The sequence below is a fragment of the Achromobacter sp. K91 genome (assembly GCF_003576205.1).
Taxonomy (GTDB): Bacteria; Pseudomonadota; Gammaproteobacteria; order Burkholderiales; family Burkholderiaceae_B; genus Achromobacter; species Achromobacter aegrifaciens.
Genome location: NZ_QWFB01000026.1, coordinates 57394 through 111465, shown reverse-complemented (window position 1 = coordinate 111465; position 54072 = coordinate 57394). Strand labels below are relative to the sequence as shown.

The following is a 54072-nucleotide window of genomic DNA, read 5'->3' as shown; positions in this document are numbered from 1 at the left end:
AGCCGCGAAGTGAAGGAAATCGACAAGCAGTACTCGTCGGGTCTGGTCACGTCCCAGGAACGCTACAACAACGTGGTGGACATCTGGGGCAAGGCCGGCGACAAGGTCGGCAAGGCGATGATGGAACAACTGGCCACCGAGCCCGTGATCAACCGTCACGGCGAGGAAGTGCGCCAGGAATCGTTCAACTCCATCTACATGATGGCTGACTCGGGCGCCCGCGGTTCGGCCGCCCAGATCCGCCAGCTGGCCGGTATGCGCGGCCTGATGGCCAAGCCGGACGGCTCGATTATCGAAACGCCGATTACCGCGAACTTCCGTGAAGGCCTGAACGTACTCCAGTACTTCATTTCGACTCACGGCGCGCGTAAGGGTCTGGCCGATACGGCACTGAAGACCGCCAACTCGGGCTACCTGACCCGTCGTCTGGTCGACGTGACGCAAGACTTGGTGATCACCGAGGACGATTGCGGCACCTCGCAGGGCTACAACATGAAGGCCCTGGTCGAAGGCGGTGAAGTCATCGAACCGTTGCGCGATCGCATCCTGGGTCGTGTGGCTGCTGTCGATATCGTCAACCCGGACACGCAGGAAACGGCCATCGTCGCCGGCACCCTGCTGGACGAAGACATGGTCGACACCATCGACCGCATCGGCGTGGACGAAGTCAAGGTCCGCACGCCGCTGACCTGCGAAACGCGCCATGGCCTGTGCGCGCACTGCTACGGCCGTGACCTCGGCCGCGGCTCGCCGGTCAACCAGGGCGAAGCGGTTGGCGTCATCGCCGCCCAGTCCATCGGTGAACCGGGCACGCAGCTGACGATGCGTACGTTCCACATCGGTGGCGCGGCATCGCGTTCGGCCCTGGCCAGCGCGGTGGAAACCAAGTCCAGCGGTACCGTCGGTTTTGCCAGCACGATGCGCTACGTCACGAACGCCAAGGGCGAACGCGTGGCGATCTCGCGCTCCGGCGAACTGGCGATCTTCGACGACAACGGCCGCGAACGCGAACGCCACAAGATCCCGTACGGCGCGACCGTGCTGGTGGGCGATGGCGAAGCCGTGAAGGCTGGCGCGCGCCTGGCGACCTGGGATCCGCTGACCCGTCCGATCGTGTCGGAATACGGCGGCGCCGTCCGCTTCGAGAACATCGAAGAAGGCGTGACCGTTGCCAAGCAGGTGGACGAAGTCACCGGCCTGTCGACGCTCGTCGTCATCACGCCGAAGACCCGTGGCGGCAAGATCGTCATGCGTCCGCAGATCAAGCTGGTCAACGAGAACGGCGAAGACGTCAAGATCGCCGGCACCGATCACTCGGTGAACATCTCGTTCCCGGTGGGCGCGCTGATTACCGTGCGTGATGGCCAGCAGGTTGCCGTGGGTGAAGTTCTGGCGCGTATTCCGCAAGAATCGCAAAAGACCCGCGACATTACCGGCGGTCTGCCGCGCGTGGCCGAGCTGTTCGAAGCCCGTTCGCCGAAGGATGCCGGCATGCTCGCCGACGTCACCGGCACGGTCTCGTTCGGCAAGGACACCAAGGGCAAGCAGCGTCTGGTCATCACCGACCTGGAAGGCGTGAGCCACGAGTTCCTGATTCCGAAGGAAAAGCAGGTTCTGGTGCACGACGGCCAAGTGGTGAACAAGGGCGAAATGATCGTGGACGGCCCGGCCGATCCCCACGACATCCTGCGCCTGCAGGGCATCGAGAAGCTGGCGACCTACATCGTCGACGAAGTGCAGGACGTGTACCGTCTGCAGGGCGTGAAGATCAACGACAAGCACATTGAAGTGATCGTCCGCCAGATGCTGCGTCGCGTGAACATCGTCGACGCCGGCGATACCGAGTTCATCCCGGGCGAGCAGGTCGAGCGCTCCGAGCTGTTGAACGAGAACGACCGCGTCACGGCTGAAGACCGCCGTCCGGCCAGCTACGACAACGTGCTGCTGGGTATCACCAAGGCCTCGCTGTCGACCGACTCGTTCATCTCGGCCGCTTCGTTCCAGGAAACCACCCGGGTCCTGACCGAAGCCGCCATCATGGGCAAGCGCGACGACCTGCGCGGCTTGAAGGAAAACGTCATCGTCGGCCGCCTGATCCCGGCGGGTACCGGCCTGGCTTACCACCATGCCCGCAAGGACAAGGAAGCGCTGGAGGCTGCGGAACGCGAAGCAGCCCGCCAGCTGGCCAACCCGTTCGAAGACTCGCCGGTCACGGTGGGCTCGGATGCGGAAACGCCGGCTTCCGACCTGGGCGCCGAGGATTCCGCCGAATAAGCGGAAGCACCCGGCAGGGATGCCGCGCGCAGTCCGGCGCGGCATGCCCGGAATCAAAAAGGCCGCTGATGCGAATCAGCGGCCTTTTTTTGTCTGGCGCAGGGGAGCTTACTTTGCGACCTGCGCCTGCGCGTGCCGGAACACGGGCCCCCAGACGGGATGGCCGGCTTCGTTGGGCGCCAGTTCGAAAGCGGGGTCCAGCGCCAGAATGCGGGCGAAGCTGTCTTCGCACAGCCGCGGATACTTGCTCACGCAGTAGCTGAACGCCTGCAGCTTGTAGGCCTCGATGCGTACGGCCTTGGTGGAGGTGGCCAGGGCGTCGGAGGTGGCGACGCCGCGGATGACTTCTCCGTAGCGGCCGGCGCTGTATTTGTCGCGTACCTGCTGCAGCTGGTCCAGGGCTTCCGCGGTGGGAGGCGCTTCCGGCTTTTGGGATGAGACGCCGGCGCAGCCCGCCAGCAGGGCCGATAAGCCGAGCAGACTACTCAGAACGCGAATTTTCATGGCTTCCAAAGGTGTAGAGGGGTTTAGCGGTACGCTATCGTGCCACAGCCTGATGCGCTCGGACATTTTCGGCAATGTCCTTGCGGTGCGGATTGGATAATATTCGCCTTATTCCATAGTTAATTCAGCTGTCGCGCGACAGCGCAGTCCCGATCATGTCTTCTTCCGCCGGCCTCCTGACGCCGCGTGGCCCCTTTTCCGGTGCCGCGCCGCTTGCACTGCGTCCGCTGAGCGCCATCGCCGCCAGCACGGCGGGGGGGGTGCCGGAAACCCGCATCAAGCGGCTTTTGTCCGATCTGCTGCCGTCCTTGATGGCGCTGCATGCCCAAGGTGAAATCTGCGGCGATATTTCGCTGGATACGGTGGGTATGGACGAAAACGCCCGTGCCCATCTGGTGCCTGAACTGGTCGTGGCGCGTTCGCGCCGTGCTACCCGCACGCCGACCCCGGGTTTTGCGCCGTTCGAACTCTACACGGATTCGATGGAATGGCCGCGCGGCCCCTGGAGCGACATCTACGCCCTGTGCGCGGTGATGCATACGCTGGTCATCGGCAGCAAGCCCGCCCCGGCGCCTGAACGCCGGGCGGAAGATACCTACGAGCCGCTTGCGTCCCTGGGTTTGCCGAAGTACAGCCAGGACTTCCTGGCAGTGATCGACGCCGGCCTGGCCATGGCGCCCGCCGACCGCCCGCAGACGCTGGCCGACCTGGCAGGCATGCTGGGCATTGCCGCGCCGGTCGAAACGGCGCCGGACCCGGTGATTCCGGCGCCGGCTTCGCGCGCGGCGCCCGCCGCTGCCGCCGCAACGCATCAACCTGCGCGCGGACGCCATCCCCTGCTGGTTCTGCTGCTCATCGTGGCGTTGATCGGCGCGGGCGTTTACGCCTGGTTCGAGTCGGGAATGGGCGCGCCGAATGCGCTGATTACCCGGTCCGAAGTGGTCCAGCCGAACCCGCCAGCGGTGCATCCCCTGCCGCCGCCATCGCCACCGGCGCCGGGCGCCGCGTCTGCGGTGCCGCCGTCGCTGCCCGAGGTTCGAACCCCGCAGGAAACCGCGCCTCAACCCCCAATCGCGGGAAGCGCGCCCGCTCAGAGCGACACTCCGGCTCAGCCGGCGGTGCCCGCCGAGGCGTCTGGGACTACGTCAACTCCGCCCGCGGCCGCGCCGGCCGAGACTCCCGCCGTGGCCGAAGAGGCTCCCAAGCCCAAGCCGGTTCCCGTGCTGGTGCGGTTGGACATCCGCCCTTGGGGCGAGGTCTGGATCAATGGCGTGGCGCGGGGCATCAGTCCGCCCGTCAAGGAACTGCGGCTGATACCCGGCAAGTACCAGGTGGTGCTGCGCAACGCCGATCTGCCCCCGTACCGCATGACGCTGGAGGTCAAGGCGGGCAAGCCCGCCGTGATCTCGCACGTCTTCCAATAAGGATCGCCGCGGCTATGCCGCGGGCATCTCCTCCGGCGCCATCGGCAGGCGCAGCGTGAAGACCGAACCCACGCCCAGCTCGCTGCTGACCTCGACCGATCCGCCGTGGCGTTCGGCCACCGTGCGCACGAATGCCAGGCCCAGGCCCGCGCCACCGACATCGCCGCGGGTTTCCACACCCACGCGCGAGAACGGCTCGAACAAGCGGGCCAGATCCTGCGCTGCGATACCCTGGCCCTGATCGCGGATATTGACGCGCCAGAAGCCGGGTTCCTCGTCGACGCCGCATTCGATCCGCGTGTCCGCCGGGCTGTACTTGATGGCGTTGTCGATCAGATTGCACAGCGTGCGCATGAGCAGGGTCTGATCGCCGCGGACGTAGGCGGCGGGCAGCGGCAGCGCGAGGGCGAGTTCGATGCCGCGCTTCTGCGCCGAGGCCCAGAACTCGTCCACGGCGTCCTGGAGCAGGCTGCCTAGATCCAGCTCTACTGCGCTGATCGTCATCGACTCGGCACGGGTCAGATGCACGAAGTCGTCGACCAGGCGCAGCGTACGGTTGGCCAGCGCGGCGATGCGGCCCAGGGTTTCACCCTGGTCTTCGGCCGAGCCGCTTTCCTGCTTCATTTCGACCAGCGCGAGGATCGAGCTTTGAGGCGCGCGCATGTCGTGCGAGATGAAGCGCAGGGTTTCCTCGCGCTGGCGTTCGGCCTGGCGGATGCGCGAGATGTCCGTCAGCGTGGTGACGGTGCCGGCGAAGTTGCCTTCGGCGGTATGGATGGGCGCGCATTTCAGGATCAGGTCGCGCCCCGCGTGGTCGCGTATTTCCAGGTCGGCGCTCCAGGGCGATGACGCGGCGACCGGGCCTTGGCCGCTAAGCGCTTCGGCGACGCGTTGGCGCGTGGCAGGATCGGAGATGGTCTTCTCGAGCAGGTGCGCGGCCGGGCGGCCGACGCGGGGAGGGCGCATGCCCAGCCGCTGGAAATACATGACCGCCGCCTGGTTGCGGAATTGCATGCGGCCGTCCTGATCGAAAACCAGCGTGGCGTCCGGCATGCCGTCCAGGCCGTCCGCCAGGAAGCGGCGCAGGTTGCGCACGCGGGCCAGCGCCCGGCGCAGCTCCCCGACGCGGCTCTCCAGCGACACGCTGGGTCCCGCGCCCTGGGCGCCGGCTTCGTTCAGCACCGGCGGGTACTCCCGCTGCAGGCGACGCAGCTCGTTGTCCATGTAGCGCAGCGCGGCCTCCTGGCTGCGCCAGCTCCAGAGCGGATAGCACAGCGTCACGCCCAGCAGGGCCGCGGCCGGCGCGAACCACACATAGGCATAGGCCAGCAGCAGCAGCGCCGTCAGCAGGATGAGGGCGAACAGCGCCAGGCTGACCAGTAGGGCCCGCTTGGGCGACAGTCGCCACAAGGCCAGGCAGGCCAGCAGCACGGGCAGCGCCGCAAATAGCGCGTTGCACCAGGCGGGCGGCAGCCTATAGGCGATGTCGTCGCGCGCGGCGTGCAGCAGGTTGGCGATGATCTCCACCCCCGACATGCCGCTGACGTCATGCGATACCGGTGTCGGGTAAGCGTCGCCCAGGCCGGTGGCCCAGGCGCCGACCAGCACGTACTTGCCGCGCAGATCCTCCGGCGACAGATCGCCGCGCAACACGGACAGGTAGGACACGGTGCGCGTATGCGCGGTGGGGCCGGCGTAGGGGATCAGGATGCTGCCGTCAGGCGCGGCGCGTTTCAACAGCTTTTGCGCGGATTCCGGTTCGCCGCCGACGTCCAGCATGGCCAAGGCCAGATGGTTCCAGCGGCGGTCTCCAAGCCGCGCGGTCAGGGTGGCTTCGCGCACCACGCCATCCGGGTCGATGCGCGCGTTGATGAAGCCTTTCGCGGCGGCGGCCTGCGCCACGCCGGGGATGGGTTCGTTGACGGCGGAAGGGCGGTCGAGCCGGTCCAATACGACTGGTAGGACGGCGCGTCCGTGGCGCCGGATGCTGTCGGCCAGAATGCGGTCGTCGTTCGGATTGGCCATGTCCGGTTCGGCGAAGATCAGATCCAGCGCCACGGCTCGAGCGCCCTGCAGCCGGTCCAGCAGCGCCGCGTGGACCGCGCGCCGCCAGGGCCAATGGCCCAGCGCCTTGACGCTGTCATCGTCTATCGCGACGATCAGGATATCGGGATCGGCGGCACGCCCCGTTACCGACAAGGCGCGGTCATAAAGAATCTGGTCGAAACGGCCCAGGCCGTTGAAGGCGCCCAGGATGGCGGCGAGCGCCGCCAAAGCCACAGTCAGCCACAGCCCTGAGCGCGAGGTCCGGTCCTGCGGATCGGCGTCGGCCATGGGGCGGGCTCTAGTAATCGGTCAGCGTGATCAGGCCGCCCGTGCCGCTGGCGACGCCCGAGCCGTCGGAGGTCAGGAGCATGTTCGCGCCCTCGAAGGTTGCGATCGCGTCGCGCCCGTTCAGGCCCAGGTCATCCACCGCGCGCACGGACACGTAGTAGGTGCCGGGACCGGGCGCCGTAAAGCGGATGTCGTTGGTGGGGAAGCTCGTCGACGATACCGGCAACGCGCCTTCGGCATCGCGCGAGACGCGCACCAGATAGCTCTGTGCGCCGGACACGGGCGAGACGTCAGCGGTCCAGGCGCCGCCGCCCGCACGCGTGGGCGTGCCCAGTTGCGGCGCATCCAGCAGCGCGCGCATGCCCGAGACGACGCCGTCCGCGCCGACCGCCGCACCGTAGCCCGTGGCCACCGCCACGGGTTTGGCCGGGGCCGATCCGGGGGCGTGGGGCTGCAGCCGCACGCTGCCTTCCAGCACTTCGCTGTGCACGCCTTGCGCGCCGCTTTGTACGCGGAAGCGCGTGCCACGCACGCCGGTGACTGCGACCGGCGTGCGGACTTCGAAGCGGCCCACGCCCTGTCCGGACGGTGCCACGGTCGATTCCACGCCGCCCTTTTGCACCTGGACGACGGAATCCGTCAGCGCCGTGCCTTCGAACTGGCGCAGGCGCGACAATTCGACCGAACCGCCAGCCGGCAGCGTCAGCTTGGAACCATCGGCCAGCTCCAGCGTCACGAAGCCGTTGGCGGCGGTGCCGACCGTGCTGCCTTCGGCCACGGTATCGCCGGCCCGCAGGGGCTTGCCATCGACGTTCGCCTGGCCGCTGACGTGCACGACGCGGGCGTCGGCGGGCCGTACGGGAATCATGGACAGCGGAATGCGCAACTCCAGCCCGATGGGCAGCGTTTCGGGCGTGACGACCTTGTTCAGGGTCTGCAACTGGTTCCAGTTGGCCGGCTTGTGCGTATAGCGGGTCGCCAGGTCGATCAGCGTATCGCCTTGCCGTATGCGGTAGATGAAATCATCTCCGAGCGCGCCGGCAGGCTGGCTGCGCGCCGGCGCCATCAGCGTCAGGCAGGACATCAGGGCAAGCAAAGAAAGCGCGCGGCAGCGGCTCATGACTCTCGATTCTCCAGGGATGCGCGCAGGCGCTTACTGCGGATTGACTGCGATGTCTTCCGGCGAGCTGATCAGCTCAAGCCGGTAGCCCAACGCATATGAAGACGTAAGACGCACGCCATGTTCCGGACGCAGCTGGAGCTTTTGCCGGATGTTCGACAAGTGGGTGTCCAGGGTGCGCGAGGTGGCCGGAATTTCCCGGTTCCATACACATTCAGCCAGCACGTCGCGGGACATGAGGCGGCCGACATTGCGGAAAAACAGCAGCGCCAGTTCGAATTCCTTGGGGGCGAGCGGCACAACCGCGGAATCCAGGGTGATGCTGCGGGCGGCGGGTTCGATGCGATAACGCGCTACGTCGAAGGCATCGTTCGCAGGCTCGGCAATCTGGCTGCGGCGCAGCAAGGCCGCCACCCGGGCCAGCAGCTCCAGGGGGCGCAACGGTTTGACGATGTAGTCGTCCGCGCCCGCGCGCAGGCCTTCCACCAGATCGTCTTCGCTGGACCGGTTGGTCAGGAAGATGACCGGGATGCGCGGGCCGATATTGGCACGCAGCCACCGCACCACATCGTCACCGTCGATGTCGGGCAGATGCCAGTCCAGCAGCACCAGGTCGAAATGCTCAGTGCGTAGCGCGGCCAGCAGATCCCGGCTTTGCTGATAACTGGTGCAGTCGTATCCGGCAGTGGTCAGAACTTGCTGGATGCGTCGTGCTTGATCCAGGTCGTCTTCCAGCGACGCGATTTTCATCAGACGTGTTCTCGCGAAGGTTTGCTACGCAAGCGCGCGCTATGGCGCCCTACTGCAAGATGAGAAAGGAATATATAGGTGTAAACGAATGATAACTCGGGAGGGGCCCCGGCTGGCTACGTTATGGCAAGAACTGTCAAACATTGCAAAGTTGACGAATCTTGACTGGAGTTGTTGCGTAACAACGCGCCACACTGTCTCAATCGTTCTCCCCTCCGCAGTACGGCGGGGCGGAGCCGGTCGAGGTTGTTGGTCGGATGGAACAGATATGAATCAATTGCGCATACTTATGATGTCACCGGACGAGGCCGCTCGCGGCATTGCCGTGTCCGCATTGCTGCAAGCTGGTATTTCTGCACGCGGTTGCTCGACGTCTCTCGAATTGTTTGGATTGCTCAACGGCGGCGGCTATGACGTCGTGGTCCTGGATGTCGGGACCTTGGGTGAAATCGGCTACGCCCTGGTGGCGCGCCTGCACGGCTCGTCGTCGATGGGCATCGTGGTCACGGGGCGCGGCATGTCGGTGGATAGCCGCCTGCGCTGCCTGCAAAGCGGCGCAGACGCCTGTCTGCCAGATCCGCAGGATCCGCGCGAGCTGGCCTGCATCCTGCTGTCCCTGGCGCGCCGCCTACCCGCGGGGCAGGACGCGGCGTCCGTGGCCGAGGCCGCCCAGAACGGGCAGTGGGAACTGCGAGACCAGGGCTGGACCCTGGCGGCGCCCTCGGGGGCGACCATCTCCCTCTCCGCCAACGAACGCCTGATCGTGCGCTCGCTGCTGGAAGTCGCGGGCAAGGCCGTGGGCCGGACCGAATTGGGCGACGAGCTGCAGGTTGAAGGCGGCGGGGTGCGCGCCAGCGGTTCGCGCAGCATCGACGTGATCGTCAGCCGCTTGCGCCGCAAGGCCGAGCTGGCCGGGGTGATGTTGCCGATCCGCACGGTCTACGGCAGCGGCTACCTGTTCGCCGATCAGTAACGCGGGCGGGTACACTGGTTGGCGTGCCCGGCGCCAGCTGCTGCCGGAAAGTCCGCCTATCGTTTTCCCGCGGTTCGTCACGATCAGTGGCCCCGATTTCCGCTTCCGTTTTTCGGCATATGTGGCCCTAATTTCCGCGAGCGCCGCCGAACGGGCGGTCTTCTGCCGGCAACACGCCACGTCGCTGGCCTTACAATTTTCTTTGACAGCAAGCCTTTATCTCAGTTATGCTAAAGGGCTTACTGCTTTATTTCGCGCGCAAAAACTGGCCGCGGTAGGGTTCAGAAGTACGGTGTCTGGGAACGGGGTGCGTCACGAGCCTTTCGTCTTCCAAGCCACACGGCTTCGCGGCATCGGGTCCTTCCGGCGTCGTCGCTCCACGGCATCCAGCTTTGTGCGTTTTGTCATAGTTTGTTGGCAAGCCCGCTCTTTTACGTATACGAACGTTTGAGGCGGTTTTGCGCGAACTGCCTTCTCCGAAAGTTCACTGCTTGAGGAGACGAGTACGTAAGTACTTACCCAGTGGTACGTAAAAGGGATTTCAAAGGTCATGCCTACCATTAGCCAACTCGTGCGCAAGCCGCGCGAAGTCAGCATCATCAAAAGCAAGAGCCCCGCGCTCGAAAACTGCCCGCAACGCCGCGGCGTGTGCACTCGCGTGTACACCACCACCCCCAAGAAGCCGAACTCCGCTCTGCGTAAGGTTGCCAAAGTGCGTCTGACCAACGGTTACGAAGTCATTTCGTACATCGGCGGTGAAGGCCACAACCTGCAAGAGCACTCGGTGGTTCTGGTGCGTGGCGGTCGTGTGAAGGACTTGCCCGGTGTGCGTTATCACATCGTGCGCGGTTCCCTCGACCTGCAAGGCGTCAAGGATCGTAAGCAAGCCCGCTCGAAGTACGGCGCCAAGCGCCCGAAGAAGGCTTAATAACGAGTCAGCAGTACCCCCGCGTGGCGGAAGTCCGTCACTAGGGAAGTGCGACCGCGCCATCCAGATGATGGGAATGTGCGCGGCACGTAAGGGGTCGTCTCCATGGACGGCCATGGCCGTGTAATGAAACACGGTTCAACTGAACAGACACAAGGAAGCAACAATGCCCCGTCGTCGCGAAGTACCCAAGCGCGAGATTCTGCCCGATCCCAAGTTCGGCAGCGTCGAACTCGCCAAGTTCATGAACGTCGTCATGCTGGACGGCAAGAAGGCCGTCGCCGAGCGCATCGTTTACGGCGCCCTCGAGCAAGTGCAAACCAAGACCGGCAAGGAGCCGATCGAAGTTTTCAGCCTGGCGATCAACAACATCAAGCCGATCGTCGAAGTGAAGAGCCGCCGCGTTGGCGGTGCCAACTACCAAGTGCCGGTTGAAGTGCGCCCCGTGCGCCGCCTGGCCCTGGCTATGCGTTGGCTCCGTGAAGCCGCCAAGAAGCGTGGCGAGAAGTCGATGGATCTGCGTCTTGCTGGCGAACTGATCGACGCCTCCGAAGGTCGTGGCGCCGCGATGAAGAAGCGCGAAGACACGCACAAGATGGCAGAGGCCAACAAGGCCTTCAGCCATTTCCGCTGGTAATTTAAGGACTAACCCACCATGGCCCGCAAAACCCCGATCGAGCGCTATCGCAACATTGGTATCTCTGCGCACATCGATGCAGGGAAAACCACCACGACCGAACGTATCCTGTTCTACACCGGCGTCAATCACAAGATTGGCGAAGTGCATGATGGCGCAGCCACCATGGACTGGATGGAACAAGAGCAAGAGCGTGGCATCACCATTACGTCGGCTGCTACGACGGCGTTTTGGCGTGGCATGGCCAAGAACTATCCCGAACACCGCATCAACATCATCGACACCCCGGGACACGTGGACTTCACCATTGAGGTGGAACGTTCCATGCGCGTCCTGGACGGTGCTTGCATGGTCTACTGCGCGGTGGGCGGTGTTCAGCCCCAGTCCGAAACCGTGTGGCGCCAAGCCAACAAGTACGGCGTGCCGCGTCTGGCCTTCGTCAACAAGATGGACCGCACCGGCGCCAACTTCTTCAAGGTCTATGACCAGCTGAAGAACCGCCTGCGCGCGAACCCCGTCCCCGTCGTGATCCCCATCGGCGCCGAAGACACGTTCAAGGGCGTGATCGACCTGGTCAAGATGAAGGCGATCATCTGGGACGAAGCCAGCCAAGGCATCAAGTTCGACTACGAAGACATTCCGGCCGAACTGCAAGGCGCGGCTGAAGAATGGCGCGAAAAGCTGGTCGAAGCTGCCGCCGAGTCGTCCGAGGAACTGATGAACAAGTACCTCGAGACCGGTTCGCTGGAAGAAGCCGAGATCAACCTGGCCATCCGTCAGCGCACCATCGCCGGCGAAATCCAGCCGATGCTGTGCGGCACCGCCTTCAAGAACAAGGGCGTGCAGCGCATGCTCGACGCCGTCATCGACTACCTGCCGTCGCCCGTGGATATTCCGCCGGTCGAAGGCACCGATGACAACGGCAACGAAGTCCTGCGTCAAGCTGACGACGGCGAGAAGTTCTCGTCGCTGGCGTTCAAGCTGATGACCGACCCGTTCGTCGGCCAATTGACCTTTGTCCGCGTGTACTCGGGCGTCCTGAAGTCGGGCGACACCGTGTTCAACCCGATCAAGGGCAAGAAGGAGCGTATCGGCCGCATTCTGCAGATGCACGCGAACAACCGCGAGGAAATCAAGGAAGTTCTGGCTGGCGACATCGCCGCCGTCGTGGGCCTGAAGGACGTGACCACCGGCGAAACGCTGTGCGATGTCGATTCGCACGTGACGCTGGAGCGCATGGAGTTCCCCGAGCCCGTGATTTCGCAGGCCGTGGAACCCAAGTCCAAGGCTGACCAGGAAAAGATGGGCCTGGCGCTGTCGCGCCTGGCGCAGGAAGATCCGTCGTTCCGCGTGCGCAGCGACGAAGAATCCGGCCAGACCATCATTTCCGGCATGGGCGAACTGCACCTGGAAATTCTGGTTGACCGCATGAAGCGCGAATTCGGCGTGGAAGCGAACGTCGGCAAGCCGCAGGTGGCTTACCGCGAAACCATCCGCAAGACCTGCGACGAAGTTGAAGGCAAGTTCGTCAAGCAGTCGGGCGGTCGCGGTCAGTACGGTCACGTGGTTCTGAAGGTCGAGCCGTTGGCTCCTGGCGGTGGCTACGAATTCGTGGACGCCATCAAGGGCGGTGTGGTTCCTCGCGAATACATCCCCGCGGTGGACAAGGGCATCCAGGAAACGCTGCCTTCGGGCGTGTTGGCTGGCTACCCGATCGTCGACGTCAAGGTCACGCTGTTCTTCGGTTCGTACCACGACGTGGACTCGAACGAAAACGCGTTCAAGATGGCCGGCTCCATGGCATTCAAGGAAGGTCTGCGCAAGGCCAGCCCCGTGCTGCTGGAACCGATGATGGCCGTTGAAGTCGAAACGCCTGAAGACTACGCTGGCACCGTGATGGGCGATCTGTCCTCGCGTCGCGGCATGGTTCAGGGCATGGACGACATGGTTGGCGGCGGCAAGACCATCAAGGCCGAAGTTCCGCTGGCCGAGATGTTCGGTTACGCCACGAACCTGCGTTCGCTGACGCAAGGTCGTGCCACGTACACGATGGAATTCAAGCATTACTCCGAGGCTCCCAAGAACGTCGCTGACGAAGTCATCGCCGCTCGGGCCAAGTAAATAACCCTCGCCGCGTCCGCCCAAAAGGCGGCGCGGCAAATATCGAAATTTCCTTGAAAGTCAAAGGATAGAGATCATGGCAAAAGGCAAGTTTGAACGCACCAAGCCGCACGTGAACGTCGGCACCATCGGCCACGTTGACCACGGCAAGACCACCCTGACGGCGGCCATCACGACCGTTCTGTCGAACAAGTTCGGCGGCGAAGCCAAGGGCTACGACCAGATCGACGCGACTCCTGAAGAAAAGGCTCGCGGCATCACGATCAACACGGCTCACGTCGAGTACGAAACGGAAGCGCGTCACTACGCGCACGTTGACTGCCCGGGCCACGCTGACTATGTGAAGAACATGATCACGGGCGCCGCGCAAATGGACGGCGCGATCCTGGTCGTGTCGGCCGCTGACGGCCCGATGCCGCAAACCCGCGAACACATCCTGCTGTCGCGCCAGGTTGGCGTGCCGTACATCATCGTCTTCCTGAACAAGGCTGACATGGTTGACGACGCCGAGCTGCTCGAGCTGGTGGAAATGGAAGTCCGCGAACTGCTGTCGAAGTACGACTTCCCGGGCGACGACACCCCGATCGTGAAGGGTTCGGCCAAGCTGGCGCTGGAAGGCGACAAGGGCGAACTGGGCGAACAGGCCATCATGGCTCTGGCCGCTGCGCTGGATTCGTACATCCCGACGCCCGAGCGCGCCGTGGACGGCACGTTCCTGATGCCGGTTGAAGACGTGTTCTCGATCTCGGGTCGCGGCACCGTGGTGACCGGCCGTATCGAACGCGGCGTGATCAAGGTCGGCGAAGAACTCGAAATCGTCGGTATCGTTCCGACGGTCAAGACGACCTGCACGGGCGTGGAAATGTTCCGCAAGCTGCTGGACCAAGGTCAAGCCGGCGACAACGTGGGCATCCTGCTGCGCGGCACCAAGCGTGAAGACGTCCAGCGCGGCCAAGTTCTGGCCAAGCCGGGCTCGATCACCCCGCACACCGACTTCACCTCCGAGGTGTACATCCTGTCCAAGGAAGAAGGCGGCCGTCACACCCCGTTCTTCCAAGGCTATCGTCCCCAGTTCTACTTCCGCACGACGGACGTGACGGGCACGATCGAACTGCCGGCCGACAAGGAAATGGTTCTGCCGGGCGACAACGTGGCCATGACGGTCAAGCTGCTGGCCCCCATCGCCATGGAAGAAGGCCTGCGTTTCGCCATCCGTGAAGGCGGTCGTACCGTCGGCGCCGGCGTCGTCGCCAAGATCCTGAAGTAATTCGGATCACTTAAGCAGCACACAACCAGCGAGGGCGGCCTCGTCGCCTTCGCCTCTCGTTCTTTAGGAAACGCCATGAAAAACCAAAAGATCCGTATCCGCTTGAAAGCCTTCGATTACAAGCTGATCGATCAATCGGCCGCTGAAATCGTCGATACCGCCAAGCGTACCGGCGCAGTTGTCCGCGGTCCGGTGCCGCTGCCCACGCGTATCCGTCGCTACGACGTCCTGCGCTCGCCGCACGTCAACAAGACGTCGCGCGACCAGTTCGAAATCCGTACGCACCAGCGCCTGATGGACATCGTTGATCCCACCGACAAGACCGTTGACGCTCTGATGCGTCTGGACCTGCCGGCCGGCGTCGACGTCGAAATCGCGCTGCAGTAATAAAGCGCTTCGGGCCTGCTACCTTCGCCGGCAGGCACGAAATAAAAATGGCCGCATCCCTCGGGAGTGCGGCCATTTTGTTTTGGAACCGCTGAGCGCGACGCCCGGTTCCGGGCGGGCAGGGCGCCCAAACGTTTCCTTCCGGATTTTGTTAGCAGGCGCTCACTACCGGATTCAGCCCCAGCCAACGCCGCCAAGGCGGTCTGCTTATGCTGGCTGTGGTGAATTTGCCCTTTGCAGTGGAGCCGAAGCGCGCTAAGTGCTTGTGTCCACTGGAAAAAACGTGCTAATATGCGAAGCTTGCCATTTTGTGGCAAGAGCAACTATGGGAAAAAGAAAGGCGGCCCCCGCCGGAATTCGTACCAGGTTGAACATAGTCGTAGGGCAAAGGCCGTTACCTTTTGCCTGATTAGCCCCGACCAATCGCAGTCGGGAATGGAGAAAACGATGTCGAATTCGACACCCACGCCCGCCGCTCACCGGCTGGGGCTGGTGGGTCGCAAGGTCGGCATGACCCGCATTTTTACCGAGGAAGGTGAATCCATCCCGGTGACCGTGCTGGACGTGTCGAACAACCGCGTGACCCAAGTTAAGTCGCTGGAAACCGACGGCTACGCCGCGATCCAAGTGGCTTATGGCACTCGTCGTGCCTCGCGTGTGGCTCAGCCGCAAACGGGCCACTACGCCAAAGCCGGCGCTGAAGCCGGTAGCATCCTCAAAGAATTCCGCCTTGATCCCGCTCGCGCCGCTGAATTTGCGGCCGGTTCCGTGATCGCCGTGGAATCGGTGTTCGAAGCCGGCCAACAGGTCGACGTCACGGGCACCACCATTGGTAAAGGCTTCGCCGGTACCATCAAGCGTCACAACTTCGGTTCGCAGCGCGCGTCGCACGGTAACTCCCGTTCGCACCGCGTCCCGGGCTCGATTGGTCAAGCTCAAGATCCGGGCCGTATTTTCCCGGGTAAGCGCATGGCCGGTCACCTGGGTGATGTCACCCGCACCGTTCAAAACCTCGACGTCGTTCGCGTTGACGTTGAGCGCGGCCTGCTGCTGGTCAAGGGCGCTGTCCCCGGCCACGCTGGCGCCGACATCGTCGTGCGCCCGGCCATCAAGGCCCCGGCCAAGAAGGGAGCGTAAGTAAATGGATCTCAAGCTCCTGAACGACCAAGGTCAGGCCGCTGCTACGTTCAGCGCACCGGACACCATCTTCGGCCGTGACTTCAACGAAGCGCTGATTCATCAGATCGTGGTGGCTTTCCAAGCCAACGCCCGTTCGGGTAACCGCGCTCAGAAGGATCGCACTGAAGTCAAGCACTCGACCAAGAAGCCCTGGCGCCAGAAGGGTACCGGCCGCGCTCGCGCCGGTATGACTTCGTCGCCGCTGTGGCGTGGCGGTGGTCGGATTTTCCCGAACTCGCCCGAAGAGAACTTCAGCCAGAAGGTCAACAAGAAGATGTACCGCGCCGGGATCCGTTCGATCCTGTCGCAGCTCGCTCGCGAAGACCGCATCGCCGTCGTCGAATCGTTTGATCTGGCATCGCCCAAGACCAAGGACGCAGCTGCCAAGCTGAAGAGCCTGGGCCTGGACTCGGTCCTGATCATCACCGACAGCGTTGATGAAAATGTTTACCTCGCCACCCGCAACCTGCCGCACGTTGCTGTTGTCGAGCCCCGTTATGCCGATCCGTTGTCGCTGGTCCACTACAAGAAAGTGCTGATCACCAAGCCGGCCATCGCTCAACTCGAGGAGATGCTGGGATGAACGCTGAACGCTTGATGCAAGTCATTCTGGCCCCGATCGTGACCGAAAAGGCCACCTTCGTTGCCGAGAAGAATCAGCAAGTCGCTTTCCGTGTCGTGGCTGACGCTACCAAGCCGGAAATCAAGGCTGCCGTCGAACTGCTCTTCAAGGTGCAGGTCGAGTCCGTGCAGGTCCTCAACCGTAAGGGCAAAGTCAAGCGCTTTGGCCGATTCGTTGGCCGTCGTCGCAATGAGCGCAAGGCTTACGTGTCGCTCAAGGACGGCCAGGAAATCGACTTTGCGGAGGTGAAGTAAATGGCCCTCGTAAAAGTTAAGCCGACTTCGGCTGGCCGCCGTGGCATGGTGAAGGTTGTCAGCCCGAACCTGCACAAGGGTGAGCCCTACGCGCCGCTGCTGGAAAAGAAGACCCGTGGTTCTGGCCGTAACAACAACGGTCACATCACGATCCGTCATCGTGGCGGTGGCCACAAGCAGCACTACCGCGTCGTCGACTTCCGTCGCGACAAGGATGGCATCCCGGCAAAGGTCGAGCGTCTGGAATATGACCCCAACCGTACGGCGCACATCGCTCTGCTGTGCTACGCCGACGGCGAACGTCGCTACATCATCGCTCCGCGCGGTCTGGAAGTTGGCGCCACGCTGCTGTCGGGCGTCGAAGCCCCGATCCGCGCTGGCAACACGCTGCCGATCCGCAACATCCCGGTGGGTACGACGATTCACTGCGTCGAAATGCTGCCTGGCAAGGGTGCCCAGATGGTCCGTTCGGCCGGCGCTTCCGCCGTCCTGCTGGCTCGCGAAGGCATCTACGCTCAAGTGCGTCTGCGCTCGGGTGAAGTCCGCCGTGTGCACATCGAATGCCGCGCCACCATCGGTGAAGTCGGTAACGAAGAACACAGCCTGCGCCAAATCGGCAAGGCCGGTGCAATGCGTTGGCGCGGTGTCCGCCCGACGGTTCGTGGCGTTGCCATGAACCCGGTGGATCACCCGCACGGTGGCGGCGAAGGCCGTACCGGCGAAGCACGCGAACCGGTCAGCCCGTGGGGCACTCCGGCGAAGGGTTACAAGACCCGTCGCAACAAGCGGACGAACAATATGATCGTCCAACGGCGCAAGCGCAAGTAAGAGGCGAACACTATGTCACGTTCGATCAAGAAAGGCCCGTTTGTCGATGCTCACCTGATCAAAAAGGTGGACACGGCCGTCGCGGGCAAAGACAAGAAGCCGATCAAGACCTGGTCGCGTCGCTCCACGATCCTGCCCGAGTTCATCGGTCTGACGATCGCTGTGCACAACGGCAAGCAGCACGTTCCCGTTTACATCAACGAGAACATGGTCGGTCACAAGCTGGGCGAGTTCGCGCTGACCCGTACGTTCAAGGGTCACGCCGCGGACAAGAAGGCGAAGAGGTAAGCGATGGAAACTACTGCCATTATCCGTGGGGTTCACATCTCCGCTCAAAAGACCCGACTGGTTGCGGACCTGATCCGCGGCAAGTCCGTCTCGCAAGCGCTGAACATCCTCACCTTCTCGCCGAAGAAGGCGGCCGCCATCCTGAAGAAGGCTGTCGAATCCGCCATCGCCAACGCCGAGCACAATGACGGCGCCGACATCGACGAACTGAAAGTCACCACGATCTTCGTGGACAAGGCTCAGTCGATGAAGCGCTTCTCCGCTCGCGCCAAGGGCCGCGGCAACCGTATCGAGAAGCAGACCTGCCACATCACGGTCAAGGTCGGAGCTTAAGGAGTCACGATGGGTCAGAAAATTCACCCCACTGGGTTCCGTCTCGCGGTCACCCGTAATTGGTCCTCGCGTTGGTTCGCCGACGACAAGGCCTTCGGCTCGATGCTGGCCGAAGACATTCGCGTTCGCGAGTACCTGAAGAAGAAGCTCAAGAGCGCCTCCGTCGGTCGCGTGATCATCGAGCGTCCCGCCAAGAATGCCCGCATCACCGTCTACTCGGCTCGTCCGGGCGTGGTGATCGGCAAGCGCGGCGAAGACATCGAAAGCCTGAAGGCTGATCTGCAGCGTCTGATGGGCGTGCCTGTGCACGTCAACATCGAAGAAATCCGCAAGCCGGAAACCGATGCTCAACTGATCGCCGACTCGATCTCGCAACAGCTCGAGAAGCGCATCATGTTCCGTCGCGCCATGAAGCGCGCGATGCAGAACGCCATGCGTCTGGGTGCCCAAGGCATCAAGATCATGAGCTCGGGCCGTCTGAACGGTATCGAAATTGCTCGCACCGAGTGGTATCGCGAAGGCCGTGTGCCGCTGCACACCCTGAAGGCCAACATCGACTACGGCACCTCCGAAGCCCACACGACCTATGGCGTGATCGGCATCAAGGTCTGGGTCTACAAGGGCGACATGCTGGCCAACGGCGAATTGCCGCCGGAAACCGCTGCCCCGCGCGAAGAAGAACGTCGTCCGCGCCGCGCTCCGCGTGGTGATCGTCCGGACGGTGCTCGCACCGGTCGTCCGGGTGGTCGTGGTCGTGGTGGTCCCCGCAAGGCGGACGCTGCTCCGGCGCCTGAAGGAGAATAACCATGCTGCAACCCTCTCGCAGAAAGTATCGCAAAGAGCAGAAGGGCCGCAACACCGGTCTGGCGACCCGTGGTACCAACGTGTCGTTCGGCGAATTCGGTCTGAAGGCCACCGGCCGTGGCCGTCTGACCGCTCGCCAGATCGAAGCTGCTCGTCGTGCCATCAATCGTCACATCAAGCGTGGCGGCCGTATCTGGATTCGCATTTTCCCGGATAAGCCCATCTCGCAGAAGCCTGCCGAAGTCCGTATGGGTAACGGTAAGGGCAACCCGGAGTACTGGGTTGCTGAAATTCAGCCCGGCAAGGTGCTCTACGAAATGGAAGGGGTTAGCGAAGAGCTCGCGCGTGAAGCTTTCCGCCTGGCCGCTGCCAAGCTGCCGATTTCGACCACGTTCGTCGCGCGTCATATCGGTGCTTAAGGAGTACTAACATGAAAGCTAGCGAACTCCGTTCGAAAGATGCCGCCGAGCTCGGCAAAGAGCTCGAAAGCCTGCTGAAGGCACAATTCGGTCTGCGCATGCAGAAGGCCACGCAGCAACTGGCCAACACCAGCCAGCTGCGCAACGTGCGTCGCGACATCGCGCGCGTTCGTACCTTGCTGACCGAGAAGGCAGGGAAATAAAGATGAGCGAAACTCAAAACACCCAAGTGGCCAAGCGCCAGCGCACGCTGGTTGGCAAGGTCGTCAGCAACAAGATGGACAAGACTGTCGTCGTGCTCGTTGAGCGCCGCGTCAAGCACCCCATCTTCGGCAAGATCATCATGCGTTCCGCGAAGTACAAGGCGCACGATGAATCGAACCAGTACAACGAAGGCGATACGGTTGAAATCGCTGAAGGCCGTCCCATCTCGCGCTCGAAGTCGTGGCGCGTGGTGCGTCTGGTTGAAGCCGCACGTATCATCTAAGTAAAGCAGTACATCGGAACGGCGCGCCGTTCTGATATAAGACGGCAAGGGATCAAACCCTTGCCGTTTTTTTTCGCCCGGACCTTTTGCTTCGAACTCAGGAATCAGGACATCATGCGCGGTTTCATGAATGCGGCGCGGTTTGGCTTGTTGATGGCTTGCGCATGGATGGCGGCGCTGCCGGCCGCCGCTCAGACTGCCGCGCCGTCGGGACAGCAGCCATCGCCGGCGCAGGATCCTGCAGCCCAGGGCCGCGCCTTGCTCGACGCCGGTCCCGACGCCAGGGTACGCATGGACGGCCTGTCGCGCGATCACGCGGCGATCTTCGGCACTGAAGACTCGAATGAGCAGGCCTTGATGGACCAGGATCGGGCCATCGGGGAACGCAGGGAACAGATGCGGATGCTGGAGAAGCTCTTCAGCGAGAAGCCTGCGGCCGGATCGCATCCACCGACGATGATTCCATTGAAGCCGGGCGGCGACATGACCATGCCGGCTCTGACGCCGACCCCGTCCGGTTCGCAGCTGGACCGCGGCGCCCAGGACACGCGCCGCAGCCTGGATGACATGCAGCGGCGCGTCGACGGATTGCGGCGCGAGGCCGATGCGTTGGGGCAGCGTGGCCGCTGAGGGCCGGCCCCGTCAAGGGCGCCGCGCCAGTTCCCGCAACCGCCCCGCGATTCCCGTCGGGAAGTAATAGACCGACACCACGAACAGGATTCCCAGCCACAACAGCCACCGGTCTGGCTCGAACAGCAGCGCCAACGGCGCCACGCCCGACACCGCGTCGTGGATCACGTGGAGCCCATCTTGCAGATAGCTCTGCGCGAACACGAACAGGCTTGCGCCCACCACGGCGCCGTACATGGTGCCCATCCCGCCGATCACCAGCATCAGCAGAATGTTGAGCATGATCTCGAACGACAGCGAGGTATCCGGGCCGTTGTAGCGCAGCCAGAGCGCGTACATGGCGCCCGCAAGCGTGGCGAAGGCGGCCGCCAGCAGATTGGACAGGCTGCGGTAAAGCACCGTGCGGTAGCCGATGGCTTCGGCGCGGAACGGGTTCTCGCGTATGGCTTGCAACACCCGGCCGAAGGGCGAATTCACGATGCGCAGCAACAGCAGGAACAGCACCACGCAGACCGCTGCGATCAGGTAGTAGGTGATGACGCGGCCGTCCACCGTCACGCCGAAGATCTGCTCCGAGAAAGGCCGGAAGGCCGGCCGCAGCATCTGCGGCACCTTGAAGTTCAGCCCATCCTCGCCACCCGTCAGATCGGACAATTGCGACACCAGCGTCTGGAACGCCGCAGCGACGGCCAGGGTGATCATGGCGTAGAAGATCGCGCGCACGCGCAGGCTGGCCAGGCCGATCAGCAAGGCGAACGCAAGCGATACCACCAGGCCGCCGCCCAGGCCTGCGAACACCGCGGTCCAGCCCGGTTCCATGCGGATGCTGGCGATCGCCACGCCATACGCGCCGATGCCGAAGAACATGGTGTGCGCAAAGCTGACGATGCCGGTGTAGCCCAGCAGCAAGTCATAGCTCGCGACCAGGATCACGAACACCAGGATCTTCGCGGCCACCGCCAGCGACTTGGGACCGGGAAAGAGGAAGGGTGCGGCGGTAAGCAGGGCCACGATGGCGATAAGCGCCAGGGCCAGCAGCGTGCTGCGCGGAGGATCGCCGGAAAGCAGGCGTACGGACATGTCGGCGGTTCCTAGCGATTCGTGACCGGGTACACGCCTTGGGGACGCCACAGCAAGATGGCGACCATCAGCGCGATGTTCGAGAACAGGGCGGCCTTGGGCAGCAGGAAGCCGGTGTAGTTGGCCATCAGCCCCACCAGCAGCGCGCCGATCAGGCAGCCCACAGTGGAGCCCAGGCCGCCGATCATGATGACGATGAAGATCAGCACGTTGACCTGCGCGCCCAGCTGCGGCACGACCGATTGCTGGTACATGCCCCATAGCACGCCGCCCAGTCCCGCCAGCATCGAGCCGGCCACGAACACGCCGACGAACAGATGACGGATGCGGTAGCCCAGGCTTTCCACCATCTCGCGGTCCTCGACGCCAGCGCGGATCAGAAGGCCCAGCTTGGTTCGGTTGAGCAGCCACAGCATGCCGGCCAGCACCAGCAGCCCCGTCAGCAGGGCGACAATGCGGAACTTCTCGATGGCGGCATCGCCCAGCAGGAATGCGCCGCGCAGCGCCTCGGGCAGCGGTAGGGAAATCGTCTGCGGACCCCACAGCATCTTGATGATCTCCTCGCCGATGATCATGCCGCCCATGGTGATGAGGATCTGCTTCAGATGCTGGCCGTAGACAGGCCGCACGATGACGCGTTCGAACGCCAGGCCCACTGCGCCCGCGACCAGCATGCCGACGATCATGGCGGGCAGCACCGCGCCCAGGTTGATCCACAAGCTGCCCGACTGGGTCCAGTCGGCCATGGAGCCCAGCACGGTTGCGGCCATGTACGCGCCGATTGCGATGAACAGGCCGTGGCCGAAGTTCAACACGTCCATCAGGCCGAAGACCAGCGTCATGCCCGAGGCCACGATGAAGATGATCATGCCCATGGCCAGCCCCGCCAGGGTCAGGGTGACCCAGGTGGAGAAGGAACCCACCAGGGGCAGGGCAAGTGCGGCCAGTGCGACCACCAGCAGCACGGGGCGCAGGTCCGCGCGCACGCGCGGCAGCGGGGTATCGAGTTCGAGCGTGCTCATTGATGGCTTCCCAGCGACAGGCCCAAGAGGCGCGTCTGTAGTTCATCGTCCGCGGCCAGTTCGGCCATGCCGCCTGCATGGACGACGCGGCCGTTGTCCATCACGGCGACGTGATCGCCGACCAGGCGCGCGAAGTTGAAGTTCTGCTCGACCAGCAGGATGGTGGTGGACGCCTGCTTCAGTTCAATGAAGGCGTCGATCATGTTCTGGATGATGGCGGGCGCCAGGCCTTTGCTGGGCTCATCCACCAGCAGCAGCCGGCGCGGCTCGATGATGGCGCGCGCCACGGCCAGCATCTGCTTTTGACCGCCCGACAGCTTGCCGGCGGGATGTAGCCAGAACTTCTTCAATGCCGGAAAGAACCCGAAAATCCATTCCAGCCGCGCCGTATCCAGCTGGCTGGCGTTCCTGGCCTGGCGCGCCGCGAGCAGGATGTTCTCCTTCACGGACAGGTCGGCGAAGATGCCCATGCTTTCGGGCACGTAAGCCATGCCCATGCGCGCCATGTCGGGCGGCGAGGTGCGCGTGCCCGGGCCGCCGACGGGCGTGCCGTCAAAGCTCACCTGGCCTTGCGATGCGCGCCACAATCCCATGATGGTGCGCAGCGTGGTGGTCTTGCCGGCGCCGTTGCGGCCCAGCAGCATGGTCACGGCCGCCGGCGCGACCGCCAGGTCCACGCCGTGCAGGATGTGGTACGCACCGATGTGGGTGTGCACGTTCTTCAATTCCAGCAACGCCTGCGTCATGCCGCCTTCTCCGCCGGGCTCACGCCCAGATAGGCCTGCTGCACGATGGGCGAGGCGATCACCGCCGCCGGGTCGCCGTCGGCCATCAGCTGGCCGTTGTGCAGCACCACGATGCGGTCCGCCAGTTCGCGCACCACGTCCATCTTGTGCTCCACAAGCAGAATCGTTTTCGTCGGATCGTTCTTGAGTTCGCGGATCAGGTCCAGCACGACGGGCACGTCGTCCACGCTCATGCCTGCCGTCGGTTCGTCGAACATGAAAACCTGCGGCTCCAGCGCGATCAGCATGGCGATCTCCAGCTTGCGCTGGTCGCCGTGCGGCAAGTCGGCGGCAGGCTGGTCACGGCGCGCGGACAGGCGGGTGCGTTCCAGCAGCGCGTCGGCGCGTTCGATCAGGCCCCGGTCGTCGCTCCAGGTGCGCCAGAACCGGATCTGGCGCCAGCTCATGCCTTGCTGGCGCGATTGCAGGGCCAGGCGCACGTTCTCATGCACGCTCAGGCGCGGGAACAGCTGGGTCAGCTGAAAGGCACGCCCCAGTCCCGCATGCATGCGCGCGGGGGCGGCCAGCGGGGTCAGGTCGCGCCCGTTCAGGCGCACCGTCCCGGCGCTGGCGCGCAGCTGCCCGGAAATAAGGTTGAAGTAGGTGGTCTTGCCCGCGCCGTTTGGGCCGACTATGGCGGTCAGGGTGCCAGGCGCAAAGCTGCAGCTGACTTCATTGACCGCCACGTGTCCGCCGAAACGGATCGTGAGCGATTGGGTTTCCAGCATGGATGGGCTACGCGCTCAGCGTTTGTTCTGGATTGGCACCGACATCTGGTCCGGCGTGATTTCCTTGACCAGATCCTGCACGGCCCACGGCACCGACGGATCGTTCTTGATGCGGAAGTGGTACATGGACTGCATGGCCTGGTGGTCCTCGGGGCGGAAGGTCATCTTGCCCTTGGGCGTCTCGAAGCTCATGCCTTCCATGGCCTTGATCAGCGTGTCGGTATCGGAGTCGCCCTTGGTCTTGGCCAGCGCGGTGGCGATGGCGATGCCCGAGGCCATGCCACCTGCGGTGAAGAAGTCCGGCGGCTGGCCGTAGCGCTTCTGGTGTTCCGCCACCAGCCAGTCGTTGATCGGATTCTTGGGGATGCCGTAGTAGTAATAGGTGGCGCCTTCCATGCCCGCCAGCGACTTCAGCGGCGTCATCGCGGCCAGCGTGTTGCCGCCCGTGGCGATCTCGATGCCGAAGCGCTTGGGGTCCAGGTCGGCGATCTTGAACGGGTTGCCCGCGCCCGCCCACAGGATGAAGATGATCTTGCGGCCCGGCTTGTCCTTCAACGCATCGAACAGGCGCTGCGCGCCGGCGGTGAAGTCGGTGGCGTTGGCGGGCAGGTATTCCTCGTGCACGATCTTGGCGTTCTTCAAGGCGCCTTTGAACGCCTTCACGCCGTCGCGGCCGAAGGCGTAGTCCTGCGCCAGCATGGCGATCGAGGTGCCGGCCTGGTCGAAGGCGACCGCGTTGGCGATGGCGTCCTGCGACGAATTGCGGCCGGTGCGGAAGATGTACTTGTTCCACTTGTCGCCCGTGATCGAATCCGCCACCGCGGGTTCGACCAGCAGGATCTTTTCGTACTCCTCGGCGATGGGCAGCATCGCCAGCGCGACGCCGGAAGAGGTGGGGCCGACGGCGATGTCGGCGTTGTCGTCCGCGTAGGCCGAGGCCAACTGCGCGCGCGCCACGTCGGGCTTGCCCTGGTTGTCCTTTTCGATCACGCGGATCTTGCGCCCGGCGACCGTCATGGTGCCTTGCGTTGCATATTCCAGCCCCAGCATCAGGCCGTTCTGGGTTTGCTTGGCGTAGGCCTCCAGGGGGCCGGTTTTGTCGTAGACATGGGCGACGACGAAGTCTTTCGCCGCGATGGCGGAATTCATGCAGAGGCCGGCGAGCGCGGCGAGCAGGACGCGTTTCATGGGTATCTCCTGTTATTGGGGGCGGTCAGCCGCCGTGTGGTCCGGCGTGGCAAGGAACTGGCGGATGGCGTCGATCTGCGCAGCGACATTGAGAGCAGGGGCGTGGCCGCAATCGGGGAAGTCGATGCGCTGCGCGCGCGGCCCGCGGCGGGTCATGGCGTCGGCGACTTCGGGCAGCAGCAGGTCCGAATCGGCGCCGCGCAGCAACAGCAGCGGCATGCGCAGCGAGTCGTAACCATTCCAGCGGTCGTAGTCCCGCGGGTGGTTGCTGAACTGGCCGACGATGGCCGGATCGTAGTGCAGGGTGATCCGGCCGTCCGGCAGCCGGCGCACGGATGTTTCTGCCATACGGCGCCATTGCTCGTCGCTCTGCCAGCCGTAGGGCTTATAGGCGACGCGCAGCCAGGCTTCGAGTTCGGTGACCGTATCGAAGGCCGGCGGCGCGCCGACATAGGCCACGATGCGGTCGATGGCGGCCTGCGGCAGTTCGGGCCCGATGTCATTGACGACCAGGTGCGAGATCCGGTCGCGCAGGGTCGTGGCGGCAGCGTGCATGCCGGTGGCGCCGCCCATGGACGTCCCCACCCAGCGCACGCGATCCAGCGACAGCCCGTCCGCCAGGGCGCGGGCCAGCGTTGCATAGAAGTCGAGCTGGTACTCGGCGACCGGGTCGGGGCTCCATTGCGACAGGCCGCGGCCGATCGCGTCCGGGCAGATGATGCGGTAGTCGTCCGCCAGCGCCTGCGCCAGGTCGTCGAAGTCGCGGCCAGTGCGGGCCAGGCCATGCCACATGATGACGGGGGGCGCGTCCGCGGCGCCCCATTCGGTGTAATGCAGCTCGCGGCCTGCGCAGCGCAGATAGCGCGAAGCCGGCGCGTGGCGGCCGGCTGGTGCGGGCGCTGGTGCCATGAGTCTCCTCCCGGGTTGTCCAGGTTGTGTGCTTATCGGGCTGAATATAGACTTGCGCCAAGCGCGCCTTCAAGGCGCCGGACACCCCGCAGCAGGGTGAGTCAAGAATATGTAGACGCAGGATCACGAGCGCCCGGCCGCGGCGCAGGCGTCCAAGGAGACCGAACCATGTCCGATACGGAATTCGCCATTTCGGCCAGCGCTGGCGCTGACCGGCGCGACGAATGGCGCGCGGCGTTGTCGCACGCGTTCGGTCCCTTCGAGGTGCATGGCGGCCGGCCCGACAATTTCGCCGGACATGTGCGCTACGCGCGGCGGGGCAGCCTGCAGTTCAACGACCTCCATTACCAGGGACAGAAGCTGGAGCGCACCGCCGGCAACGTGTCGCGCCTGGATCAGGAGTTCTATACCTTCGGCCTGCCGCTGGCGGGACCTCTGGTTGTGCAGCAGCAGGGGCGGGAGTTCCAGGTCGAACCCGGCTGCGTCTATCTGATGAACCAGAGCCTGCCCTACCAGGCCACGGCACAGGGCGCTGCGGGGTACCGCAGCCTGAGCGTGTCTTTTCCGCGCAGCGCGCTATTGCAGCGCGATTCCCGCGTCGGCGCCTTCTACAAGCTGCGCGTCGACGACGGTTCGCCGCGCGGCGCTTTGCTGGCCAGCTACATGGACCACTTGTTCAAAGGCGTGGACGGCTGGTCGGATGTCGAGGCGGCGGAACTGGGCGAGCGCCTGATCGACCTGATCGTGCTGTTTCTGGTGCAATCAGGGCAGGGGCATGCATCGGAGTCGGACAGCAGCGTCACGCTGGCGCATCGGCAGCGCGTGCTGGCCTACATCCGCCAGCATCTGGCGGATCCCGCGTTGTCGCCGCAGCAGGTGGCTCAGGGCTGCGGCTTGTCGGTGGCCTATCTGCATCGCATCCTGCGCGCGGGCGGCCTGTCGGTGGAATCCTTCATCTTCGACCAGCGGCTCGACAAGTGCCGCGAGCTTTTGTTGAGCCCGCAGCACAGCCACCGCAGCATTGCCGAACTGGCCTATCAGGTGGGTTTCTCGCACCCCTCGCATTTCAGCCGACTGTTCAAGCGCCGCTTTGGCATGACGCCGCGCGATTTGCGGGCAAGTTCCTGAGCGGCCTTCTGCCGCGGACATCCCGGCCCGGTTCTCCAGGCATGAGGCAAAAAAAAGCCCCGCAGAAATCCTGCGGGGCTTTGTTGTCACTGCCAGGTCAGATGTGCGTGATGAACTTCGTGACCAGGTAGCCGTCGAACGTTTCCAGACCGCCTTCGCTGCCGATGCCGCTGTCCTTGATGCCGCCGAAGGGCGTCTCGGCCAGGGCGCTGCCGAAGTGGTTGATGTTGACCATGCCGGCCTCAAGGCCGTTGGAGACCTTGGTGGCCGTCTGCAGCGAGTTCGTGAACACGTAGGACGACAGGCCGAAGGGCAGGCTGTTCGCGCGGCGCAGCACTTCATCGGTATCCGTGAAACGGACCACCGGCGCGACCGGGCCGAAGGGCTCCTCGGTCATCAGCATGGAGTTGTCGGGCACTTCGGTCACGACCGTGGGGGCGAAGAAGAAGCCCTTGCGGTCCAGCGGGCCGCCGCCGACCACCACCTTGCCGCCGTGCTTCTTGGCGTCGTCGATGAAGGCGCTCATGGCGGGGACGCGGCGCTCGTGCGCCAGCGGGCCCATGTCGGTGCCGGCTTCCAGGCCGTCGCCGACCTTGATGTTCTTCAGCACTTCGGAGAAGCGCGCGAGGAACTGCTCGTAGGCGCCGTTCTGGACATAGAAGCGGGTCGGCGACACGCACACCTGGCCGGCGTTGCGGACCTTGAACTTGGCCAGCATGGTGGCGGCGCGGTCGATGTCGGCGTCGTCGAACACCAGCACGGGCGAGTGGCCGCCCAGTTCCATGGTGACGCGCTTCATGTGGGCGCCGGCCAGCGCGGCCAGCTGCTTGCCCACCGGCACGGAGCCGGTGAACGACACCTTGCGCACGATGGGCGAGCGGATCAGGTAGTCGGAGATCTTGGCGGGTTCGCCCCAGACGATGTTCAGGCAGCCCTTGGGCAGGCCGGCGTCGTGGAACATGCGCGCAATGGCCATGACGGCGCTGGGCGAGTCCTCGGGACCCTTCAGCACTACCGTGCAGCCGGCGCCGATGGCGGCGGCGATCTTGCGGATGGCCTGGTTGTACGGGAAGTTCCAGGGCGTGAACGCGGCGCAGACGCCGATGGGTTCGCGCACCACGATCTGGCGCACGTCAGGATTGCGCGGCGGGACCACGCGGCCGTAGATGCGGCGGCATTCCTCGGCGTGCCAGTCGGCGTGTTCGGCGCAGGAGGTGACTTCGCCCACGGCTTCGGCCAGCGGCTTGCCCTGGTCCAGCGTCATGTTGCGGCCGATTTCCTGGGCGCGTTCGCGCGACAGCGTCGCAACCTTGCGCAGGATGGCCGAGCGGTCCATGGGAGAGGATTTCTTCCACGACTCGAACGCGCGCTGGGCGGCGGCTAGCGCGCGATCCAGATCCGCTTCGGTGGCGTGGGGCAACTGGCCGAGAACTTCCAGCGTGGCCGGGTTGATGACGTCCTGGGTGCGCCTGCCCTCTCCGGCGACGAATTCGCCGTCGATATACAGCGCCAACTGTTCATACATGCCTGTCTTCCCTTGCGAAATAGGAGTGGATAGCGATCACTGTCGCCCACGCCAGTCTAAACCAGCTTGTCCGCGGCGGGGAGGGCCAATGCCCGGCGGCGCCTTGGAGCCAATCTGCTGGCGCAAGTCTTGCGTGCCCGCGCCGGCATGGACAAAATGGTGCATCTTTGGCTGTCTATCCGGCTACCTATTGTGCAACCCCTCGATGCGCGTCCGCCCAGCAAGCCCAGTTTCTACTCGCGCACCTTTTTCCGTTTCATAGACTGGTTGCGCAACCGGATCGCCCAGGCCTCGCTGGTCGGCGACCGTCCCATTTTCGACAATGGCCAGTTTTCCTGGGTCGCCGCGCTCGAGGCCCAGGCGCCCGCCATCCGCGCTGAGCTGGCAGGCCTGCTCTCCGAACGCCAGCACCTGCCCGCCTTCCATGAAATTTCTCCCGACGTGGGCCAGATCACCTCGGACGACCAATGGAAGACTTTCGTCTTCATGGGCTACGGCCTGCGCTCCGAGCGCAATCTGGCGCGCTGCCCGGCGACCGCCCGGGCGCTGCAGGGAATCCCGGGCATCCGCACGGCGTTCTTCTCCATCCTGGAGGCCGGCAAGCGCATCCCCCTGCACACGGGGCCGTACAACGGCGTCCTGCGCCTGCACCTGGGGCTGGTGGTACCCGAACCGGCCGAGCAATGCTGGATCGAGGTCGGGGGCGAGCGTTACAGTTGGCGCGAAGGGCGGGCGGTGGTGTTCGACGACCTGTACCCGCACCAGGTCCACAACGACACCGCCGGACTGCGCGCCGTGCTCTTCGTGGACTTCGAGCGTCCCTGCCGCGCTCCGGTAAAATGGCTCAACCGCCTGGTGCTCATGGCTGCCCCCTTCACGGACGAAATCCGTCGCGGCAAGGCCAACCACGATGCCTGGGAGAAGGGCTACTACCGCCAGAAATAGGGGGCGGATAGCCTCGGTTCACCCCGGTCAAGGGGAAAGCGTGGCTTTTGTGGGTTATCCACACAAAGTGCTTGCGCTCAAAAATTAACCACGTTAGAATTATCAGCTTTCCCAGATTGTCGATCGAGTTGGCCCGCGCCTATGCAGGTTAGCCCGACGTGTTGGGGGAATACCCGCAGGATTTCAACCCAGGGTCGTTGCGTTGCCAACCAGTTGCGTGAGTAGGGCGAAAGCTCCAGACATGCCAACACAAAAGCAGGGCGGCAGACCTGACGGGACCAAAACTGGCAGGAATTGCAGTGTTCCCTTGTTGGGAAAACCGTATTTCCAGTTAAGTTGGAACAGGAAAAATCATGATCCAAATGCAGACCACGCTGGATGTGGCCGATAACACTGGTGCGCGTCATGTCATGTGCATTAAGGTGCTCGGTGGCTCCAAGCGCCGTTATGCCGGTATCGGCGACATCATCAAGGTGAGCGTCAAAGATGCGGCTCCGCGCGGACGCGTCAAGAAAGGCGAAATTTACAATGCCGTGGTGGTTCGTACCGCCAAGGGCGTGCGCCGTAAAGACGGTTCGCTGATTCGTTTCGGTGGCAATGCCGCCGTGTTGCTCAACGCCAAGCTGGAGCCCATCGGCACCCGCATCTTCGGACCCGTTACGCGTGAACTGCGTACCGAGAAGTTCATGAAGATCGTGTCGTTGGCCCCGGAAGTGCTGTAAGGAGCCCTACGATGAACAACATTCGTAAAGGCGACGAAGTCATCGTCCTGACCGGCCGCGACAAGAAGCGTCGCGGTACCGTGCTGGCGCGCGTCGATGCCGACCACGTTCTGGTCGAAGGCGTCAACGTCGTCAAGAAGCACGTGAAAGCCAACCCGATGGCTAACAACCCGGGCGGGATTGTCGAAAAGACCATGCCGATTCACATCTCGAACGTCGCGCTGTTCAACCCGGCCACCGGCCGTGGCGATCGCGTCGGCGTGCAAGAAGTCGAAGGCCGCAAGGTTCGCGTGTTCCGTTCCAATGGTGCCGTTGTCGGCGCCAAGGCGTAAGGGGCGATAGACATGTCTCGTTTGCAAGATCTCTACAAGAGCAAGGTCGCTGCCGACCTGCAAGCCAAGTTTGGCTACAAGAGCACGATGGAAGTGCCGCGCATCACCAAGATCACCCTGAACATGGGTGTGTCGGAAGCGGTGTCGGACAAGAAAGTCATCGAGCACGCTGTTGGCGACCTGACCAAGATCGCCGGCCAGAAGCCCGTCGTGACGAAGACCAAGAAGGCTATCGCCGGGTTCAAGATCCGCGAAAACTACCCGATCGGTTGCATGGTCACGCTGCGCGGTCAACGCATGTACGAATTCCTGGATCGCCTGGTGGCGGTTGCGCTGCCTCGCGTGCGCGACTTCCGCGGCATCTCGGGTCGTGCGTTCGACGGCCGTGGCAACTACAACATCGGGGTGAAAGAGCAGATCATTTTCCCCGAAATCGAGTACGACAAGATCGACGCGCTGCGTGGGCTGAACATCAGCATCACCACCACCGCGAAGACCGACGAAGAAGCCAAGGCGCTGTTGACGGCCTTCAGCTTCCCGTTCCGTAACTAAGGGGCTGATGACGTGGCTAAACTTTCCCTCATCAATCGCGACATCAAGCGCGCCAAGCTGGCTGACAAGTTCGCCGCCAAGCGCGCTGAGTTGAAGGCGATCATCGACGACCAGTCGAAGACCGACGAAGAACGTTACCAAGCTCGGCTCAAGCTGCAACAGCTGCCGCGCAATGCCAACCCGACGCGTCAACGTAACCGTTGCGTGGTCACCGGTCGTCCGCGCGGCGTGTTCCGCAAGTTCGGCCTGACGCGCCACAAACTGCGTGAAATGGCGATGAAGGGTGAAATCCCCGGCATCACCAAGGCCAGCTGGTAGGAGAAACAATATGAGCATGAGCGATCCCATCGCCGATATGCTGACCCGCATTCGCAATGCGCAGCAAGTGGACAAAGTTACGGTGAGCATGCCCTCCTCGAAGCTGAAGGCGGCCATTGCCGCTGTGCTGAAGGACGAAGGCTACATCGACAGCTTTGAAATCAAGGGCACCCAGGCCAAGCCTGAGCTCGAGATCACCCTGAAGTACTACGCTGGCCGTCCGGTCATCGAGCGCATCGAACGCGTTTCGCGCCCCGGTCTGCGTATCTACAAGGGCCGTACCAGCATTCCTCAGGTCATGAACGGCCTGGGCGTGGCTATCGTTTCGACCTCGCGCGGCGTCATGACCGACCGTAAGGCTCGCGCCAACGGCGTCGGCGGCGAAGTGCTGTGCTACGTGGCCTAAGGAGAAATTCGAATGTCACGTATCGCTAAGTATCCGGTCGAACTGCCCAAGGGTGTTGAAGCCAACATCCAGCAGGATCAGATCACCGTCAAGGGCCCGCTGGGCTCCCTGACCCAAGCCCTGACCGGCGACGTCACGATTGCGTTGGACAACGGCAAGCTCACGTTTGCCGCCGCCAACGACAGCCGTCACGCCAACGCCATGTCGGGTACCGTGCGCGCTCTGGTGGCCAACATGGTCACGGGCGTGAGCAAGGGCTTCGAGCGCAAGCTGACCCTGGTCGGCGTGGGTTACCGCGCATCGATCCAAGGCGACGCCGTTAAGCTGCAGCTCGGTTTCTCGCACGACGTTTTGCACCAGTTGCCGGCCGGCATCAAGGCCGAGTGCCCGACCCAGACGGAAATCGTCATCAAGGGCGCCAACAAGCAAGTCGTCGGTCAGATGGCCGCTGAAATCCGCGCGTACCGCGAACCCGAACCCTACAAGGGCAAGGGCGTGCGTTACTCGGACGAACGCGTCGTCATCAAAGAAACCAAGAAGAAATAACGGCGCACGCAAGGACGAATCATGGACAAAAAAGTTTCCCGTTTGCGTCGTGCGGTTCCGACCCGCCGGAAGATCAACGAGCTGCGCGTTCATCGCCTCTCGATTTTCCGCTCGAACCAGCACATCTACGCCAACATCATTTCGCCGGAAGGCGATCGCGTTTTGGTCAGCGCCTCGACGGTCGAAGCCGAAGTGCGCGCGCAACTGTCCGGCCAGTCCGGTCAGGGCGGCAACAAAGCCGCTGCGTCGCTGGTCGGCAAGCGCGTGGCCGAAAAGGCCAAGGCTGCCGGTATTGAACTGGTCGCTTTCGATCGCTCGGGCTTTCGTTACCATGGCCGCGTGAAAGCGCTGGCCGATGCCGCGCGTGAAGCCGGCCTGAAGTTCTAAGCGAGGATCTGTCAAATGGCTAAAGTACAAGGCAAGAACGCCGCGGAAAAAGAGAACGATGACGGCCTCCGCGAAAAGATGATCGCGGTCAACCGCGTGAGCAAAGTGGTCAAGGGTGGTCGCACCATGAGCTTTGCCGCGCTGACCGTGGTTGGCGATGGCGATGGCCGCATCGGCATGGGTAAGGGCAAGGCGCGTGAAGTGCCGGTGTCCGTTCAGAAGGCTATGGAACAGGCCCGTCGCGGCATGTTCAAGGTCGCTCTGAAGAACGGCACGCTGCACCACACCGTGGTTGGCAAGCATGGCGCCGCTACCGTGCTGATCTCGCCCGCTGCTGAAGGTACCGGCGTTATCGCCGGCGGCCCGATGCGCGCTATTTTTGATGTGATGGGTGTGCGTAACGTGGTTGCCAAGAGCCTGGGCTCGAGCAACCCCTACAACATGGTTCGCGCCACGTTGAACGGCCTGCGCGCCTCCATGACCCCGGCTGATGTTGCTGCCAAGCGCGGCAAGTCGGTCGAAGAAATCCTGGGGTAAATCATGGCTCAGAAGCAGATCAAAGTGACCCTCGTGCGCTCGGTGATCGGTACCAAGCAATCGCACCGTGACACGGTTCGCGGTTTGGGCTTGGGCCGTATCAACAGCAGCCGCGTGCTGGTCGATACGCCCGAGGTGCGTGGGATGATCCGTAAGGTGGATTATCTCGTTTCCGTCTCGGAAGCCTAAGGAATCACCATGTCGGATATGCAACTTAATTCGCTGAAGCCCGCTGAGGGCAGCAAGCACGCCAAGCGCCGCGTCGGCCGTGGCATCGGTTCGGGTCTGGGTAAGACCGCCGGCCGTGGTCACAAGGGTCAGAAGTCGCGTTCGGGCGGTTTCCATAAGGTTGGCTTCGAAGGCGGTCAAATGCCGCTGCAGCGTCGCCTGCCCAAGCGTGGTTTCACCCCGCTCGGTCAGCACCTGTACGCCGAAGTCCGTCTGTCGGACCTGCAAGCCCTGCCCATCGACGAAGTCGACGTGCAAGTGCTGAAGGCCGCTGGCGTGATTGGCCAGGCGGTTCGTTTCGCCAAGGTCATCAAGTCGGGTGAACTCTCGCGCAAGGTCGTGCTCAAGGGCATTACCGCGACGGCCGGCGCTCGCGCCGCCATCGAAGCCGCGGGCGGCTCGCTTGCTTGATCACGAGGTGACGAGTGGCTAACGCGCAGGCATTGGGCAAAACCGGAGCACGGTACGGCGATCTGAAGCGCCGCCTCGTGTTCCTGGTGCTCGCCCTGGTGGTTTACCGTTTGGGTACACACATCCCCGTGCCGGGCATCAACCCGGATGCGCTGGCGGACTTGTTCCGTCAGAACCAGGGCGGGATCCTGGGCCTGTTCAACATGTTCTCGGGCGGGGCGCTCTCGCGCTTCTCGATTTTTGCCCTGGGGATCATGCCGTACATTTCGGCATCCATCATCATGCAGCTTATGTCTGTGGTGGTGCCGTCGCTGGAATCGCTCAAGAAAGAGGGCGAAGCCGGCCGTCGGAAGATCACCCAATACACCCGCTACGGCACGGTCGTGCTGGCGCTGGTGCAGGCTGTGGGCATTTCGGTAGCGTTGGAGTCCCAGCAGGGACTGGTGATCGATCCGGGCATGCTGTTCCGCTTTACGACCGTCGTGACCTTGGTCACCGGCACCATGTTCGTCATGTGGCTGGGTGAGCAAATCACGGAACGTGGTCTGGGCAACGGGATTTCCATCCTGATCTTCGCAGGTATCGTTGCGGGTCTGCCCGCGGCGCTGGCTGCACTGTTGGACCTGGTCCGCACCAACTCGATGTCCGTGCTTTCGGCACTGTTCATCGTGGCTCTGGTGGTGCTGGTTACCGCTTTTGTGGTGTTCGTGGAACGCGGACAGCGCAAGATCACGGTGAACTACGCCAAGCGTCAGGTCGGCAACAAGGTCTACGGTGGTCAAAGCTCGCATTTGCCGCTGAAGCTGAACATGGCAGGGGTGATTCCGCCGATCTTCGCATCGTCGATCATTCTGTTCCCGGCCACGATCACGAGCTGGTTCTCCAGCAGTGAGAACATGCGCTGGCTTAGCGACCTGGCTGCGGCCCTGTCGCCTCGTCAACCGCTCTACATCACGCTGTACTCGGTCGCGATTATTTTCTTCTGCTTTTTCTACACGGCTCTGGTGTTCAACAGCCGCGAAACGGCGGACAACCTGAAGAAGAGTGGTGCGTTTGTTCCGGGCATCCGTCCGGGCGAACAAACAGCGCGCTACATCGACAAGATCCTGATGCGTCTGACGCTCGCAGGTGCCATCTACATCACGTTGGTGTGCCTGTTGCCGGAATTCTTGGTGATGCGCTGGAACGTTCCTTTCTACTTCGGTGGTACGTCCCTGTTGATTATTGTGGTGGTGACGATGGATTTCATGGCGCAGGTTCAGGCCTACATGATGTCTCACCAGTACGACTCGTTGCTCAAGAAGGCTAACTTCAAGGGCGCGGGTTTGCCGATGCGGTAAGCAAAAGAATGTCCAAGGACGACGTCATTCAGATGCAAGGTGAGGTTCTTGAGAACCTCCCGAACGCGACATTTCGCGTCAAGCTCGAAAACGGCCACGTGGTGTTGGGCCATATTTCCGGCAAGATGCGTATGCATTACATCCGGATCCTGCCGGGTGACAAGGTCACAGTGGAGCTCACGCCCTATGACCTGACGCGAGCCAGGATAGTTTTCCGCTCCAAATGAGCGGAACCGGATTACGGAAAATTAGGAGTCAACCATGAAAGTAATGGCATCGGTTAAGCGGATCTGCCGCAACTGCAAAGTTATCAAACGTCACGGCGTGGTGCGCGTTATCTGCACCGACCCGCGTCACAAGCAGCGTCAAGGCTAACTCGGGTTAGCGACTACGCAACGGATTTATTCAAGGAACAGTCATGGCCCGTATTGCTGGCATTAACATTCCGCCGCAACAGCACGCCGAGATCGGCCTGACCGCCATTTTTGGCATCGGTCGTACGCGCGCTCGCAAGATTTGCGAAGCGGCAAACGTACCCTTTGACAAAAAGGTCAAGGATCTGAGCGACGCTGAATTGGAACGCGTCCGCGAACATGTTGGTTTGTTCACGGTTGAAGGCGACCTGCGTCGTGAAGTACAGCTCTCGATCAAGCGTTTGATCGACCTGGGAACCTACCGCGGCATGCGTCACAAGCGCGGTTTGCCCGTGCGCGGCCAGCGCACTCGCACCAACGCCCGCACCCGTAAGGGCCCGCGTCGTGCTGCTGCGTCCCTGAAGAAATAATCGAGGAACTGGATTATGGCGAAAGCTTCCACCAGCGGCGCTTCGCGCGTGCGCAAAAAGGTCAAGAAGAACGTCTCGGACGGCATCGCGCACGTTCACGCGTCGTTCAACAACACCATCATCACCATCACCGATCGTCAGGGCAACGCGCTGTCGTGGGCCACGTCGGGCGGTGCTGGCTTCAAGGGTTCGCGCAAGTCGACCCCGTTCGCCGCGCAGGTCGCTGCTGAAACGGCTGGCCGCGTTGCGCTGGAGTACGGCATCAAGACGCTGGAAGTGCGCATCAAGGGCCCCGGCCCTGGCCGCGAATCGTCGGTCCGCGCTCTGAACGCGCTGGGCATCAAGATTTCGTCCATCGCCGACATCACGCCCGTTCCGCACAACGGCTGCCGTCCGCCGAAGCGTCGTCGTATCTAAAGGGAATCCACATGGCTCGTTATACTGGACCCAAATGCAAGCTCTCGCGTCGCGAGGGTACTGATCTGTTCCTGAAGAGCGCCCGCCGCTCGCTGGATTCCAAGTGCAAGCTGGATTCCAAGCCTGGCCAACACGGCCGCACTTCGGGTGCCCGCACTTCCGACTACGGTCTGCAGCTGCGCGAAAAGCAAAAGCTCAAGCGCATGTACGGCGTGCTGGAAAAGCAATTCCGCAAGTATTTCGCTGAAGCCGAGCGTCGCCGTGGCAACACCGGCGAAACGCTGATCCAGCTGCTGGAATCGCGCCTGGACAACGTCGTCTACCGCATGGGCTTCGGCTCGACCCGCGCCGAAGCTCGCCAGCTGGTGAGCCACCGCGCCATCGAACTGAACGGCCACACGGCTGACATCGCTTCGATGCTGGTCAAGGCTGGCGACGTCGTGTCGGTCCGCGAAAAGGCCAAGAAGCAAGGCCGTATCAAGGAATCGCTCGACCTGGCCACCAGCATCGGCATCCCCCAGTGGGTGGAAGTCGATACGACCAAGTTGACCGGTACGTTCAAGTCGGCCCCCGATCGCGCTGACGTCGCTCGCGACATCAACGAATCGATGGTCGTCGAACTGTACTCGCGTTAATCAGGCCTGCCGGCGCTACCTTCGCAATGCGCCGGCGAGCTGGTCTCGCGACCCGTTTGCACGTCCCGCAGCAGCCCGCTTTCCGCCTTCAGGCGGAGCGGGCTTTGCGGTAAGTATTGGCCGGCGTTTTTCGCGCCGTCCGCATTTCAAGTTTCACCCTGTCCATCAGCCTTATCGGTGTAACGAGCCGAGGGTATTGAAAAGGAACACAGTAAATGTCCACTCAAGGTTTCCTGAAGCCGCGCTCCATTGAAGTCGAACCGGTCGGCACGCACCATGCCAAGATCGTGATGGAGCCGTTCGAGCGTGGCTACGGTCACACGCTGGGCAACGCCCTGCGCCGCATCCTGCTGTCTTCGATGACCGGCTACGCGCCGACCGAAGTCCAGATGACGGGCGTGGTGCACGAATACTCGACCATCCCGGGCGTTCGCGAAGATGTCGTCGACATCCTGCTGAACCTGAAGGGCGTGGTCTTCAAGCTGCACAATCGCGACGAAGTGACCCTGGTTCTGCGCAAGACCGGCGCGGGCACCGTGCTGGCCAGCGACATCGAGCTGCCGCACGACGTCGAGATCATCAACCCCGGCCATGCCATCTGCAACCTGACGGATGCAGGCAAGCTGGAAATGCAGATCAAGGTTGAAAAGGGCCGCGGCTACGTGCCGGGCAACGTGCGCGCGCTGTCGGAAGACCGCACCCACACCATCGGCCGCATCGTTCTGGACGCTTCGTTCAGTCCGGTCCGCCGCGTGAGCTACGCGGTTGAAAGCGCCCGTGTGGAACAGCGTACCGACCTGGACAAGCTGGTCCTGGACATCGAAACCAACGGCGTTATCTCGCCCGAGGAAGCGGTGCGCCAGTCGGCTCGCATCCTGATGGACCAGATCTCGGTCTTCGCCGCCCTGGAAGGCGCTGGCGATTCGTACGAAGCCCCGGTCCGCGGCACGCCGCAGATCGATCCGGTGCTGCTGCGCCCGGTCGACGACCTGGAACTGACCGTGCGTTCGGCCAACTGCCTGAAGGCCGAAAACATCTACTACATCGGCGACCTGATCCAGCGTACCGAAAACGAGCTGCTCAAGACCCCGAACCTGGGTCGCAAGTCGCTCAACGAGATCAAGGAAGTCCTGGCCGCACGCGGCCTGACGCTGGGCATGAAGCTCGAAAACTGGCCCCCCCTGGGCCTGGAGCGTCCCTAAGTCTTGAAAGGGTGCCGCCTCTGGAAAGGGGCGGTTCCCGCAGGCAGCCGGCCTCGCGCCGGCCAGTTTGCGAAACCGTCGTAAAATGCACCGTTTTCTACCGGACCGCGGCCTGATTGCAGGTTGATAGAAGAGCCGGCAACCCGATGGCTGACGCCATCTTTAGATTCAAAGGAAACTTATCATGCGTCACGGTAATGGCTTGCGTAAGCTCAACCGCACCAGCAGTCACCGTCTTGCCATGTTCCGCAACATGGCCGTTTCGTTGATCACCCACGAAGCCATCAAGACCACGCTGCCGAAGGCGAAAGAATTGCGCCGCGTCATCGAACCCCTGATCACGCTGGGCAAGGAGCCCACGCTCGCGAACAAGCGTCTGGCTTTTGCCCGTCTGCGCGATCGCGATGCGGTGGTGAAGCTGTTCGCCGAAATCGGCCCGCGCTACGCGGCCCGTAACGGCGGCTACACCCGCGTGCTGAAGATGGGCTTCCGTCAAGGCGACAACGCTCCCATGGCTTTCATGGAACTGGTTGACCGTCCGGAAGTCGATGAAGCCGCTGAGGACAGCGCCGAATAATTTCGGTAGCTCGATAAGCGACAAGGGCGGGTCTTCGGACCCGCCCTTGTTTTTTTTGTGCGGCCGCCGCGCGCTACGAGGCGTGCAGCTCGCTGCGCAGTTGCGCCGCCGTTGCGGCCAGCGCCTCGGTCGCGGGCTGCGGCGGCATCTTGAAGGTCAGGTCCTGCTGCTCGATGTATTGGGTGGACGTGACGTCCTGCGGGTGATGCATGGGGATGACGTGGGCGTGCGCATGCGCCACGTGGATGCCGGTGAAGGCGAAGCCCACGCGTTCCACGTCATACAGGCGCTTCATGTGGCGTCCGAGCTTCTGGCCCAGGTTGAGGATGCTGCCTGCCAGGTCGGCCGGCATATCCTCGTAATAGGGATAGTGCTGCTTGGGGATGATGAGCACATGCCCGGGGCGCACCGGGTGGATATCGAGAAAGGCCAGCAGGCGTTCATCCTCGTGGACCACGTGCGCGGGGATTTCGTGACGGGCGATGCGGCAGAACAGGCAGTTATCGGACATGCGTGCCTCGGTGGGTGCGGGTGGCATGGCGGCGCGTTCAGGCCCGGCGGATCCGGACGATGGCCGCAATACCGATAAAATACCCCGAGTTACGTCCCATACGGGTATCCCGAGGAGCCTCCATGTTGCGAGATGACGACGTTGTGCTGGTCATCAGCAATGCGCCCGACCTGCTGCTGGCCAAGCGGATTGCGCATGTCCTGGTCGAAGACGGATTGGCCGCCTGCGTGAACCTTGGCGCGCCGGGCCTGTCCATCTACATGTGGAAAGGAGAGGTCGAAGGGGCGGAAGAAATCCCCATCCACATCAAGACCACATACGCGCGCCACCAGGCCGTAGTGCAGGCCCTGGCGCAGATGCATCCCTACGATGTGCCCGAGATCATCGTGCTGCCTGTCATTGGCGGCGCGGCGCCCTATCTGGATTGGGTGCGTGAACAGACGGCCGTCACGCAGAACAAGAGAGACTGATGTTGCAACTAGTCGGTATCGGCGCGCTCCGGCGCGAGTCCCGCGCGCCGCGCGCCTTCTTCAGGCAGTGGCTGGCCTTGTTGGCCATGATGCTGCTGTTGCTGGGCTGGCAGGCTGCCGCGCGCGCCGAGGCCGAGTTCCTGGAGCCCGAGAAGGCCTTCGTGTTCAGCGCCGAGATGGTGGCGCCTGAAACGCTGGAACTGCGCTACCGCGTCGCGCCGGGCTACTACATGTACCGCGAGCGCTTCGGCATCACCATCAGTCCCATCGGCGCCGCCAAGCTGGGCGAAGCCGTCTATCCCAAGGGCGAGGTCAAGTACGACCCGACCTTCGAGAAGGACATGGAGGTCTTCCACCAGGACGTGGTGATCCGCGTGCCGGTGGCTGCGGGCGGACAGCCCTTCACCCTGACCCTGACCGCGCAAGGCTGCGCCGATGCGGGGCTGTGCTACCCGCCCATGGACAGCAGCGTGAAACTCACGCCGGTGGCAGGTGGCTATGCACTGGCTGGACCGGGAGGAATCCCGGCCGCCGCGTCTGGCGCATCCAGCGGGCTCGGCGCGCTGGTCAACGCGGGCGACACCGGCCTGGCCGACGCCCTGGGCGGCCTGGGTTGGGTAAAGACCGCCGGCGTGTTCCTGGTGCTGGGCCTGTTGCTGGCATTCACGCCCTGCGTGTTGCCCATGATTCCCATCCTGTCCTCCATCGTGCTGGGCGGGGCCGCGCAGGCCAAGCCGTCGCGCGGCCGCGGCCTGGCCCTGGCCGCGACCTATGTGCTGGGCATGTCCGTCGTCTACACCGCGCTGGGCGTGGCGGCCGGATTGAGCGGGGCCGGACTCGCCGCCTGGCTGCAGACGCCTTGGATCCTGACCCTGTTCGCCATCCTGCTGGCTGTGTTGGCGCTGGCCATGTTCGATGCCTTCACGTTCCAGATGCCTGCCGGCATCCAGGGCTGGCTGTCGCAGCGCTCGGCGCGCATTCCGGGCGGGCGCTACACCGGCGCCTTGGTGATGGGCGCCTTGTCGGCGCTGATCGTCGGCCCCTGCGTGGCCGCGCCGTTGGCGGGCGCGCTGTTGTATATCTCGCAGACCGGGGACGTGGTGCTGGGCGGATCGGCGCTCTTCGCAATGGCCTGGGGCATGGGCGTGCCGCTCTTGATCGTGGGGGCGTCCTCGGGCGCCTTGCTGCCCAAGGTCGGTCCCTGGATGGACGGCGTGAAGCGCTTGTTCGGCATGCTCTTGCTGGCGACCGCCTGGTGGATGCTGATCCCGGTAGTGCCGACCTGGGTGCAGATGACGGGCTGGGCTTTCCTGGCCGTGGTTGCCGCCGTGATGCTGCGGGCGTTCGATGCCTTGCCCGATGGCGCGGGCGCTGCGCGCATGTTCGGCAAGGGTGTGGGCCTGTTGCTGGCGCTGGCGGCCGCGGCCTGGCTGATCGGCGCGGCCAGTGGCGGACGCGACGTGCTGCAGCCGTTGTCGCACCTGGCGGCCCGCGGCGATGCGCCCGTGGGCGCGGCGGCCAGCAGCGGCGAGGTGCACTTCACCCGCGTGCGCAACAACGCGGAACTGGACGCCCTGCTGGCGCAAAGCCGTCAGCCGGTGATGCTGGATTTCTACGCCGATTGGTGCGTGTCGTGCCGCGAGATGGAGCGCTTCACCTTTACCGATCCGGGCGTTGCGCAGCGCATGTCGGGCATGCTGCTGGTGCAGGCCGACGTGACCGCGAACAACGCCGATGACCGCGCGCTGCTCAAGCGCTTCCGCCTGTTCGGCCCGCCGGGCATCATGTTCTTCGAACCGGGTGGCAAGGAGCTGCCCGAGGCGCGCGTGGTGGGCTTCCAGGACGCCAAGCGCTTTACTGAATCGCTGGACAAGGTCCTGCTGCGCTGAACGCGCGCGGCTTTGCCGCAAGCGTGATCCGCCATACAAAAGGCCGCTGCATGGAACCGACCGTGCAGCGGCCTTTTTTTGCCGCGTGGCCTTTCTGTTCTGCGGACGCTAGCCCTGGCGCGTCGCGCGCACGTCGTGGTTCTGCCAACCCAGTTCAGCTGAGATGGCGTCGGCGCAGCGCTTGATGTCATCGATCAACGGACTGGTCCAGCGCACGTCGAACACGCCGGCTGCGCCGATGGCTGTGATCACCAGCACCACGTTGCCGTTGGAGTCGAACACGGGGGCGCTCAGGCCGTTGATGCCGGGGATGGGGTCGCCCATGGCGCGCGCGACGCCGCGCTGGCGGACTTCGCGCAGGGTCCGTTCGAACTTTTCTGTCTTGCCCAAAGAAGGCACGGCGCCCAGGCGCAGATGGTCTTCATGCAACAGGCTTTCTATTTTTTTGGGCGGCAGCAGCGCCGCGAACACCTTGCCCGTCGCCGTGTTGGTCAGCGACATGACCGTGCCGGTGCGCATGTTGACGTGGATGGGGTAGTTGGATTCGTGCAGGTGAACGATGACTGGCCCCAGGTTGCCCAGCACCGCGATGGCGATGGTTTGTCCGGTTCTTTCGGCGAACTCGCGCGTCATGGGGATGGCGATCTTGATGGGATCGAGCCGGTGCAGCGCCGCCAGCCCCAGCTGCAGCGCGAGCGGCCCCAACTCGTATTCGCCGGTGTTCGGGTCTTGCCTGACCAGGCCCAGATTGCCGTAACTGACGAGATAGGCGTGGGCATTGGCGCCCGACATGCCGGCGGCCTTGGCCAGCGCGCCCAGCGGCAACGAAGACGAGTGTTCCAGCAGCGCCAGCAGAATCTTGCCGCCGACTTCGATGGACTGGATGCCGCGCCTACGCGGCGGCGAGGCAGGAGCGTGATCGGCATTGCGCTTGCCGGAGCTGGGTCTGGTGGCCATTTTCTTTTATCGAATGAGATTGCCTATGTTAGTACTTTCGCTAATCGTGAACTATATTGACATTATCAAATGCGTTCTCTACAGTCGAAAGAATAAGAAGGCTGCCCCGGTTTCGCGATCGGGAGCAAGCCGCCCCAAGGGTATGGAGACAACGTGGAAGATTCTCGTCAATACGACTGCGACGTGTTGGTGGTCGGGTCGGGCGCGTCGGGCATGGCTGCCGCAATCACCGCGGCAACGTCAGGCCTGAAGGTCCTTATCGTTGAAAAAGAGCCGCGCTTCGGCGGCTCCACCGCGCGTTCCGGCGGTTGGCTGTGGATACCGGGCACCTCGCTGGCCAAGGTGCAGGGCATCCATGAAACGCCGGACGAAGGCCGCGCCTATCTGCGCCACGAAGCCGGCGACAGCTACAACGCTGAACGTGTGGATGCCTTTCTGGAGCAGGGGCCGCGCGCGGTGGACTTCTTCACGTCGAACACCGAAGTGCAGTTCGACATGCCGCTGGTGTTCCCCGACTATCACGCGGAAGCGCCCGGCGGAAAGCAGGGCGGACGCTCGATGGTGGCGCGGCCCTACGACGGCCGCAAGCTCGGCGCCCACGTCAGGGACCTGGCGCCCGCGCTGCCCGAGCTGACTGTGTTCGGCATGATGCTGGGCTCTGGCAAGGAGATCGTGCACTTCATGCGGGTCACGCGCTCGCTGGCCTCGGCCTGGTACGTGGCCAAGCGCCTGACCCGGCATTTCCTGGACGTGGCCAGGCATGGCCGCGGCATGACGCTGACCAACGGCAATGCGCTGGCGGGCCGGCTGGCGGCCTCCGCGTTCAAGCTGGGCGTGCCCCTGTGGCTGAACGCGCCGGCCAAGTCCCTCATCATCGAAGACGGCGCCGTGCGCGGCGCGGTCGTGCAGCGCGATGGCGCGGCCGTGCGCGTGCGCGCCGCGCGCGCCGTGGTGCTGGCTTCCGGCGGCTTTCCGTACGACATCGAACGCCGCAAGCAGCTGTATGCGCACGCACCCAACGGCACGGAACACTACTCGCCGTCGCCCACGGGCAATAGCGGCGACGGGCTGCGCCTGGCCGAGAGCGCGGGCGGGCAGGTCAACACCGCCTTGCCCAATGCCGCGGCTTGGGTGCCGGTGTCCGTGGTGACGCGCAAGGACGGCAGCCCGGGCTACATGCCGCACTTCATCGACCGCGCCAAGCCGGGCGTCATCGCCGTCACGCGCAATGGCCGTCGCTTCACCAACGAAGGCAGTTCGTACCACGACTTCGTGCAGGAGATGGTGCGCGCATGCGAGGGGCAGGGCGAGACCTGCGCCTGGCTGATCTGCGACCACAAGACCCTGCGCAAGTATGGTCTGGGCAGCGTGGCGCCGTTCCCATTGCCCATCAAGCGCTATCTGGACACGGGCTATCTGACTCGCGGCGCGTCGGTGGCGGAACTGGCGCAGAAGACCGGCATCGATGCCGGCAGCCTGCGTCAGACGGTCGAAGCATACAACCGGGAGGCGGCGCTGGGCCGCGATCCGCAATTCGGCAAGGGCAGCAAGGCCTACAACCGCTATCAGGGCGATGCGCTGCATGGCCCGAATCCCTGCGTGGCGCCCATCGTGAAAGGGCCGTACTACGCGATCAAGGTCATGATCGGCGACATCGGCACTTTCGCCGGCCTGAAGGTCGATGGCCAGGGCCGCGCACTGAACGAACTGGGGGCGGTCATACCCGGCCTGTACGCCGTGGGCAACGACGCCTGCAGCATCATGGGCGGCAACTATCCGGGCGCGGGCATCACCTTGGGTCCGGCGCTGACCTTCGGCTATATCGCGGGCCAGAGCATTGCCGCCGCCGGCAAGGCCGCAGCGCGCGTGCAGGCGGACGCTTCCGCGCAGGCGGCCGCATGAGTGCCGCGCCGGCGGGACTGCTGCAGGGCAAGCTGGTCCTGGTGACGGGAGCGGGGCAGGGTAACGGACGGGCATTGGCGCTGGGCCTGGCGGCCGCGGGCGCGCGCGTGGTGGCGACCGACGTGCAGGCCGACAACGCCGCGCAGACGGCAGGCGCCATCATCGACACCGGCGGCGACGCCTGGAGCCACGCGCTCGACGTGACGGACCCCGAGGCATGCGCGGCGGTCGCGGCGCAGGTGCAATTGGAAGTGGGGCCGATCGACGTGCTGGTCAACAACGCCGGCATCCTGATCCGCGAAGGCATCGACAGCCCGCGCGCCGCCGAGAACTGGCGTCGCGTGCTGGACGTGAACCTGAACGGCAGCTTCAACATGATCCACGCCTTCCTGGGGGCGTTGCGCGCCACGCGCGGCGTCATCATCAACGTCGGCTCCATCGCGTCGTTCGCCGGGGTAGGCGCCACCCTGGGCTATTCGCCGTCCAAGGGCGGCGTGAAGATGATGACGCAGGCCATGGCGCGCGACCTCGCGCCCGACGGCATACGGGTCAACGCCATTGCGCCGGGCGTCATCGAAACGCCGATGACGCAGTACACGCGGGACGATCCCGCCCGGCTGGCGAACTTCATGCAGCGCATTCCGCTGGGACGGGTGGGACAGCCCGAAGACCTGGTGGGACCCGCCGTGTTCCTGGCTTCGCCGATGGCGCAGTACGTGACAGGCGTGTCCCTGCCGGTGGACGGCGGCTATCTCGCGGTATAGCGCCAGGCTCCACGGGCGAGAGGCAGAAAAAAGAATCATCGACGTGCAGCACATCTGAAAAACACAGGAGACAACGATGAAAGCAACGGGGATTTTTTCCACCTTGTCCAAGGCGGCCGTCTTGTGCGCGCTGGCGGTGGGCGCGCAGGCCTACGCCCAGGACATCAAGATCGGCTTTAACGGCGACCTGTCGGCTTCGCCGTCCGCGCAAAGCGGGCAGGCCGCGGTGCTGGGTTTGCGCACGGCCATTGACGACATCAATGCCAATGGCGGCCTGCTCGGCCGCAAGCTGGTGCTGGTGGTGCGCGATGACCTGTCGCAGCCGCCGAAGTCCATCCAGAACATGGCGGACCTGATCGATAACGAGAAGGTCGTGGCCATCGTTGGTCCCACCAATTCCGGCAACGCACTGGCCTGGAAGCACATCCCGAACCAGAAGAAGATCCCCGTCATGGGCGCCATCGGTTCCGGCACCGACATCACCAAGCCCATGCGCGCGGGCGCGGACAACTACATGTTCCGCGTCGGCATGGTGGACCGCGAACAGGTGGACGGCGTGATCGGCTACCTGAAGAAGAATCCCAAGGTCAAGAACGTAGGCTTCATGATCGAGACCACCGGCTACGGCCAGAGCGCGCTCAAGGACCTGGAGGAAGTCGGCGCGGCGCAAGGCGTCAAGGCCGTGGCGGTCGAGAAGTTCGGTGTGGCCGATACCGATATGACGTCGCAGCTGAACAAGCTGAAGGCGGCGGGCGTGGATACGGTGGTGATCTGGGCGCAGAGCACGCCGATCGCGCACGTGTTCCGCAGCATGGAGAAGATCAACTGGTTCCCGCTGACGCTGACCTCGTGGGCGGCGGACAATATCGCCTTCTACGATACGGCGGGCAAGACGCTGTCGGAGAAGCCCTTCTTCCTGCGCACCATCACCGACAACCGCACGGCCGCGCAGCAGAAGCTGTATGACCGCGTGTCGGCCAAGATGACCTCGCCCACCGCGTTCGGCTTCCTGGCGCATGCCTATGACGGCATGAACCTGCTGGGCATGGCGATCAAGCAGGCGAACTCCACCGATGGCGAGAAGGTGCGCCTGGCGCTGGAGAACCTGGATGGCACCTACGAAGGCGCGATGAAGACCTACACCAAGCCATTCTCGGCCACGGTGCACGATGCGCTGCTGGTAAGCGATTACAAGTGGGCGCACTGGCAGGACGGCAAGCTGGTGCCTTACGCCGACGACGTGACCGTCGCCGTCGCCAAGTAGCAGCAGGACAGCGACAGGCATAAGGGGCCATCATGTTGGCGACATTGTTGCAGGCGCTCGTCAGCGGGCTAGCAGTGGGGGGCGCTTATGCGCTGGTGGCGCTGGGCTTCAGCATCACGTTCACGACCACGCGCACGCTCAACTTCGGGCATGGGGAATTCGTGTCCGTGGGCGCGTTCATCGGGGTAGGCGCCTTGTTCCTGTTTGCCGGCAAGCCGGTCACCACCGCGGCCTTCACGGGGCTGGAATTGAGCGGTTGGGAGTATCTGCTGGCGGGGCTTGCGGCGGTGCTGGTGATGGGCATGCTGGGCGTGCTGCTATACGTGTTCGGCGTGCGGCCGTTCGCTTCGCGCCCGGGCATGGCGTGGGTCATGAGCACGCTCGGCTTTGGCATCCTGCTGCAGAGCGCCGCGTTCGCGGTCTGGGGACCGGCGCCCGTCACGGTGCCGGCGCCCTTCGGCGACGACGTGATCCGCGTGTTCGGCGCGGGCGTGCGCAGCCAGGAACTGCTGTTGCTCGCCGTGGCGGTGGTGGTGATGGTGCTGTTCGACCGCATCATGAACCGCACGGTGCTGGGCAAGGCGATGCGGGCCGTGGCCGCCAATCCCGCGGTCGCCAACCTGATGGGCATCAATGTGAACGCGGTGATGACCGGCGCCTTCTTCGCCAGTTCGGCGTTGGCCGGGCTGGCGGGCTTTCTGGTCGCGCCGATCACGTCGGCTTCGATATTCATGGGCCTGGCCATCGGCCTGAAGGGCTTTTCCGGCGCGATGATAGGCGGCCTGTCGAATCCGCGCGGCTGCGTGCTGGGCGGCTTTGTGCTGGGGCTGCTGGAGTCCTACGTGAACCTCTGGCAGTCGCAATGGCGTGAAGTGGCGATCTTCGGATTGGTGATCCTGGTGCTGGCGGTCAAGCCCACCGGCCTGTTCGGCAAACGTCTGGCGGAGAAGGTATGAAGCGGCACGGCCAGACCTTGATAACCGTGGCGCTCGCGGCGGCGCTAGCCTTGTTCGCCGCCCTGGTGGACAACGATTACTACCTGCGCATCGTGTTCATGGCTTGCGTGTACTACTTGTGCGCGGCGGGCGTGAACGTGCTGGTGGGGTATGCGGGACAGAAGTCGCTGGGGCAGGCGGGCCTCTTTGCAGCCGGCGCCTACACGGCGGCGTTGCTGACCTCGCGCTGGCAAGTCGATCCATGGCTGGCCCTGGCCGCGGCGCCCGTGGTGGCCGGCGTGTTCGGCGTGCTGATCGCCCTGCCGTCGCTGCGCGTGAAAGGGCCTTACCTGGCCATGGTGACGCTGGCCTTCGGCATCGTCATGGAGAAGATCGTCACCGAATGGGTGGACGTGTTTGGCGGCCCTTCGGGCCTGTTCGGCATCATGCCGCTGACCTGGGGCGGCAACCCGTTCACCAACCAGCAGTGGGTGTGGTTCGCGCTGGTGCTGTGCGTGGCGACGCAGCTCCTGCTGCGCAACGTGCTGGACGGGCGCTTCGGGCGCGCGCTGCTGTCGGTGCAGGCCGACGAGATCGCCTCGTCTTCCGTCGGGGTGCGCGTGTATCGCGCCAAGGTCATCGCCTTCGTGGTGGCGGCCGTGACCTGCGGCATTGCGGGCGCGCTGGTGGCGCAGCAGAACCAGTACATCAACTCGGACTTCATCGGCTTCAACCTGTCGATCTTCATCCTGCTGCTGGTGCTGTTCGGCGGTGCAGGCTCGAAGGCGGGGCCGGCCGTGGGCGCGATTGCGCTGACCATCATCGACGCGATGCTGGCGCGCTGGCCCTCGGTGCAGCATTTCTTCTACGGCGCATTGCTGCTGTTCGCGCTGTACTTCATGCCAGGCGGGGTGATGGGACTGTTCTCGCGCCGCGAGCGGCGGGTCGCGGATGCGCGGCCGCAAGGCGCGGGCGAGGCGGCGGCCCCGCCCGCGGCCAAGCAGGCCGTTGGGGCGCAAGAAGACCTGCTGCTGGTGGTCGAGAGCCTCTCCAAGGCCTATGGCGGCGTGAAGCCGGCGCAGGACATTTCCTTCTGCCTGCGGCGCGGCCACGTGCATGCGCTGATCGGACCGAACGGCGCGGGCAAAAGCACCCTCATCAACATGCTCAGCGGCGTGGTGCTGCCGGATGCGGGCGTGGTCCGCTTCCAGGGCACGGATATCGCGGGCGAGCGGCCGCATGTGATCTGCAAGCTGGGCATCGGCCGCAGCTTCCAGAACCTGCGCCTGTTCGGCGAGCTGTCGGTGCTGGATAACGTATTGCTGGGCCGCCACAGCCGCATGAAGAACGGCTTCTGGGCTTCGCTGCTGGGACTGCCGCGTGCGCGGGCCGAGGAGCGCCGCGCGCGCGAGCACGCCTATCGCCTGGTGCGCATGGTGGGCCTGGAGCATCTGGCCGATACGCCGGCGGGCAGCCTGCCGTATGGCCTGCAGCGCAGGGTGGAACTGGCGCGCGCATTGGCCACCGAACCGACCTTGCTGCTGCTGGACGAGCCGGCGGCCGGGTTGAACCCGCAGGAGACCGCGGAACTGGGCGAGCTGCTGGTGCGCATCGGCGAGTCCTGCGGCATCACGCTATTGATGGTCGAGCACCATATGGATCTGGTGATGGCGATTTCCGATCACGTGATCGTGCTGGACTACGGCATCAAGATCGCCGAGGGCAAGCCCGCCCAGGTGCAGGCGGACAAGCGCGTGATCGAGGCGTATCTGGGGACCGGCATGGCCTGAGGCCAGGCCATAGGCGTAGGAACAGGCCGTAAGACGATGCTGAAACTAGAATCCGTGCAGATTTCGTATGGCGCCATCCAGGCGGTGCGCGATGTGTCGCTGGAGATCCGCGCGGGCGAGATCGTGACCATCATCGGCGCTAACGGCGCGGGCAAGAGCACGCTCTTGAAGGGCGTGGCGGGCCTGGAGCCCTTGCAGGGCGGACGCGTGACCTTCGACGGGCGCGATATCACGCAGGTGGCGGCGCATCAGCGCGTGGGCCTGGGCCTGGCGCTGTCGCCGGAAGGGCGCGGCGTGTTCGCGGACCAGACCGTCTACGACAACCTGGTGCTGGGCGCCTACATCCGGCGCAGGGATCCCGCGGCAGTGGCCGAAGGCGTGGAGCGCGGCTACCGGCTGTTCCCGCGGCTGCGCGAACGGCGCGAGCAGCTGGCCGGCACCTTGTCGGGCGGCGAGCAGCAGATGCTGGCGATGGCGCGCGCGCTGATGAGCGAACCGCGCCTGCTGTGCCTGGACGAACCCTCGCTGGGGCTGGCGCCTTTGATCGTGCAGGACATCTTCGCGGCGATCTGCAAGCTGCGCGACGACGGGCTGACCATCGTGCTGGTGGAGCAGATGGCCAACCAGGCGTTGGGCGTGGCGGACCGGGCCTATGTGCTGGAGACCGGCCGCATCACCCTGAGCGGCTCGGGCGCGGAACTGCTGCGCGATCCCAACGTGCGGGCCGCATACCTCGGCGCGCATTGAGTCCAGGCCCCAGGCGCGATACCATGTCCGCGGCGCCGCGTGGGCGGCGCGTCCCATTCCCCTTCCAGGCCGGCGCCCGTGACGTCCCCGACAGTTGATGCAAGCCAGGACCGCACAGGTCTTATCTATCTTCAATTGATGTTCGTCATGGCCACATGGGGCCTGAACATCGTCTCGGTCAAGTACCTGACGCTGCACATGGATGTGCAGGCCCTGGCGGCCGTGCGCATCGTCATTGCTTTCATCACCGTCACCCTCATCATCAAGGCCCGCCGCGGCCGCATCCCCCGGCTCGGGCGCGCGGAGCTGGGCTGGGTTGCGCTGGCGGGCTTCCTGGTCGTGTACGCGCACCAGATTGCACTGGTGACAGGCCTGCGGGTGTCGTCAGCCGCGAACGGCACGCTCATCATGGCGACCAGCCCCTTGCTGTCGGCGTTGCTGGCGGCCATCTTCTATCGCGAGAAACTGACGCTGGTGCGCATTTCCGGCGCCTTGTTGGGTCTCCTGGGCGTGGGCATGGTGGTGGTCGGCAGCGGCGCGCGGATCGGCCTGACGGGTTGGGGCGATGCGATCGTGTTCGTGGCGGTGCTGGTGTTCGTCTGCGGCGGGCTGGTGATCCAGCGCATGTCGCGCAGCATGGATCCGCTGGGCATGCTCTGGTACATGTACCTGGCCGGCGGCCTGATGCTGGTGGTGCACGCGGCGCTGACGCCCGCGTCCTACCAGGGCGATACCTGGCAGATGACGTGGTGGCCGTGGCTGGTGCTGCTGTTTTCCGCGGTGATCGCCTCGGGCGTCAGCAACATCGTCTGGAATGCCGGCATCGCGCGGCTGGGCATCAGCCGGGCAGCCTTGTTCGTGAACTGGCTGCCGATCTTCGGCCTGCTGTTCGCGGCCCTGTTCCTGGACGAGCACGTCACGCCCACGCACGTCGCGGGACTGGCCTGCGTGCTGGCGGGAACCTGGCTGGGATTGCGGCGCGGGGCGCCGGCAGCGGGCCGCAATGCGGCCGCCAAGACTTGATTTGCGGCAGGCTTCGCGGGCGGCCCATGGTGGCCTGGCCCGCGATGCCGCAAGCGCTTAACGCTGGTTCTTCAGCAGCTTCGCGGCTTCGATCGCGAAGTACGTCAGGATGCCGTCGGCGCCGGCGCGCTTGAACGCCAGGAGCGCTTCCATCATGACCTTGTCGTGGTCCAGCCAGCCGTTGGCGGCGGCGGCCTTGATCATGGCGTACTCGCCGCTGACCTGGTAGGCGAAGGTGGGCACGCGGAACGTGTCCTTGACCCGGCGCAGCACGTCCAGGTAGGGCATGCCGGGCTTGACCATGACCATGTCGGCGCCTTCCTGCAGGTCGGCGGCGACTTCGCGCAGGGCTTCGTCGAGGTTGCCCGGATCCATCTGGTAAGCCATCTTGTTGGACTTGCCCAGGTTGGTGGCCGAGCCCACGGCGTCGCGGAACGGGCCGTAGAAGGCGCTGGCGTACTTGGCGGAGTAGGCCATGATCTGCGTGTGGATGTGGCCGTTGGCTTCCAGCGCGCGGCGCACGGCGCCGATGCGGCCGTCCATCATGTCGCTGGGCGCGACCATGTCGACGCCGGCCTCGGCTTGCGTGAGCGCCTGCTTGACCAGGATTTCGACGGTGGCTTCGTTGATGACGTAGCCGTTCTCGTCGATGACGCCGTCCTGGCCGTGGCTGGTGTAGGGGTCCAGCGCCACGTCGCACAGAATGCCGAGTTCGGGGACGTGCTTCTTCAGTTCACGCACCACGCGCGGGATCAGGCCATTGGGGTTGGTGGCTTCGATGCCGTCGGGCGTCTTGAGCGAGGGGTCGATGGCGGGGAACAGCGCCAGCACGGGAATGCCGAGGTCCACGCATTCGCGGGCCACCGGCAGCAGCGTGTCCAGCGAATAGCGGACCACGCCCGGCAGCGACGGCACGGCTTGCTGCAGGCCAGTGCCTTCGGCCACGAACACGGGATAGATCAGATCGTTGACCGTCAGGGCGTTTTCGCGCACCAGGCGACGGGTGAAGTCGTCGCGGCGCAGGCGGCGCGGGCGGGATACCGGGAATTCAGGGGAGATGATCTGCGGGTTCATGGTACGACCTTGGGTGAAATCCAGTTTTCTATGTGCGCGCCGGCCTCTTCCAGGCCGATGCGTTCAGGCGCCGAGAAGGGGATGGTGTGCAGGGCGCCGATATCGGCCAGGTCCTTGCGCACGGAGAACACGGTGCGCACGCGCTGGCCGTAGGGCAGCTTGTCGGCCTTGGTCAGCAGCGCCAGCACCGGGCGGCCGGTGGGGGCGATGAAGTTGGCGAGGCGGCGGTCCAGTTCGGTGACGCCGCGGCGGATGTCGATGAGCAGCACGATGCCGGCCAGCGATTCGCGGTCGCGCAGATAGCCGCCCAGGATGTCGGCCCATTTTTCTTTTTCGTCGCGGGCCACGGAGGCGTAGCCGTAGCCGGGCAGGTCGACGAGATAGCCGATGTGGCCTTCCGGATCCAGCGGGTCGGGCAGGCTGAACATATTGATCAGGCGCGTGCGGCCCGGCGTCTTGCTGGAGAAGGCAAGGCGGCGCTGGTTGCACAGCACGTTGATGGCCGTGGATTTGCCGGCGTTGGAGCGGCCGACAAAGCAGACCTCGGGAGCGCCGGCGGCCGGCAACTGGTCGAGGCGAGCCGCGGACGTGAGGAAAGAGGCGCGATGTAGGAGGGACACGGGTGGCTTTGGATACGGTTGGTTTCGAGCCCTATTGTATAATCCGGCGTTTGCAACAGTGGTCCCCGTGCGCGGAGCCGTCTTTTTTGCTTACTGTTTCGCTTGCTGAACGCTTTATCCGGCAAGTTCGCAGCAACATCGCAGGCAGGAAGGCAAAACAGGTTCGATACGGTATTCCAGGGTGTGCGGGCAGGCGTGGGCGCCTTTTTGCGCCTTGATCGATGCGATCGTCGAGGTCTTCATGAAGCGTGTGCTGTCCCGGATGTTGGTTGCGAGCGGGCTGTTGCTCGGCGCCTCCGCCTTATCTACTACGAGTTTCGCCGCCGAAGGCGCCGCGGGCCCGGTAAAACCAGATGCCGCCAAGGGCGGACAGCTGTTTGACCAGGGCGATGCGGCCAGGGGCATCATCGCCTGTGCGTCCTGTCATGGCGCGGCGGGCAATAGCACCATCCCGGTGAACCCCAACCTGGCCGCGCAGTCCCACGAGTACCTGGCCAAGCAATTGGCCGACTTCCAGGTCAAGCCCGGCGCCAAGCTGCCGGTGCGCAATGGCGCGGGCGGCAATCCCACCCCGATGACGGCCATGGCGCAGAACCTGACGCCCGCCGACATGCAGAACATCGCGCTGTACCTGGCGCAGCAGCCGCTCAAGGAGCCCGCCACGGCCGGCCAGGAGAAGCTGGTTGATCTGGGTCAAAAGATCTGGCGCGGCGGTTTGCCTGATCGCAAGGTTCCGGCTTGCGCCTCGTGCCATTCTGCCAATGGCGCGGGCATTCCCAGCCAGTACCCCCGGCTATCGGGCCAGTTCCCCATGTACATTGAAGAGCAGCTGAAGCTGTTCCGCAGCGGCGACCGCAAG

Annotated in this window: 64 protein-coding genes (2 of these 64 cut by a window edge); 49 read left to right on the top strand and 15 right to left on the bottom strand. The window is 64.1% G+C overall.

Annotated features, from left to right (window positions below):
* Window positions 1-2274, top strand: the 3' portion of a protein-coding gene (gene rpoC / locus DXK93_RS07705; RefSeq protein ID WP_054459370.1) for a DNA-directed RNA polymerase subunit beta'. Its footprint begins 1971 nt before the window's first position; the window shows 2274 of its 4245 coding nt (coding positions 1972-4245); its start codon lies beyond the left edge, outside the window; the stop codon is at window positions 2272-2274.
* Between the two features lie 108 nt (window positions 2275-2382).
* Here the strand turns inward: rpoC and DXK93_RS07700 are convergent, their stop codons facing one another.
* A complete protein-coding gene (locus DXK93_RS07700; protein ID WP_054459372.1) occupies window positions 2383-2778 on the bottom strand; it encodes a TssQ family T6SS-associated lipoprotein in 396 nt (131 codons plus the stop codon).
* Between the two features lie 155 nt (window positions 2779-2933).
* Between DXK93_RS07700 and DXK93_RS07695 the strand changes: the two genes are divergently transcribed.
* Window positions 2934-4202, top strand: coding sequence for a serine/threonine protein kinase (locus DXK93_RS07695; RefSeq protein ID WP_054459374.1), 1269 nt, complete (start codon window positions 2934-2936; stop codon window positions 4200-4202).
* A gap of 12 nt (window positions 4203-4214) precedes the next feature.
* Here the strand turns inward: DXK93_RS07695 and DXK93_RS07690 are convergent, their stop codons facing one another.
* Genes DXK93_RS07690 through DXK93_RS07680 form a run of 3 tightly spaced genes read right to left on the bottom strand, consistent with a single transcriptional unit; the run spans window position 4215 to window position 8406 of the window.
* A complete protein-coding gene (locus DXK93_RS07690; RefSeq protein ID WP_119449753.1) occupies window positions 4215-6536 on the bottom strand; it encodes a CHASE2 domain-containing protein in 2322 nt (773 codons plus the stop codon).
* A 10-nt stretch (window positions 6537-6546) separates the two neighbouring features.
* Entirely contained in the window at window positions 6547-7656 is a 1110-nt protein-coding gene (locus tag DXK93_RS07685) for a FecR domain-containing protein (RefSeq protein WP_119449752.1), read from the bottom strand.
* A gap of 33 nt (window positions 7657-7689) precedes the next feature.
* On the bottom strand, window positions 7690-8406 hold the full coding sequence (locus tag DXK93_RS07680) for a response regulator transcription factor (protein ID WP_054459379.1): 717 nt from the start codon (window positions 8404-8406) through the stop codon (window positions 7690-7692).
* A gap of 289 nt (window positions 8407-8695) precedes the next feature.
* Here DXK93_RS07680 and DXK93_RS07675 point away from each other — a divergent pair, with 289 nt between their 5' ends.
* The 17 genes from DXK93_RS07675 to DXK93_RS07595 all read left to right on the top strand — a co-directional run bounded on the left by DXK93_RS07675 (window position 8696) and on the right by DXK93_RS07595 (window position 20563).
* On the top strand, window positions 8696-9379 hold the full coding sequence (locus tag DXK93_RS07675) for a response regulator transcription factor (RefSeq protein WP_370126363.1): 684 nt from the start codon (window positions 8696-8698) through the stop codon (window positions 9377-9379).
* 550 nt (window positions 9380-9929) lie between these two features.
* A complete protein-coding gene (gene rpsL, locus DXK93_RS07670) occupies window positions 9930-10307 on the top strand; it encodes a 30S ribosomal protein S12 (protein ID WP_005017264.1) in 378 nt (125 codons plus the stop codon).
* A 166-nt stretch (window positions 10308-10473) separates the two neighbouring features.
* The gene (gene rpsG, locus DXK93_RS07665) at window positions 10474-10944 is read left to right on the top strand and encodes a 30S ribosomal protein S7 (RefSeq protein WP_006216561.1); all 471 of its coding nucleotides are present in this window, start codon (window positions 10474-10476) and stop codon (window positions 10942-10944) included.
* Between the two features lie 18 nt (window positions 10945-10962).
* Complete coding sequence (gene fusA / locus DXK93_RS07660; protein ID WP_054459383.1) at window positions 10963-13065, top strand: elongation factor G; 2103 nt, start codon at window positions 10963-10965, stop codon at window positions 13063-13065.
* A gap of 76 nt (window positions 13066-13141) precedes the next feature.
* Window positions 13142-14332 carry an elongation factor Tu gene (gene tuf / locus DXK93_RS07655; RefSeq protein ID WP_119449751.1) on the top strand — a complete coding sequence of 397 codons (1191 nt, stop codon included), beginning with the start codon at window positions 13142-13144 and terminating at the stop codon, window positions 14330-14332.
* Between the two features lie 75 nt (window positions 14333-14407).
* Window positions 14408-14719 carry a 30S ribosomal protein S10 gene (rpsJ, locus tag DXK93_RS07650; protein WP_003806903.1) on the top strand — a complete coding sequence of 104 codons (312 nt, stop codon included), beginning with the start codon at window positions 14408-14410 and terminating at the stop codon, window positions 14717-14719.
* 447 nt (window positions 14720-15166) lie between these two features.
* Complete coding sequence (gene rplC, locus DXK93_RS07645; protein WP_008168945.1) at window positions 15167-15856, top strand: 50S ribosomal protein L3; 690 nt, start codon at window positions 15167-15169, stop codon at window positions 15854-15856.
* A gap of 4 nt (window positions 15857-15860) precedes the next feature.
* Window positions 15861-16481 (top strand): 50S ribosomal protein L4, encoded by a 621-nt coding sequence (gene rplD / locus DXK93_RS07640; protein ID WP_013397019.1) that lies wholly within the window; start codon window positions 15861-15863, stop codon window positions 16479-16481.
* Window positions 16478-16774, top strand: a complete 297-nt coding sequence (rplW, locus tag DXK93_RS07635) for a 50S ribosomal protein L23 (RefSeq protein ID WP_006216557.1) — start codon at window positions 16478-16480, stop codon at window positions 16772-16774. The genes rplD and rplW overlap by 4 nt, the downstream gene beginning before the upstream one ends.
* Entirely contained in the window at window positions 16775-17602 is an 828-nt protein-coding gene (rplB, locus tag DXK93_RS07630; protein ID WP_054457285.1) for a 50S ribosomal protein L2, read from the top strand.
* 12 nt (window positions 17603-17614) lie between these two features.
* Window positions 17615-17890, top strand: coding sequence for a 30S ribosomal protein S19 (rpsS, locus tag DXK93_RS07625; RefSeq protein ID WP_006216555.1), 276 nt, complete (start codon window positions 17615-17617; stop codon window positions 17888-17890).
* A gap of 3 nt (window positions 17891-17893) precedes the next feature.
* Window positions 17894-18223 carry a 50S ribosomal protein L22 gene (gene rplV, locus DXK93_RS07620; RefSeq protein WP_043541551.1) on the top strand — a complete coding sequence of 110 codons (330 nt, stop codon included), beginning with the start codon at window positions 17894-17896 and terminating at the stop codon, window positions 18221-18223.
* Between the two features lie 9 nt (window positions 18224-18232).
* A complete protein-coding gene (gene rpsC / locus DXK93_RS07615; RefSeq protein WP_042795906.1) occupies window positions 18233-19027 on the top strand; it encodes a 30S ribosomal protein S3 in 795 nt (264 codons plus the stop codon).
* Between the two features lie 2 nt (window positions 19028-19029).
* On the top strand, window positions 19030-19446 hold the full coding sequence (gene rplP / locus DXK93_RS07610) for a 50S ribosomal protein L16 (RefSeq protein WP_029579982.1): 417 nt from the start codon (window positions 19030-19032) through the stop codon (window positions 19444-19446).
* An 11-nt stretch (window positions 19447-19457) separates the two neighbouring features.
* Window positions 19458-19649: a 50S ribosomal protein L29 gene (gene rpmC, locus DXK93_RS07605; RefSeq protein WP_003806912.1), complete on the top strand. Its 192-nt coding sequence runs from the start codon at window positions 19458-19460 to the stop codon at window positions 19647-19649.
* A gap of 2 nt (window positions 19650-19651) precedes the next feature.
* Window positions 19652-19933, top strand: coding sequence for a 30S ribosomal protein S17 (gene rpsQ / locus DXK93_RS07600; protein WP_006216549.1), 282 nt, complete (start codon window positions 19652-19654; stop codon window positions 19931-19933).
* A gap of 114 nt (window positions 19934-20047) precedes the next feature.
* Window positions 20048-20563, top strand: a complete 516-nt coding sequence (locus tag DXK93_RS07595; RefSeq protein ID WP_119449750.1) for a hypothetical protein — start codon at window positions 20048-20050, stop codon at window positions 20561-20563.
* 12 nt (window positions 20564-20575) lie between these two features.
* Here DXK93_RS07595 and DXK93_RS07590 read toward each other — a convergent pair whose 3' ends face one another.
* Genes DXK93_RS07590 through DXK93_RS07565 form a run of 6 tightly spaced genes read right to left on the bottom strand, consistent with a single transcriptional unit; the run spans window position 20576 to window position 26275 of the window.
* On the bottom strand, window positions 20576-21643 hold the full coding sequence (locus DXK93_RS07590) for a branched-chain amino acid ABC transporter permease (RefSeq protein ID WP_119449749.1): 1068 nt from the start codon (window positions 21641-21643) through the stop codon (window positions 20576-20578).
* An 11-nt stretch (window positions 21644-21654) separates the two neighbouring features.
* Window positions 21655-22665 carry a branched-chain amino acid ABC transporter permease gene (locus DXK93_RS07585; protein ID WP_054457279.1) on the bottom strand — a complete coding sequence of 337 codons (1011 nt, stop codon included), beginning with the start codon at window positions 22663-22665 and terminating at the stop codon, window positions 21655-21657.
* The gene (locus DXK93_RS07580) at window positions 22662-23411 is read right to left on the bottom strand and encodes an ABC transporter ATP-binding protein (protein WP_119449748.1); all 750 of its coding nucleotides are present in this window, start codon (window positions 23409-23411) and stop codon (window positions 22662-22664) included. Before DXK93_RS07580 ends, DXK93_RS07585 begins: the two co-directional genes overlap by 4 nt.
* Window positions 23408-24178 carry an ABC transporter ATP-binding protein gene (locus DXK93_RS07575; protein ID WP_054457275.1) on the bottom strand — a complete coding sequence of 257 codons (771 nt, stop codon included), beginning with the start codon at window positions 24176-24178 and terminating at the stop codon, window positions 23408-23410. The genes DXK93_RS07580 and DXK93_RS07575 overlap by 4 nt, the downstream gene beginning before the upstream one ends.
* A 15-nt stretch (window positions 24179-24193) precedes the next feature.
* Window positions 24194-25366 (bottom strand): substrate-binding domain-containing protein, encoded by a 1173-nt coding sequence (locus DXK93_RS07570; protein WP_119449747.1) that lies wholly within the window; start codon window positions 25364-25366, stop codon window positions 24194-24196.
* A gap of 12 nt (window positions 25367-25378) precedes the next feature.
* Window positions 25379-26275: an alpha/beta fold hydrolase gene (locus DXK93_RS07565; RefSeq protein WP_054457271.1), complete on the bottom strand. Its 897-nt coding sequence runs from the start codon at window positions 26273-26275 to the stop codon at window positions 25379-25381.
* 168 nt (window positions 26276-26443) lie between these two features.
* Here DXK93_RS07565 and DXK93_RS07560 point away from each other — a divergent pair, with 168 nt between their 5' ends.
* Window positions 26444-27403, top strand: coding sequence for a helix-turn-helix domain-containing protein (locus DXK93_RS07560; protein ID WP_054457269.1), 960 nt, complete (start codon window positions 26444-26446; stop codon window positions 27401-27403).
* A gap of 97 nt (window positions 27404-27500) precedes the next feature.
* On the opposite strand, the gene DXK93_RS07555 is transcribed toward DXK93_RS07560, so the two are convergent.
* Window positions 27501-28928, bottom strand: coding sequence for an NAD-dependent succinate-semialdehyde dehydrogenase (locus tag DXK93_RS07555; protein ID WP_054457266.1), 1428 nt, complete (start codon window positions 28926-28928; stop codon window positions 27501-27503).
* 192 nt (window positions 28929-29120) lie between these two features.
* On the opposite strand from DXK93_RS07555, the gene DXK93_RS07550 reads away from it, so the two are divergent.
* The 19 genes from DXK93_RS07550 (at window position 29121) to rplQ (ending at window position 39267) form a co-directional block, all read left to right on the top strand.
* The gene (locus DXK93_RS07550; RefSeq protein ID WP_119449746.1) at window positions 29121-29873 is read left to right on the top strand and encodes an aspartyl/asparaginyl beta-hydroxylase domain-containing protein; all 753 of its coding nucleotides are present in this window, start codon (window positions 29121-29123) and stop codon (window positions 29871-29873) included.
* 353 nt (window positions 29874-30226) lie between these two features.
* Window positions 30227-30595: a 50S ribosomal protein L14 gene (gene rplN / locus DXK93_RS07545; protein ID WP_006216531.1), complete on the top strand. Its 369-nt coding sequence runs from the start codon at window positions 30227-30229 to the stop codon at window positions 30593-30595.
* Between the two features lie 11 nt (window positions 30596-30606).
* Window positions 30607-30927 carry a 50S ribosomal protein L24 gene (rplX, locus tag DXK93_RS07540; RefSeq protein ID WP_006389623.1) on the top strand — a complete coding sequence of 107 codons (321 nt, stop codon included), beginning with the start codon at window positions 30607-30609 and terminating at the stop codon, window positions 30925-30927.
* Between the two features lie 12 nt (window positions 30928-30939).
* Window positions 30940-31479: a 50S ribosomal protein L5 gene (gene rplE / locus DXK93_RS07535; protein ID WP_054457265.1), complete on the top strand. Its 540-nt coding sequence runs from the start codon at window positions 30940-30942 to the stop codon at window positions 31477-31479.
* A gap of 12 nt (window positions 31480-31491) precedes the next feature.
* Window positions 31492-31797 (top strand): 30S ribosomal protein S14, encoded by a 306-nt coding sequence (rpsN, locus tag DXK93_RS07530; protein WP_006216527.1) that lies wholly within the window; start codon window positions 31492-31494, stop codon window positions 31795-31797.
* A gap of 10 nt (window positions 31798-31807) precedes the next feature.
* Window positions 31808-32203: a 30S ribosomal protein S8 gene (rpsH, locus tag DXK93_RS07525; RefSeq protein WP_006216525.1), complete on the top strand. Its 396-nt coding sequence runs from the start codon at window positions 31808-31810 to the stop codon at window positions 32201-32203.
* A 12-nt stretch (window positions 32204-32215) separates the two neighbouring features.
* A complete protein-coding gene (gene rplF / locus DXK93_RS07520) occupies window positions 32216-32749 on the top strand; it encodes a 50S ribosomal protein L6 (RefSeq protein ID WP_054457262.1) in 534 nt (177 codons plus the stop codon).
* 21 nt (window positions 32750-32770) lie between these two features.
* Entirely contained in the window at window positions 32771-33136 is a 366-nt protein-coding gene (rplR, locus tag DXK93_RS07515; RefSeq protein ID WP_054457260.1) for a 50S ribosomal protein L18, read from the top strand.
* 15 nt (window positions 33137-33151) lie between these two features.
* Window positions 33152-33673, top strand: coding sequence for a 30S ribosomal protein S5 (rpsE, locus tag DXK93_RS07510; RefSeq protein ID WP_013397003.1), 522 nt, complete (start codon window positions 33152-33154; stop codon window positions 33671-33673).
* A gap of 3 nt (window positions 33674-33676) precedes the next feature.
* Window positions 33677-33862 carry a 50S ribosomal protein L30 gene (gene rpmD / locus DXK93_RS07505; protein WP_006216520.1) on the top strand — a complete coding sequence of 62 codons (186 nt, stop codon included), beginning with the start codon at window positions 33677-33679 and terminating at the stop codon, window positions 33860-33862.
* A gap of 9 nt (window positions 33863-33871) precedes the next feature.
* Window positions 33872-34312, top strand: coding sequence for a 50S ribosomal protein L15 (gene rplO, locus DXK93_RS07500; RefSeq protein ID WP_059379401.1), 441 nt, complete (start codon window positions 33872-33874; stop codon window positions 34310-34312).
* A 14-nt stretch (window positions 34313-34326) separates the two neighbouring features.
* Window positions 34327-35652: a preprotein translocase subunit SecY gene (gene secY / locus DXK93_RS07495; RefSeq protein WP_013397001.1), complete on the top strand. Its 1326-nt coding sequence runs from the start codon at window positions 34327-34329 to the stop codon at window positions 35650-35652.
* Window positions 35653-35660: 8 nt separating this feature from the next.
* The gene (gene infA, locus DXK93_RS07490; protein WP_003806927.1) at window positions 35661-35879 is read left to right on the top strand and encodes a translation initiation factor IF-1; all 219 of its coding nucleotides are present in this window, start codon (window positions 35661-35663) and stop codon (window positions 35877-35879) included.
* Window positions 35880-35913: 34 nt separating this feature from the next.
* On the top strand, window positions 35914-36027 hold the full coding sequence (rpmJ, locus tag DXK93_RS07485; protein WP_003806928.1) for a 50S ribosomal protein L36: 114 nt from the start codon (window positions 35914-35916) through the stop codon (window positions 36025-36027).
* A 43-nt stretch (window positions 36028-36070) separates the two neighbouring features.
* Window positions 36071-36436 carry a 30S ribosomal protein S13 gene (rpsM, locus tag DXK93_RS07480; RefSeq protein WP_008168996.1) on the top strand — a complete coding sequence of 122 codons (366 nt, stop codon included), beginning with the start codon at window positions 36071-36073 and terminating at the stop codon, window positions 36434-36436.
* A gap of 15 nt (window positions 36437-36451) precedes the next feature.
* Window positions 36452-36853 (top strand): 30S ribosomal protein S11, encoded by a 402-nt coding sequence (gene rpsK / locus DXK93_RS07475; protein WP_006216516.1) that lies wholly within the window; start codon window positions 36452-36454, stop codon window positions 36851-36853.
* Window positions 36854-36864: 11 nt separating this feature from the next.
* Window positions 36865-37488, top strand: coding sequence for a 30S ribosomal protein S4 (rpsD, locus tag DXK93_RS07470; protein ID WP_054457258.1), 624 nt, complete (start codon window positions 36865-36867; stop codon window positions 37486-37488).
* A gap of 215 nt (window positions 37489-37703) precedes the next feature.
* Window positions 37704-38690, top strand: coding sequence for a DNA-directed RNA polymerase subunit alpha (gene rpoA / locus DXK93_RS07465; RefSeq protein ID WP_006216514.1), 987 nt, complete (start codon window positions 37704-37706; stop codon window positions 38688-38690).
* A gap of 184 nt (window positions 38691-38874) precedes the next feature.
* Complete coding sequence (gene rplQ / locus DXK93_RS07460) at window positions 38875-39267, top strand: 50S ribosomal protein L17 (RefSeq protein WP_006389635.1); 393 nt, start codon at window positions 38875-38877, stop codon at window positions 39265-39267.
* Between the two features lie 73 nt (window positions 39268-39340).
* Here rplQ and DXK93_RS07455 read toward each other — a convergent pair whose 3' ends face one another.
* The gene (locus DXK93_RS07455) at window positions 39341-39778 is read right to left on the bottom strand and encodes an HIT family protein (protein ID WP_054457256.1); all 438 of its coding nucleotides are present in this window, start codon (window positions 39776-39778) and stop codon (window positions 39341-39343) included.
* A gap of 122 nt (window positions 39779-39900) precedes the next feature.
* Here DXK93_RS07455 and cutA point away from each other — a divergent pair, with 122 nt between their 5' ends.
* Both cutA and dsbD read left to right on the top strand, forming a co-directional pair.
* Window positions 39901-40248, top strand: a complete 348-nt coding sequence (gene cutA, locus DXK93_RS07450) for a divalent-cation tolerance protein CutA (protein WP_054457254.1) — start codon at window positions 39901-39903, stop codon at window positions 40246-40248.
* Window positions 40248-42137 (top strand): protein-disulfide reductase DsbD, encoded by a 1890-nt coding sequence (dsbD, locus tag DXK93_RS07445; RefSeq protein ID WP_119449745.1) that lies wholly within the window; start codon window positions 40248-40250, stop codon window positions 42135-42137. The genes cutA and dsbD overlap by 1 nt, the downstream gene beginning before the upstream one ends.
* A 108-nt stretch (window positions 42138-42245) precedes the next feature.
* Here the strand turns inward: dsbD and DXK93_RS07440 are convergent, their stop codons facing one another.
* Entirely contained in the window at window positions 42246-43094 is an 849-nt protein-coding gene (locus DXK93_RS07440) for an IclR family transcriptional regulator (protein ID WP_082401217.1), read from the bottom strand.
* A gap of 153 nt (window positions 43095-43247) precedes the next feature.
* On the opposite strand from DXK93_RS07440, the gene DXK93_RS07435 reads away from it, so the two are divergent.
* The 7 genes from DXK93_RS07435 (at window position 43248) to DXK93_RS07405 (ending at window position 51519) form a co-directional block, all read left to right on the top strand.
* The gene (locus DXK93_RS07435) at window positions 43248-44996 is read left to right on the top strand and encodes an FAD-dependent oxidoreductase (protein ID WP_119449744.1); all 1749 of its coding nucleotides are present in this window, start codon (window positions 43248-43250) and stop codon (window positions 44994-44996) included.
* Window positions 44993-45760, top strand: a complete 768-nt coding sequence (locus DXK93_RS07430; protein WP_054457250.1) for an SDR family NAD(P)-dependent oxidoreductase — start codon at window positions 44993-44995, stop codon at window positions 45758-45760. Before DXK93_RS07435 ends, DXK93_RS07430 begins: the two co-directional genes overlap by 4 nt.
* Window positions 45761-45836: 76 nt before the next feature.
* Complete coding sequence (locus tag DXK93_RS07425; protein WP_119449743.1) at window positions 45837-47024, top strand: ABC transporter substrate-binding protein; 1188 nt, start codon at window positions 45837-45839, stop codon at window positions 47022-47024.
* Between the two features lie 32 nt (window positions 47025-47056).
* Complete coding sequence (locus tag DXK93_RS07420) at window positions 47057-47980, top strand: branched-chain amino acid ABC transporter permease (protein WP_054457247.1); 924 nt, start codon at window positions 47057-47059, stop codon at window positions 47978-47980.
* Window positions 47977-49749: an ATP-binding cassette domain-containing protein gene (locus DXK93_RS07415; RefSeq protein WP_119449742.1), complete on the top strand. Its 1773-nt coding sequence runs from the start codon at window positions 47977-47979 to the stop codon at window positions 49747-49749. The genes DXK93_RS07420 and DXK93_RS07415 overlap by 4 nt, the downstream gene beginning before the upstream one ends.
* A gap of 36 nt (window positions 49750-49785) precedes the next feature.
* Entirely contained in the window at window positions 49786-50496 is a 711-nt protein-coding gene (locus DXK93_RS07410) for an ABC transporter ATP-binding protein (protein WP_054457241.1), read from the top strand.
* Window positions 50497-50634: 138 nt separating this feature from the next.
* Window positions 50635-51519 carry a DMT family transporter gene (locus DXK93_RS07405; RefSeq protein ID WP_119449922.1) on the top strand — a complete coding sequence of 295 codons (885 nt, stop codon included), beginning with the start codon at window positions 50635-50637 and terminating at the stop codon, window positions 51517-51519.
* 57 nt (window positions 51520-51576) lie between these two features.
* On the opposite strand, the gene hemB is transcribed toward DXK93_RS07405, so the two are convergent.
* Together hemB and yihA are read right to left on the bottom strand one after the other, a co-directional pair.
* Window positions 51577-52593, bottom strand: a complete 1017-nt coding sequence (gene hemB, locus DXK93_RS07400) for a porphobilinogen synthase (RefSeq protein ID WP_119449741.1) — start codon at window positions 52591-52593, stop codon at window positions 51577-51579.
* A complete protein-coding gene (gene yihA / locus DXK93_RS07395) occupies window positions 52590-53213 on the bottom strand; it encodes a ribosome biogenesis GTP-binding protein YihA/YsxC (protein ID WP_042795930.1) in 624 nt (207 codons plus the stop codon). The genes hemB and yihA overlap by 4 nt, the downstream gene beginning before the upstream one ends.
* Before the next feature lie 241 nt (window positions 53214-53454).
* On the opposite strand from yihA, the gene DXK93_RS07390 reads away from it, so the two are divergent.
* Window positions 53455-54072 carry the 5' portion of a c-type cytochrome gene (locus DXK93_RS07390; RefSeq protein ID WP_042797483.1) on the top strand. The gene runs 84 nt beyond the window's last position, so only the first 618 of its 702 coding nucleotides appear in the window; it begins with the start codon at window positions 53455-53457; its stop codon lies beyond the right edge, outside the window.

Bases quoted from the DNA above. Each gene is read 5' to 3' on its own strand.
- DXK93_RS07700 (WP_054459372.1), bottom strand. From the start codon at position 2,778: ATGAAAATTCGCGTTCTGAGTAGTCTGCTCGGCTTATCGGCCCTGCTG.
- DXK93_RS07695 (WP_054459374.1), top strand. From the start codon at position 2,934: ATGTCTTCTTCCGCCGGCCTCCTGACGCCGCGTGGCCCCTTTTCCGGT.
- DXK93_RS07690 (WP_119449753.1), bottom strand. From the start codon at position 6,536: ATGGCCGACGCCGATCCGCAGGACCGGACCTCGCGCTCAGGGCTGTGG.
- DXK93_RS07685 (WP_119449752.1), bottom strand. From the start codon at position 7,656: ATGAGCCGCTGCCGCGCGCTTTCTTTGCTTGCCCTGATGTCCTGCCTG.
- DXK93_RS07680 (WP_054459379.1), bottom strand. From the start codon at position 8,406: ATGAAAATCGCGTCGCTGGAAGACGACCTGGATCAAGCACGACGCATC.
- DXK93_RS07675 (WP_370126363.1), top strand. From the start codon at position 8,696: ATGATGTCACCGGACGAGGCCGCTCGCGGCATTGCCGTGTCCGCATTG.
- rpsL (WP_005017264.1), top strand. From the start codon at position 9,930: ATGCCTACCATTAGCCAACTCGTGCGCAAGCCGCGCGAAGTCAGCATC.
- rpsG (WP_006216561.1), top strand. From the start codon at position 10,474: ATGCCCCGTCGTCGCGAAGTACCCAAGCGCGAGATTCTGCCCGATCCC.
- fusA (WP_054459383.1), top strand. From the start codon at position 10,963: ATGGCCCGCAAAACCCCGATCGAGCGCTATCGCAACATTGGTATCTCT.
- tuf (WP_119449751.1), top strand. From the start codon at position 13,142: ATGGCAAAAGGCAAGTTTGAACGCACCAAGCCGCACGTGAACGTCGGC.
- rpsJ (WP_003806903.1), top strand. From the start codon at position 14,408: ATGAAAAACCAAAAGATCCGTATCCGCTTGAAAGCCTTCGATTACAAG.
- rplC (WP_008168945.1), top strand. From the start codon at position 15,167: ATGTCGAATTCGACACCCACGCCCGCCGCTCACCGGCTGGGGCTGGTG.
- rplD (WP_013397019.1), top strand. From the start codon at position 15,861: ATGGATCTCAAGCTCCTGAACGACCAAGGTCAGGCCGCTGCTACGTTC.
- rplW (WP_006216557.1), top strand. From the start codon at position 16,478: ATGAACGCTGAACGCTTGATGCAAGTCATTCTGGCCCCGATCGTGACC.
- rplB (WP_054457285.1), top strand. From the start codon at position 16,775: ATGGCCCTCGTAAAAGTTAAGCCGACTTCGGCTGGCCGCCGTGGCATG.
- rpsS (WP_006216555.1), top strand. From the start codon at position 17,615: ATGTCACGTTCGATCAAGAAAGGCCCGTTTGTCGATGCTCACCTGATC.
- rplV (WP_043541551.1), top strand. From the start codon at position 17,894: ATGGAAACTACTGCCATTATCCGTGGGGTTCACATCTCCGCTCAAAAG.
- rpsC (WP_042795906.1), top strand. From the start codon at position 18,233: ATGGGTCAGAAAATTCACCCCACTGGGTTCCGTCTCGCGGTCACCCGT.
- rplP (WP_029579982.1), top strand. From the start codon at position 19,030: ATGCTGCAACCCTCTCGCAGAAAGTATCGCAAAGAGCAGAAGGGCCGC.
- rpmC (WP_003806912.1), top strand. From the start codon at position 19,458: ATGAAAGCTAGCGAACTCCGTTCGAAAGATGCCGCCGAGCTCGGCAAA.
- rpsQ (WP_006216549.1), top strand. From the start codon at position 19,652: ATGAGCGAAACTCAAAACACCCAAGTGGCCAAGCGCCAGCGCACGCTG.
- DXK93_RS07595 (WP_119449750.1), top strand. From the start codon at position 20,048: ATGCGCGGTTTCATGAATGCGGCGCGGTTTGGCTTGTTGATGGCTTGC.
- DXK93_RS07590 (WP_119449749.1), bottom strand. From the start codon at position 21,643: ATGTCCGTACGCCTGCTTTCCGGCGATCCTCCGCGCAGCACGCTGCTG.
- DXK93_RS07585 (WP_054457279.1), bottom strand. From the start codon at position 22,665: ATGAGCACGCTCGAACTCGATACCCCGCTGCCGCGCGTGCGCGCGGAC.
- DXK93_RS07580 (WP_119449748.1), bottom strand. From the start codon at position 23,411: ATGACGCAGGCGTTGCTGGAATTGAAGAACGTGCACACCCACATCGGT.
- DXK93_RS07575 (WP_054457275.1), bottom strand. From the start codon at position 24,178: ATGCTGGAAACCCAATCGCTCACGATCCGTTTCGGCGGACACGTGGCG.
- DXK93_RS07570 (WP_119449747.1), bottom strand. From the start codon at position 25,366: ATGAAACGCGTCCTGCTCGCCGCGCTCGCCGGCCTCTGCATGAATTCC.
- DXK93_RS07565 (WP_054457271.1), bottom strand. From the start codon at position 26,275: ATGGCACCAGCGCCCGCACCAGCCGGCCGCCACGCGCCGGCTTCGCGC.
- DXK93_RS07560 (WP_054457269.1), top strand. From the start codon at position 26,444: ATGTCCGATACGGAATTCGCCATTTCGGCCAGCGCTGGCGCTGACCGG.
- DXK93_RS07555 (WP_054457266.1), bottom strand. From the start codon at position 28,928: ATGTATGAACAGTTGGCGCTGTATATCGACGGCGAATTCGTCGCCGGA.
- rplN (WP_006216531.1), top strand. From the start codon at position 30,227: ATGATCCAAATGCAGACCACGCTGGATGTGGCCGATAACACTGGTGCG.
- rplX (WP_006389623.1), top strand. From the start codon at position 30,607: ATGAACAACATTCGTAAAGGCGACGAAGTCATCGTCCTGACCGGCCGC.
- rplE (WP_054457265.1), top strand. From the start codon at position 30,940: ATGTCTCGTTTGCAAGATCTCTACAAGAGCAAGGTCGCTGCCGACCTG.
- rpsH (WP_006216525.1), top strand. From the start codon at position 31,808: ATGAGCATGAGCGATCCCATCGCCGATATGCTGACCCGCATTCGCAAT.
- rplF (WP_054457262.1), top strand. From the start codon at position 32,216: ATGTCACGTATCGCTAAGTATCCGGTCGAACTGCCCAAGGGTGTTGAA.
- rplR (WP_054457260.1), top strand. From the start codon at position 32,771: ATGGACAAAAAAGTTTCCCGTTTGCGTCGTGCGGTTCCGACCCGCCGG.
- rpsE (WP_013397003.1), top strand. From the start codon at position 33,152: ATGGCTAAAGTACAAGGCAAGAACGCCGCGGAAAAAGAGAACGATGAC.
- rpmD (WP_006216520.1), top strand. From the start codon at position 33,677: ATGGCTCAGAAGCAGATCAAAGTGACCCTCGTGCGCTCGGTGATCGGT.
- rplO (WP_059379401.1), top strand. From the start codon at position 33,872: ATGTCGGATATGCAACTTAATTCGCTGAAGCCCGCTGAGGGCAGCAAG.
- infA (WP_003806927.1), top strand. From the start codon at position 35,661: ATGTCCAAGGACGACGTCATTCAGATGCAAGGTGAGGTTCTTGAGAAC.
- rpmJ (WP_003806928.1), top strand. From the start codon at position 35,914: ATGAAAGTAATGGCATCGGTTAAGCGGATCTGCCGCAACTGCAAAGTT.
- rpsM (WP_008168996.1), top strand. From the start codon at position 36,071: ATGGCCCGTATTGCTGGCATTAACATTCCGCCGCAACAGCACGCCGAG.
- rpsK (WP_006216516.1), top strand. From the start codon at position 36,452: ATGGCGAAAGCTTCCACCAGCGGCGCTTCGCGCGTGCGCAAAAAGGTC.
- rpsD (WP_054457258.1), top strand. From the start codon at position 36,865: ATGGCTCGTTATACTGGACCCAAATGCAAGCTCTCGCGTCGCGAGGGT.
- rpoA (WP_006216514.1), top strand. From the start codon at position 37,704: ATGTCCACTCAAGGTTTCCTGAAGCCGCGCTCCATTGAAGTCGAACCG.
- rplQ (WP_006389635.1), top strand. From the start codon at position 38,875: ATGCGTCACGGTAATGGCTTGCGTAAGCTCAACCGCACCAGCAGTCAC.
- DXK93_RS07455 (WP_054457256.1), bottom strand. From the start codon at position 39,778: ATGTCCGATAACTGCCTGTTCTGCCGCATCGCCCGTCACGAAATCCCC.
- cutA (WP_054457254.1), top strand. From the start codon at position 39,901: ATGTTGCGAGATGACGACGTTGTGCTGGTCATCAGCAATGCGCCCGAC.
- dsbD (WP_119449745.1), top strand. From the start codon at position 40,248: ATGTTGCAACTAGTCGGTATCGGCGCGCTCCGGCGCGAGTCCCGCGCG.
- DXK93_RS07440 (WP_082401217.1), bottom strand. From the start codon at position 43,094: ATGGCCACCAGACCCAGCTCCGGCAAGCGCAATGCCGATCACGCTCCT.
- DXK93_RS07430 (WP_054457250.1), top strand. From the start codon at position 44,993: ATGAGTGCCGCGCCGGCGGGACTGCTGCAGGGCAAGCTGGTCCTGGTG.
- DXK93_RS07425 (WP_119449743.1), top strand. From the start codon at position 45,837: ATGAAAGCAACGGGGATTTTTTCCACCTTGTCCAAGGCGGCCGTCTTG.
- DXK93_RS07420 (WP_054457247.1), top strand. From the start codon at position 47,057: ATGTTGGCGACATTGTTGCAGGCGCTCGTCAGCGGGCTAGCAGTGGGG.
- DXK93_RS07415 (WP_119449742.1), top strand. From the start codon at position 47,977: ATGAAGCGGCACGGCCAGACCTTGATAACCGTGGCGCTCGCGGCGGCG.
- DXK93_RS07410 (WP_054457241.1), top strand. From the start codon at position 49,786: ATGCTGAAACTAGAATCCGTGCAGATTTCGTATGGCGCCATCCAGGCG.
- DXK93_RS07405 (WP_119449922.1), top strand. From the start codon at position 50,635: ATGTTCGTCATGGCCACATGGGGCCTGAACATCGTCTCGGTCAAGTAC.
- hemB (WP_119449741.1), bottom strand. From the start codon at position 52,593: ATGAACCCGCAGATCATCTCCCCTGAATTCCCGGTATCCCGCCCGCGC.